We start from the raw sequence: 45000 nt of genomic DNA, 5'->3' as shown, positions 1-45000 counted from the left end.
TTCGAATCCCCTAGGGGACGCCACTTCTCTTCTTGCTAACAAGAATGCAGACATAAGCATCACATGTTTATGTCTGTTTTCTTCGGTCACTGACCGTTGCAAACATGCTCTTTAACAATCTGGAAAGCTGATTTAAAAAGTAGTTCTCAAACATTTGTTACAAGTGCTTTGGAAACTTCTTGGCGAAAACCAAATTTTATTTGGTCCTTGTTGTACAGCAACAAGTCGCGTCGGTTTCACCGACACTTCTTGGGGTTGTATGGTTAAGTGACTAAGCGTACATGGTGGATGCCTTGGCAGTCAGAGGCGATGAAGGACGTACTAACCTGCGATAAGCTGTGAGAAGTCGGTAAGAGACGCTATTACTCACAGATTTCCGAATGGGGAAACCCACCCGAGATAACTCGGGTATCTGTTACTGAATACATAGGTAACAGAGGCGAACCGGGAGAACTGAAACATCTAAGTACCCCGAGGAAAAGAAATCAACCGAGATTCCCTCAGTAGCGGCGAGCGAACGGGGATTAGCCCTTAAGCATCTTGGAAGTTAGTGGAACGGTCCTGGAAAGGCCGGCGATACAGGGTGATAGCCCCGTACACGAAAACAACCTTGATGTGAAATCGAGTAGGGCGGGACACGTGACATCCTGTCTGAATATGGGGGGACCATCCTCCAAGGCTAAATACTCCTGACTGACCGATAGTGAACCAGTACCGTGAGGGAAAGGCGAAAAGAACCCCTGTGAGGGGAGTGAAATAGAACCTGAAACCGTGTACGTACAAGCAGTGGGAGCCCTTCGGGGTGACTGCGTACCTTTTGTATAATGGGTCAGCGACTTACATTTTGTAGCGAGGTTAACCGTATAGGGGAGCCGTAGGGAAACCGAGTCTTAACTGGGCGTCTAGTTGCAAGGTGTAGACCCGAAACCGGGTGATCTAGCCATGGGCAGGTTGAAGGTTGAGTAACATCAACTGGAGGACCGAACCCACTAACGTTGCAAAGTTAGGGGATGACCTGTGGCTGGGGGTGAAAGGCCAATCAAACTCGGAGATAGCTGGTTCTCCCCGAAAGCTATTTAGGTAGCGCCTCGGACGAATACTACTGGGGGTAGAGCACTGTTTGGGCTAGGGGGTCATCCCGACTTACCAACCCCATGCAAACTCCGAATACCAGTAAGTAATATCCGGGAGACACACGGCGGGTGCTAACGTCCGTCGTGAAGAGGGAAACAACCCAGACCGCCGGCTAAGGTCCCAAAGTTCTGGTTAAGTGGGAAACGATGTGGGAAGGCTCAGACAGCTAGGATGTTGGCTTAGAAGCAGCCATCATTTAAAGAAAGCGTAATAGCTCACTAGTCGAGTCGGCCTGCGCGGAAGATGTAACGGGGCTCAAACCAGGCACCGAAGCCGCGGATTCACACTTATGTGTGAGTGGTAGGGGAGCGTTCTGTAAGTCTGCGAAGGTGTATCGAGAGGTATGCTGGAGATATCAGAAGTGCGAATGCTGACGTAAGTAACGATAAAGGGGGTGAAAAGCCTCCTCGCCGGAAGACCAAGGGTTCCTGTCCAACGTTAATCGGGGCAGGGTGAGTCGACCCCTAAGGCGAGGCCGAAAGGCGTAGTCGATGGGAAGCAGGTTAATATTCCTGCACGACTTGTAATTGCGATGGGGGGACGGAGAAGGCTAGGTGGGCCAGGCGACGGTTGTCCTGGTGAAAGTGCGTAGGTGGTGTTTCTAGGCAAATCCGGAGACACAACACTGAGACACGAGACGAACGCACTACGGTGCGGAAGCCATTGATGCCCTGCTTCCAGGAAAAGCCTCTAAGCTTCAGATTACAAGTCATCGTACCCCAAACCGACACAGGTGGTCGGGTAGAGAATACCAAGGCGCTTGAGAGAACTCGGGTGAAGGAACTAGGCAAAATAGAACCGTAACTTCGGGAGAAGGTTCGCTCTTGACAGTGAAGTCCCTTGCGGATGGAGCTGTCGGGAGTCGCAGTGACCAGATGGCTGGGACTGTTTATCAAAAACACAGCACTCTGCAAACACGAAAGTGGACGTATAGGGTGTGACACCTGCCCGGTGCCGGAAGGTTAATTGATGGGGTTAGCGCAAGCGAAGCTCTTGATCGAAGCCCCGGTAAACGGCGGCCGTAACTATAACGGTCCTAAGGTAGCGAAATTCCTTGTCGGGTAAGTTCCGACCTGCACGAATGGTGTAACCATGGCCATGCTGTCTCCACCCGAGACTCAGTGAAATCGAATTCGCCGTGAAGATGCGGTGTACCCGCGGCTAGACGGAAAGACCCCGTGAACCTTTACTACAGCTTGGCACTGAACATTGAACCTACATGTGTAGGATAGGTGGGAGGCTTTGAAGGCGTGACGCTAGTTGCGCTGGAGCCGTCCTTGAAATACCACCCTTGTATGTTTGATGTTCTAACGCAGGGCCCTGAATCGGGCTCGCGGACAGTGCCTGGTGGGTAGTTTGACTGGGGCGGTCTCCTCCCAAAGAGTAACGGAGGAGCACGAAGGTTGGCTAATCCTGGTCGGACATCAGGAGGTTAGTGCAATGGCATAAGCCAGCTTAACTGCGAGACGGACAGGTCGAGCAGGTACGAAAGTAGGTCATAGTGATCCGGTGGTTCTGAATGGAAGGGCCATCGCTCAACGGATAAAAGGTACTCCGGGGATAACAGGCTGATACCGCCCAAGAGTTCATATCGACGGCGGTGTTTGGCACCTCGATGTCGGCTCATCACATCCTGGGGCTGAAGTCGGTCCCAAGGGTATGGCTGTTCGCCATTTAAAGTGGTACGCGAGCTGGGTTCAGAACGTCGTGAGACAGTTCGGTCCCTATCTGCCGTGGGCGTTGGATGATTGAAGGGAGTTGCTCCTAGTACGAGAGGACCGGAGTGAACGAACCTCTGGTGTTCGGGTTGTCACGCCAGTGGCACTGCCCGGTAGCTAAGTTCGGAATCGATAACCGCTGAAAGCATCTAAGCGGGAAGCGAGCCCTGAGATGAGTCATCCCTGACCCCTTGAGGGTCCTAAAGGGCCGTTGGAGACCACAACGTTGATAGGTGGGGTGTGTAAGCGCAGTGATGTGTTGAGCTAACCCATACTAATTACCCGTGAGGCTTAACCATACAACACCCAAGAAGTGTTCTAAGGCTTGTAGCAAATAGAACGAACTACTCAAATTCAGTGATAGCGACAAGCCGATAGGCAACCTCGTTATTCACGTCAGCTTTCTAGATTAAGAATTTGCCTGGCGGCCATAGCGCCGTGGAACCACCTGATCCCATGCCGAACTCAGAAGTGAAACGCGGTAGCGCCGATGGTAGTGTGGCATTCGCCATGCGAGAGTAGGACACTGCCAGGCACCCAATTAAACAGCGATGTGAAGAATCACGTCACTGGCTGCGAGGATGACACCTCAGAAAATGCAGCAGAAGATTTAGCGAAAGCTAACCGAATGCGGAGCGGTAGTTCAGTCGGTTAGAATACCGGCCTGTCACGCCGGGGGTCGCGGGTTCGAGTCCCGTCCGCTCCGCCACTAATTTGAAGGCCTTCCCGAATGGGAAGGCCTTTTTGCTATGGGCAGTTTTGCCCATAAGTCCCACAGATTTGTACGCAAGAACCAACACAAAGCCCGGTTTCATAACCGGGCTTTTGTATTTTTAGCGCGTTAAACCACCAATATCTGGCTTTCCCTGCCAAGTAAGAGTGCCAGATAGCGGGCTATTTCTACCATTTTCTGGCTATATCAGAGCCTTATCAGTTTCATTCACAACAATTTGAGCGAGTCTACAGGCGGTCAAATCAGGCTTCTGTCGCGTGCTGACTACAGGGCAGCTCCATATTGACCACCCCCTCTTCCATTTGCACATCGATCTTGAAGCCAAGTCGTTTGGCGAGGTTGACCATGCCGCGATTGCTGGGCATGGTCATGCCGGATAGCTGGCCAATCCCCTGCTCTTTGGCGTAACGGATGATCTTCTCCATCATCAATTTGCCGAGACCCACCCCTTTCAAGTCCGATCGCACCAGAATGGCAAACTCGGCATCGCTCTGGTCCGGGGTCGAAATGGCGCGTACCACGCCGAGGATTTGATCCTGCAGCTCGCCATCTTGCCCTACCGCTACGAAGGCCATCTCCCGGTCGTAATCGATCTGGGTCATGCGAGCCAGCTCTTCATGACCCAGCTCGCCCACATCGGCGAAGAAGCGTTTGTACCTGTCTTCATCGGAGACCTGCAGCACGAACTGCTTGTGAGCCGGTTCATCTTCCGGCCGGATTGGGCGCAGCAGGATATGGCGCTGATCTTTAAGCCAGGCCCCCTCCTCCAGCTCGGTAGGATAGGGGCGGATCGCCAGTCGGTTGCTGGTCGGGATGGTGGGGTCAGCCAGTGTGAGGCTGGCATCCAGCACCACCATCTCTGCGCCGCACGCTTGCAGCGGGTGTAGGTCCAGTTCCTGAATCTCAGGAAAGGCGAGCAATAGTTCGGATAGTTGGCAGAGCACTTGACCGAGGGCATCGATATCCAGTCGTTCCGGTGTGGCCTGCTCACGGATCTTGCGGCTCTTGAGGGCTCCGATGATCTGGTAACGAGCCAGCGCCTGATTGAGCGGTGGCAAGGCTGCTACCATCTCCTGCGGTTCGGCGCCCGACTCGCCCAGCAGGATGACGGGGCCAAAGATGGCGTCTTGCTGGATGCGAACCCGTAGTTCGAGGCCGCCGCTGCGGCGAGCCATGCGCTGTACCAGCAGCCCTTCGATACGGGCGCCCGGATCATGCTGTTTGACCCTGTCCAGAATGGCATCTGCAGCTTGCGCCACTTCGGCCGAGGTGCGCAGATTGAGCACCACGCCGTGTACGGCAGACTTGTGCAGGATATCGGGCGAGCGCAGTTTTACCGCCACCGGGTAGCCGATCTGCTCGGCGGTGAGGGTCGCCTCGATGGCGTCGGTGACGATCCAGGTTGGCAGGGTCGAGAGACCGGCGGCTTGCAAAATCGGGTGCACCAGATGGGTATCCAATCTTAGCTGTTTGCGCTCCTGCGCTTGGCGGATCAGCTGCTGGCACAGATCTACATTGAGCTGGTTGCCATGCAGGGATGCCGGGGTTTCCATCAACTGCTTCTGGTTGCGGCGGTATTCCACCATGTGCATGAAGGCGGCCATTGCGCTTTCCGGCGTGCGGTAGGTCGGGAAGCCCGCCTCGGTAAAGAGTTTGCGACCCTCCTGCGCCGAGTATTCGCCCGCCCAGTTTGTAAGGATATTGAAACGGCGCGCTCTGGGATGCTGTTTCAGATGGGCGATAAGATGGCTGGCCAGTGGCGCGCTCGGTGCCGTGAGCGAGGGGGCGTGGATGATCAGGATGGCGTCGATGCCATCCTCCTGCAACACGTTGTCCAGCGCCTCCTGATAGGTGGTGATGGTGGCATCGCTGCCGATGTCGAGCGGCGGGCGAGCCAGCTTGCCGCCTCGCTCCAGCAGCACATCTACCGCCATATTGGCCAGCCCGCGACCGTTGGAGATGATGGCAAGCCGCTCTCCCTTGAGGGTCATGGAGTGGCTCAAGGTTTCCACCGCGGCAAACAGTTCGTGGGTATCCCGTACCCGCAGCATGCCAGCACGGCGGATGGCGGCATCATAGACATTGTCGAGGCCGTGGGCCGGTTCGTGGCGCCCGCTTTTCAGCACCAGGATCGGCTTGTTGCGCGAGGCTGCTCGCGCCGCCGAGAGAAAGTGGCGGGCGTCGTGCAACTTGTCCATGTAGATCAAGATGGCGCGGGTGACGCTGTCGCGGGAGAGCTGATCCAGCAGCTGGCCGAAGTCGATGTCGCAGTGATCGCCAAGGGAGATGAAGGCGGAGAAGCCCAGCTCATGCTGCTTGGCCCAATCCAGAATGGTGGTGCTGACGGCGGCGGATTGCGACAGAAAGGCGACCTGCCCCGGCTTGGCAGCAATGGGTGAAAAGCTGGCGTTAATCCCCTGGCCGGGCAGCAGCATCCCCATGCTGTTGGGGCCGAGCAGGCGAATGCCATATTCTTGGCAGACCCGTTTCAGCTCCAGCCGCTCCTCGGGGGAAAAGTCGGCGGCCAGTATGATGGCTGCGCCCGTACCCTTTTGGCCGAGCGCTTCCAGCAACGGCAAGACCCGCTCCCGCCTGGTGCAGATGATGGCGAGATCCGGGGTCAGCGGCAGGCTGGCGATATCGGGATAGGCCAGCACGCCGGCGATGGACTTGTTGCGCGGGGTGACAGGGAGGATGGGCCCTTTGAACTGGCCCGCCAGCAGGTGGCGCACGATCACATGACCCGCCTTGAGCGGGTCGGTCGAGGCGCCGATCACGGCGATTGAGTGGGGTTTGAACAGCCGATCCAGACCGCTTGCTTTCATGGGCACTCCCGACAAAAGGGGGAAGATACCAGTCTAATACGCCTTTGCTGCGGGTTCTGTGACCGGATCCTGATCACCGTTTTTTCAGGGCATTGGCACGCAGATAAAAGCGCAGTTCGCCCTGCACCCGGCGAATGGCGCCGAGGTGGCGTTCCTGCAGATAGATATCCTGCTCCCGGTCGAGCGCCGTGCTGGGCACGCCCATGCTTTGCAGATACTCGTCAAACAGGGTTGAACCCTTGATCTCTACCAGATGCTGTTTCATGGCTCTCCTCCCTGCGCCTTGGCGTTTGTTGATGAACGCCCAGTCTGCGATGACTTGTCGGATTTGCCTATTGTCATTTCTGACACGAGATTTGACACGAGAGCGCTCACACATCTTTCAGAGAGGGCACAGTGGAGGCGCTGGCTGGCGTTATAGTATGGCGAGGAGCATGAGGCACGGATGGTGCGCAGGATGATCAGAGTCTGGTGGTGGTGCATGGCACTGTGGACGGTTGGCGTATCGGCAGCAGAGCAGCCTATCCGCGCCTGGAATCTGCTGCTGGATCATCCCAACCCCGCCGTCGTCCAGTTGTTGCGGCTCTCCCTCGATCTCACCGTGCCCGAATATGGCCCTTACCAGCTGGTTTCCAGCCCGCAGATGGAGCAGGGGCGGGCGGTGAAGGAGCTGCGTAGCGGCGAGCTGGTTCAGGTCGGTGTCTTTGCCCCCGATGGTGAGCGAGAGCGGGAGTTGCTGGCAATCCACATTCCGCTGGCCAAGGGGCTGCTGGGATGGCGGGTGTGTCTGATTCGGCAGGGGGATGAGGGGCGTTTTGCCGCGATCGGATCGTTGACAGACTGGCATCGCGCCAGGCTCTCCATAGGTCAGCACAGATCCTGGCCAGACACCCAGTTGCTGCGGGCTAACGGCCTCAAGGTGACGGTGGGCAATCTTTATGAGGCGCTCTTCAACATGCTGCGCAAGAAGCGCTTTGACTGCTTCCTGCGTTCGGTCATCGAGATCGAGGATGAGCTCAGGCAGCATCCGGATCTCGCCATCGAGCCCCGTCTGGTGTTTCGCTATCCTCTAGCGCTGCTCTTCTTTGTCTCGCCAAAATATCCGGAGCTGGCCCAGCGCATCGAGCTCGGCCTGCTGCGGGCGCGGCAGTCTGGTGCTTTTGACCGGGTCTTTGAAGAGGGATTTGGCAGCACCATTCGGCGGCTGAAACTGGATGAGCGGGTGCGCCTCGAGCTGCACAACCCCGACTTGCCGCTGCCCAGCCGCATCATGATGGCCGATCCGGCCCTTATCTATAATCCGGTGTCAGCGCAGTGAACCCTGATTCTGCGCAGTATCCCAGAAGGCGCGGATCAGCGGTTCCTCCAGCCGCTTCTTGAGTACCCCGATCCCCACATCAAATGGCTTGAAGGCGGGTTTGAGGTCGATGATCCGCACCTTGTCACCGAGCGGGCTGTGGTCGATTACCGCCGCAGGCACCAATCCTACGCCACAGCCGAGCGCCACCATGGCGACAATCCCCTCGTTACCCGCCACTTCGGCGTAGATGTTGGGGGCGATCCCCTTGTTGCGAAACCACTGATCGCTGCGTTTGCGGGCTAGCCCCTGCTCGGAGAGGATGACCGGCAGCTGCTCCCAATCAGGTTCTCCCTGACGGAACCACAGGTTCAGCTGCGGGGCATTGCGCGGCGCGATAAAGACCAGCGGCACCAGCTGCAGGCTGGCGAACTCCAGCTTGGCGGGCAGAGCGTCGGGACGGGCGGCGATGGCGAGATCGGCTTCATCGGCCAGGATCTTGTCCACCGCCAGCGCTGGGTCGCCGGTCTCCAGCTTGATCTCCAGCTGGGGGTAGCGGCGGCGAAAGCGCTCCAGCACCTCGGGCAGCAGAAAGTAGCTGGCGGTGACCGAGCAGAAGACCCGCAGCCGCCCCTGCAACGGTTCATCGCTGCGTTTTAGCTCCTGCTTGAGCTGGCGCCACTCCTGCAACAGGCCGCCGCCGAATTCGCGCAGCTTCTCACCGGCGGGGGTGAGCCGCACCGAGCGGTTGTCCCGTTCGAACAGGATGCAACCGGTCTCCTGCTCCAACCGCTGGATGGCGCGGCTCAGGGTGGAGGGGCTGACCGCCATGGCATCGGCGCTTTTGCCGAAGTGGAGGGAGTCGGCGAGGTGGAGAAACAGCTCGAGATTGCGAAGATCCATCTTTCAGCTCCTGGCGCGGCTGGTGTGCCCGATATCCAGCGGTTGGCGGCTTGTTTCTGCCATCTCGCGGTACATTCAGCAGGCAATTTTGAAGGGTGAGCGTTTCAGTTATTGCAACGTACTGTTTCGAATATATCAGTTCAGGCAATAAGTGTCCCGCGCTATAGTGGTTCAGACAACGCCGCTATCCGGCATGGAATCAATCGAACGGAGCAATCACCATGGCTAACTATTTCAACACCTTGAACCTGCGTCAGCAGTTGGCCCAATTGGGCAAGTGTCGTTTCATGCAGCGCGAAGAGTTCGCGGACGGCTGCAACGTGCTGAAGGGCAAGAAGGTGGTGATTGTGGGCTGTGGTGCCCAGGGTCTGAACCAGGGTCTGAACATGCGCGACTCCGGGCTGGATATCTCCTACGCCCTGCGCAAGGCTGCCATCACCGAGAAGCGCACCTCCTGGCAGAAGGCTACCGACAACGGTTTCGCGGTCGGTACCTATGAAGAGCTGATCCCGACCGCCGATCTGGTGCTGAACCTGACTCCGGACAAGCAGCACTCCGACGTCGTGAAAACCGTGATGCCGCTGATGAAGCAGGGCGCTGCGCTGGGCTACTCCCACGGCTTCAACGTGGTGGAAGAGGGTCAGCAGATCCGTTCCGACATCACGGTCGTGATGGTGGCGCCCAAGTGCCCGGGTACCGAAGTGCGTGAAGAGTACAAGCGTGGCTTTGGTGTACCGACCCTGATCGCCGTTCACCCGGAAAATGACCCGAAAGGTGAAGGCATGGCCATCGCCAAGGCGTGGGCCTCTGCCACCGGTGGCGACCGTGCCGGAGTGCTGGAATCCTCCTTCGTGGCGGAAGTGAAATCCGACCTGATGGGCGAGCAGACCATCCTCTGCGGCATGCTGCAGGCCGGTTCTCTGCTCTGCTACGACAAACTGGTTGCTGAAGGCACCGACCCGGCCTACGCCGGCAAGCTGATCCAGTTCGGTTGGGAGACCATCACAGAAGCCCTGAAACAGGGTGGCATCAGCCTGATGATGGATCGCCTCTCCAACCCGGCCAAGCTGCGCGCCTTCGAGCTCTCCGAGCAGCTCAAGACCCTGATGCGTCCGCTGTTCGAGAAGCATATGGACGACATCATCGCCGGTGAGTTCTCCCGCGGCATGATGGCCGACTGGGCCGAGGATGACGTCAAACTGTTCACCTGGCGTGAAGAGACCGGCATGTCTGCTTTCGAAAACGCCCCGGCGTTCGCAGGCAAGATTGCCGAGCAGGAGTACTTCGACAATGGCGTGGTGATGGTGGCCATGGTCAAGGCGGGTGTCGAGCTGGCGTTCGAGACCATGGTGGCTTCCGGTATCTACGAGGAGTCTGCCTACTACGAATCCCTGCACGAGTTGCCGCTGATCGCCAACACAGTTGCCCGCAAGCGCCTGTACGAGATGAACGTGGTTATTTCCGACACCGCTGAGTACGGTAACTACCTGTTCGCCAACGCCGCCGTGCCGTTGCTGCGTGAGCACTTCATGCCGACCCTGAAAGCGGGCGATCTGGGTGCCAGCAAGGCGGAAGGGCAGAGCGTTGACAACCTGGCGCTGCTGGCGGCCAACGAAGCGACCCGCAACCACCCGATCGAGAAAATCGGCCAGGTACTGCGCGGTTATATGAAAGACATGAAGCGCATCGCCGTTGGTGGTTAAGCCTGTATCGGGCTGGATGATGAAGGGGCGGGGATGACGATCCCCGTCGCCGGTCGGACTGGACACCCGATCGGCCAGCCAGAAAAATCAGCCTGACAGTCATAAAAAAGCCCCGCTCATCGAGCGGGGCTTTTGCATTCAGAAAGGCCGGATAAATCAGGCTTTCCACGCTTTCCAGGTGTTGATCAGACCGTTGGTGGAGCAGTCGTGGCTGGTGACAGCCTCGTTGTTACCCAGCTCCGGCAGGATCTTGTTGGCCAGCTGTTTGCCCAGCTCCACGCCCCACTGGTCGAAGGAGAAGATGTTCCAGATTGCGCCCTGTACGAAGATCTTGTGTTCATACATGGCGATCAGGGCACCCAGGGTTTTCGGGGTCAGGCTCTTGAACAGGATGGAGTTGGTCGGGCGGTTGCCTTCGAACACCTTGAACGGCACCAGATCCTTGACCTGCTCCAGGGTTTTGCCAGCAGCCAGGAACTCGGCTTCAACCTCTTCCTTGCTCTTACCGAAGGCCAGCGCCTCGGTCTGGGCGAAGAAGTTGGCCAGCAGTTTCGGGTGGTGGTCACCGATCGGGTTGTGGCTGATGGCCGGCGCCAGGAAATCACAGGGGATCAGCTTGGTGCCTTGGTGGATCAGCTGGTAGAAGGCGTGCTGGCCGTTGGTGCCCGGCTCACCCCAGATGATGGGGCCAGTCTGGTAGTCAACCGGCTTGCCGTTGCGATCCACGTACTTGCCGTTGGATTCCATGTTGCCTTGCTGGAAGTAGGCAGGGAAGCGGTGCATGTACTGGTCGTACGGCAGAATGGCTTCGGACTCGGCACCGTAGAAGTTGTTGTACCACAGGCCGATCAGCGCCAGCAGCACCGGCACGTTCTGCTCATAGGAGGCAGTGGCGAAGTGCATGTCCATCTCGAAGGCGCCTTGCAGCAGGGCTTCGAAGTTCTCGAAACCGACAGACAGGGCGATGGGCATGCCGATGGCAGACCAGGAGGAGTAGCGGCCGCCAACCCAGTCCCAGAACTCGAACATGTTGTTGGTGTCGATGCCGAACTCGGCCACGGCCTTGCCGTTGGTGGAGAGCGCGGCGAAGTGCTTGGCAACGTGGGCCTTGTCACCGGCGATCTTGATAAACCAGTCGCGGGCGGTCAGGGCGTTGGTCATGGTCTCCTGAGTGGTGAAGGTCTTGGAGGCCACCAGGAACAGGGTGGTTTCCGGATCGATCTTCTTCAGGGTCTCGGCGATGTGGGTGCCATCGACGTTGGAGACGAAGTGCATCTGCAGGTGGTTTTTGTAGGGACGCAGTGCCTCGGTGATCATTACCGGGCCGAGATCGGAGCCACCGATACCGATGTTGACCACGTGCTGGATCGCTTTGCCGGTGTAGCCTTTCCACTCGCCGGAGATGATCTTCTCGCAGAAGCCCTTCATCTTGGCCAGTACGGCATTCACTTCCGGCATAACATCCTTGCCGTCGCACTCGATGGGGCGGTCGGAGCGGTTGCGCAGGGCCACGTGCAGTACGGAGCGCCCTTCGGTCATGTTGATCTTGTCGCCATTGAACATGGCATCGATCGCGCTGCGAAGATCGGTCTCTTTGGCCAGATCAACCAGCAACTTGAGGGTTTCTTCGGTGATCAGGTTCTTCGAGTAATCAACCAGGATGTCGCCGCCGAAGGTAAGGGAAAACTTGTCAAAGCGCTTCGGGTCCTGCGCGAACAGATCCTTGAGTCGAGTCTCTTTGTTTGCTGCAAAGTGGGCTTCCAGTGCCTGCCAGGCCTGGGTTTGGGTTGGATTGATATTTTTCATAGGATTCCTGAAATGCCAAGTTGTGTTTGAACCTTGCAGGCAAGGTCCCGCCAAACCTTATTATCCGAGCATTATAGCGAGCCGATCGGGCGGCCCGTGTAACAGATTTTTACCGATTGTCTTTTACTGCAATGGGTCACTGCCGGGAGCATACAACCAGAACATTGGGATTATGTGTCACGAAAGCAAGGCGGATCTTGCGCTTGCTCATGATTGGGGCCACCCCGATAGCCTGAAATTGTTTTCATCCGGTTGGCGTGGTTATGCACCGACATGGCCATGGGCTGGGGCCAGAAACGACAATGCCAGCCCGAAGGCTGGCATTGTCTGTTGCAGCAGAACCGCGATCACGCCTGCGGTTTTTGCATGTGCATCACCATCTGCGGGAAGGGAATTTCGATGCCTTCGGCATCAAAGGTCAGTTTCACCTTCTCGTGGAAGTCGAACCAGACACCCCAGTAGTCAGCGGTTTTCACCCAGGGGCGCACCACGATATTGACCGAGGAGTCGGCCAGCGCGGCAACGGCGATGGTAGCGGCCGGATCTTTCAGGATGCGCGGCTCTTCGCTTACCAGACGCTCGAGGATCTGTTTGGCCTTGCGCAGGTCAGAGCCGTAGCCGATGCCAAAGGTCATATCGACGCGGCGGGTATCCATGCGCGAGTAGTTGACGATGGTGCCGTTGAGGATGGCGGAGTTCGGGACTACCACCATCTTGTTGTCACCTGAGGTGAGGGTAGTGGTAAAGAGCTGAACGGACTGCACGACACCCGCGGTGCCCGCCACTTCGATAAACTCGCCCGCCTTGATGGGGCGGAAGATGATCAGCAGGAAGCCGGCAGCGAAGTTGGAGAGCGAGCCTTGCAGCGCCAGACCGATGGCCAGACCGGCGGCACCGATAATGGCGACGAAGGAGGCGGTCTGTACGCCGACACGGCCCAGCGCGGCGATCACTACGAACACCAGAATGGCGTATTTGAGGATGCTGCCGACGAAGTGGGTGACTGTGGTGTCCAGCTTGCGGGCCTGCATCACCTTGACCACGCCACCGCTGATGAGGTTGGCGGCGATATAGCCGACCAGCAGGGTCAGCAGGGCGGCGGCGATATTGACGCCGTATTCGATCAGCAGTCCCTGATTATTGACCAGCCAGGTCTGCGCTTCGGTAATGATTTCGGGTTCCATAGGATGTCCTGTCAGGTTCTAAAAGGTTTATGGTGGATAAATCTAACACCGCAGCGCGACAGTACGGGTCGCATCTGGTACTTCTTTTCTGCCATAAAAACCTGACACAAAAAAGAAGGGAGGCCAAAGCCTCCCTTCTTTTTGCTGAATGATGCGAAAAAAACATCAGCTCTGCAGCAGTTGGCTGCGGATAAATTGCCACTGATCTTCGAAACCGGCGGTCGGCTTGAGCTTGAACTCGGAGCGCACGAACTGGCTGATGCGGCCTTCGGTGTAGGCCAGCAGCAGATTGGCCAGCATGGTCTCGTCGAGCTGGAAGCCCTGACCCTCGCGTAGCCGCTTTTCGCGCAGCACCTGCTTGATCTGGGTTTCCAGCTTGTCGAACAGGATGCTGATGCGATCCCGCAGCCGATCGTGCTCACCCAGCAGGGCGTCGCCGTTGAGGATACGGGTGATGCCGGGATTGCGCTCGGCGAACACCAGCAGCAGCTGCAGGATGTGGTGGCAGCGTGCCATGGTGTCCTTCTCTTCCGCCATGATCAGATTGACCCGTGACAGCAGGGAATCCTCGATAAAGTCGATCAGCCCCTCGAACATCCGCGCCTTGCTGGGAAAATGTCGATAGAGGGCTGCTTCAGAGACGCCGACCTCGGCCGCCAGACGGGCCGTGGTGATACGCTGACCCGGACTGGTTTCCAGCATATGGGCGAGCGCCTGCAGGATCTGATCGCGCCGACTCTGTTTCTGATTACTGCTTGCCATGGATTCCCCTAAAAAAAACAATGGCTTGATTCTATTATTAGGCACCGCCCATCGGGCTGGTGTGGTCTGTTATTGGCGACCAGAAGAACCAAAACCGCCTTCACCCCGTTCGCTCTGATTGAACTCATCGACCAGTTGGAAGCTGGCCTGAACTACCGGCATGATCACCAGCTGGGCGATGCGCTCGCCGGGTTGCATGGTGAACTCATCCTTGCCGCGGTTCCAGACCGAGACCATCAGCTGACCCTGGTAATCGGAATCGATCAGACCCACCAGGTTGCCCAGCACGATGCCGTGCTTATGGCCGAGGCCGGAGCGGGGCAGAATGGTGGCACATAGACCCGGATCCTGGATGTGAATGGCCAGACCGGTCGGCACCAGGGTGGTATCACCCGGAGCCAGAGTCAGCGGCGTATCCAGCAGTGCGCGCAGATCCATGCCGGCAGAGCCCGGTGTGGCGTAGGCGGGCAGCGGGAACTCGGTACCGATACGGGCATCCAGAATCTTCAGTTCAATTTGTGTAGTCATGAATCGCTTTTTCAGTTGGATCTTGTATTGGCGCCCCTCTTGGCAAGGGCGGGGCGCCGTGAGTCTTGTTCTTTCGGGACGCTCAGTGCCGGTAGTGGCGGGCAATCAGGGCGATCAGGTGACGGGCCAGCGTCAGCTTGTCGGCCAGCGGCAGCGGGGCCTGGCCCCCTTGCCAGAACACGGTCAGGGCGTTGTCATCGGCGTTGAAGCCTTGCCCCTCGCGGGACACATCGTTGGCGGCGATCATGTCCAGCCGCTTACGCTGCAACTTGTCGAGGGCGTATTGTTCCACATCCACGGTTTCGGCGGCAAATCCGACGGTGAAGGGTTTGTCTGAAAGGGCACCGACGGCCGCGATGATGTCGGGGTTTTTCACCAGCTTCACCACCATCTGGTCGTTGTCGCCGGTTTTCTTGATCTTCTGGCTGGCGACCTGCTCGGGGCGATAGTCGGCCACCGCCGCGCAGCCGATGAAGAGGTCGCACTCGCCGACCCGGCTCATCACCGCCTGATGCATCTGCTCCGCGCTCTCCACATCGACACGGGTCACGCCAGTAGGCGTAGCTAGCGTCACCGGCCCGCTCACCAGCGTCACTTCGGCGCCCGCTTCACGGGCGGCGCGGGCGATGGCGTAGCCCATCTTGCCGGAGCTGTGGTTGCTGATGTAGCGCACCGGATCCAGTGCCTCTCGGGTTGGTCCTGCGGTGAGCAGTAGCTTGACGCCCGCCAGCAAGGGCTCGGCGGCCAGTTGCTGGCAGCAGCGATCCACCAGTTCGAGGGGATCCAGCATCCGGCCCGGGCCCACATCGCCACAGGCCTGGCTGCCGGCATCCGGCCCCCACAGCAGAATGCCGCGGCTGGCCAGGGTCTTGAGGTTGGCCTGGGTCGCGGCGTTGAGATACATCTGCTGGTTCATGGCAGGTGCCAGCGCGATGGGCGCCGGAGTGGCCAGACAGAGGGTGGTCAGCAGTTCGTCGGCCATGCCTGCAGCCATCCGCGCCATCAGGTTGGCGCTGGCGGGGGCGATCAGTACCAGATCGGCCCACTTGGCCAGCTCGATATGGCCCATGCCCGCTTCGGCAGAGGGATCCAGCAGGCTGTAGGCCACCGGATGACCGGAGACCGCCTGCAGGGTCAGCGGGGTGATGAACTCCTTGGCGGAGCGGGTCATCACCACCCGCACTTCGGCACCCTGATCTTTCAGGCGGCGTACCAGCTCGGCACTCTTGTAGGCGGCGATCCCGCCACTGACACCCAACAGGATGCGTTTATCGGCCAATCTCATCTGCTGTTTCTCTATCCGGCTCATTCTGACTGGTCGGCTAAGATACCACAGGCAATGGATGACGACAGGGGTTGGCATCAAGGGGTGTGGTCGGGCGCGCGCAATTTTTTTGCTATGTTTTTTCTCAACAAGGATGAGGGAGAGACAAATGAGCATCAAAGAGTGGCCGGAAGATGAACGCCCCAGAGAGAAGCTGCTGCGTCAGGGGCCCGCGGCGCTCTCCGATGCCGAGCTGCTCGCCATCTTTCTGCGCACCGGCGTCAATGGCCTGAGTGCAGTGGATCTTTCACGTAATCTATTGAATCAATTCGGCTCTTTGCGCAGCTTGCTGGGCGCGGATCAGCGTGCTTTCTGCGAGGCACATGGCCTTGGCCCGGCCAAATATGCCCAGTTGCAGGCGGTGCTGGAGATGGCCAAACGCCATCTGGCCGAGCAGCTGCAACGGGGCGATGCGCTCACCTCGCCCCAGCTGACCCGCGACTATCTGCAGGCCCAGCTACGGGATCGGCCGCGCGAGGTGTTTGCCCTGCTGTTGCTCGATAATCAGCACAGAGTCATTCAATTTGTTGAGCTTTTTTTCGGCACAATCGATTCGGCAAGTGTCTGGCCAAGAGAAATCGTGCAGATCGCGCTCAAACATAATGCAGCCGCGGTGATTCTGGCGCATAATCACCCGTCCGGCGTCGCCGAGCCCAGCAGGGCCGACCGCCAGATCACGGATCGGATCACGGCCGCTTTGGCCCTGATCGATATCAGAGTGCTGGATCACTTGGTGATCGGTGATGGCATCACGGTTTCTTTTGCCGAGCGCGGTTGGCTATAACTGTGCTCTGGCACCGTATTAGTTGATCTTTGATCACGGATGCTGTATAAAATGCCGCCTTCTGTTTGCCCCGCAATCGAAGGCCAGCGGGGCAGATATTTGCTCGAGCAATGAAGTAAGATTTGGAGAGACTGACATGTCTAGAGTATGCCAAGTAACCGGCAAGCGCCCGGCAGTTGGTAACAACCGTTCGCACGCTAACAACGCCACCAAGCGTCGTTTCCTGCCGAACCTGCACACTCACCGTTTCTGGGTTGAGAGTGAAAAACGCTTCGTAAGCCTGCGCGTATCCGCAAAAGGCATGCGTATCATCGACAAGCGTGGCGTTGAAGTGGTTCTGGCTGAACTGCGCGCCAGCGGTGTTAAGGTATAAGGAATTAGATCATGGCTAAAGGTATTCGCGAGAAAATTCGCCTGAACTCCAGCGCCGGTACTGGTCACTTCTATACCACTACCAAAAACAAGCGCACCATGCCCGAAAAAATGGAGATCAAAAAGTTTGATCCCGTTGTTCGTCAGCATGTGATCTACAAGGAAGGCAAAATCAAGTAATTACTTGATGCTGCATTCCCAAAAACCCGGCTTCGTGCCGGGTTTTTTTATGCGCCGAATTCAGTACACTGCCGGTTCAAAGGGAGGCTTGCCATGTTCAAATTGAGCCGCAAAGGCTGGAATAACGTGATCATCGTGGTGGTGCTGATCGTGATCACCCTGTTGCATCGTATGGAGACTGCCCAGCAGGAGAACAGTGCCAAGCGTGCTCGCCCCTTGCTGCCGGATGCTGCCGTGGTGCTCACCTGGCAGGGGCCGAGCTGGCAGATTGAGCGGATTGGTCAGGGCTGGCGCAGCATGCCGGATCTGGGGCTCGACACGGCTCAGCTGGATGCCCGTCTGGCGCGCTGGCAGAGCTGGTTGCTGCCCCCCGGCGAGGTGGTGCGCGGTACCCCGGTGGCCATCAAGGTGTGGATTGCCGGCCAGAGCGATCCGGTCGAGATCGGCCTCTATCAGAACAGCGGCCAATATGGCGCTCAGTTGCCCTCCGGTCTCTGGCTCGCCCTCACTGCCGAGCAGTATCGCGATCTGCTGCGTCCTGCCCCCTGAGTTCCTTTTCCTTGCGAGGTGCCCATGCCTGAATTGCCAGAAGTTGAAGTCAGCCGTCAGGGGATCTCCCCCTGGCTCACCGGTATCAAGGTGACGCGTGTAGTGGTGCGGGATGGCCGCCTGCGCTGGCCGATCCCCGGTGAGATTCAGGAGCTGGTGGACCTCACCATCCATCGGGTGCGTCGCCGTGCCAAATACCTGCTGCTGGAGACCGATTTCGGCACCGCCATCCTTCATCTGGGGATGTCCGGCAGCCTGCGTGTACTGGATATCGGCACCCCGGCCGAGAAGCACGACCACGTGGATATCGAGCTGGAGAATGGCAAGCTGCTGCGGCTCAACGATCCGCGCCGTTTCGGCGCCCTGCTCTGGACTCGCGAACCGGCCGAAGCCCATGCGCTGCTCGCCAAGCTGGGGCCCGAGCCGCTCACCGATGCCTTCAGTGCTGATTACCTGCGTGAGCGCGCCAAGGGACGCAGCACCGCCATCAAACAGTTCCTGATGGACAATCAGGTGGTGGTCGGGGTGGGCAACATCTACGCCAACGAGGCGCTCTATGCTGCCGGCATTCACCCCAAACGGGCGGCGGGCAATATCAGTGCCGAGCGGCTGGGAACCCTGGTGGCCGAGATCAAGCGGGTGTTGGCCGAGGCGATTCGCCAGGGCGGCACTACTCTGAAGGATTTCACCAGCGCCGATGGCAAGCCGGGCTATTTCGTGCAGCAGTTGCAGGTTTATGGCCGTGGCGGTCAGCCCTGTTTCCACTGTCACACCCTGCTGACCGAGACAAGAATGGGCCAGCGCACCACGGTTTTTTGCAGTCATTGCCAGCGCTGAGCGCACTTTTTGCCCCGATCCGGGGGAAGTTGTAACAGCGTATTTCCACTCTGTTGAAGATTTGCACAGCTGTCACTAGTATCCCGACCGTTCAGGCGGTTTGAGAATATAAAAATGACAGTTAAATCAATAGACTGGGAATATTTATCCCGGCAGGAGCGCTATTGCGCAAAATCCATGGCCCGCTTCCTCTACCCCGAGGGATGTGACCGGAAAACCTTCAATCGCGGCAAGTTCGTGCTGCGCAGCCTGCTCTATCGCAAGTCGCTGAGCCGGGTCTTCAGCCTGTTTCAGTGCGACTCGCTCAAGGCACTGCCAGCGGTCTATCCCGAGCTGCTCGACAAGCCGATGCGCCCCTATCGCTTCGCCTGTGCCAGCGCCCGTGAGCGGGCCGAGATGCTGGAAAATCACTATCGGTTGCTGCTGGAGTGCTACCCGCAGCTGATCGACCCCCTCTATCTGGGCGAGGGGATCGAACTTGGACACTATCCCCAGAGCGGCTGCCGCATTCTGCTGCGCCACGATGGCACCTTCCGCCGCGAGGCCGAGCTGGCGCTCTCCATCGTCAACGGCGAGGGACAGCGCCTCTACAGCTGCGCCTTTTCGCTGGCGGGCAGCGTGGATCGTTTGATTCTGATGATCGGCTCCATGCAGGGGCCGGAGCCTGCGGTCGACAATGCCCAGGATCGGGTGCGCGAGCTGACCAAAGAGGGACACGGCCTGCGGCCCAAATCCCTGCTGGTGCAGCTGGTGCTGCAACTGGCGCAGGCCATGGGGGCGGCAGAGGTGCTGGCGGTGCGCAAGCGGGCCCACGTGTTTCAGGCCAAGCGCTACAGCAGCAAGCAGAAAGCCAACCTACAGGCCGATTATGACGAGTTGTGGCAGGAGTTCGACGCCCGGGATGTGGATGCTAACTTCGTTGCTCTGCAAGCCCAGCCGCGCAAGCCGCTGGAGGAGATCGCCTCCAGGAAGCGGGCCATGTATCGGCGCCGCTACGAGTGGCTCGATCAGCTGGTACAGGAGATGAATGAGCGGTTTGCCCGTCAGTAACCGGCAAGCAGGCTGACCTCTCCATGCGAGAGAGATACAACAAGGGCTACCCACGGGTAGCCCTTGTTCGTAGTTGCCATCGGGAATGGCCAGTGTGGAAGGGGATCACCCTTTCTGTTTGGCTGCGATGGCCTGGGCCACCACGGGATCGACAAACTGACGAATGTCGCCACCGTGCAGCGCCACCTCTTTCACCAGAGTGGAGGAGATAAAGGAGTTCTCCTCGGCCGGGGTGAGGAAGACGCTTTCCAGCTCAGGCATCAGGCGGCGGTTCATGTTGGCCAGCTGAAACTCGTACTCGAAGTCGGAGACGGCGCGCAGGCCGCGGATCAGCACGTTGGCCTGATGCTCTTTGGCAAAATCGACCAGCAGACCGGAGAAGCCCACCACCTTGACGTTGGGAAGCGTGCTGGTCACTTGCTGGACAAGCTGGACACGTTCTGCCAGATCGAACAGCGGGCGCTTGCTCGGGCTGTTGGCGACCCCGACCACCACCTCGTCAAACAGCTTGGCGGCCCGGCCGATCAGATCGGCGTGGCCATTGGTAACGGGATCAAAAGTCCCGGGATAAATTACCCTGGTAGTCATCTTAGCGGTCCTGCAACCTGGAAATTTGGTCGCATTATAAGGTCGTCGCTTGAGAATAGCAGTGCATCAGGCAAGAATACGCCATCGCGCATCAAGCCTCCTTGCATTGGTGACAGGGAGCAAAGGGATTTTTTATGAAACGTATTCTGGTCGTTCGCAATGACAAGATTGGTGACTTCATGCTGGCGTGGCCTAGCTTCGCCATGCTCAAAGGCTCCATGGAGTGTCATGTGACTGCCCTGGTTCCGGCCTACACGGCGCCGCTGGCCCGGCTCTGCCCCTGGATTGACGAGGTGATCATCGATCCGGGCGTACGGGCCGACAAGGAGCAACAGCGAGCGCTGCTGGCGCGGATCAAGGCGGCGGCGTTCGACGCGTCCATCTGCCTCTTCTCCAACTCCCGCAACGCCATGCTGGTGTGGAAGGCGCACATCCCTTACCGGCTGGCCCCGGCGACCAAGCTGGCGCAGGTGCTCTACAACCAGCGACTGGTGCAGCGTCGCTCCCGCTCCCAGAAACCGGAGTCCGAGTACAACCTGGAGCTGATCCGCCGCTTCCTGGCCGATCAGCAGGTGGCCGTGGTGGAGCCCAAGACCCCCTTCCTGCAGTTCGATGACGAGACCCTGCTACAGGTGCGCGAACAGCTGGCGGCCAAGCTCAAGCTCGATGCCAGCCGCCCCTGGTTGATGGTGCATGCCGGTAGCGGTGGGTCTGCCAACAACCTCTCCATCGAGCAGTACGCCCGCATCATCATCAAGCTCAATCAGGCCTGCCCCGAGCTGCAGTGCGTGCTGACCGCAGGCCCAGGCGAGGAGAAGATGGCCGAACAGCTGGCGGCCGAGCTGCTCGCCCACGGCGGCAACGGCTGGATCTACCGCTCCAGCGATGGTCTGCCGATGTTCTGTCAGGTGTTGGCCAACGCCGCCCTGTTCGTGGCAGGCAGTACTGGCCCGCTCCATATCGCCGGCGCGCTCGATGTGCCGACCATCGGCTTCTTCCCGATGCGCCGCTCCGCGACTCCGCTGCGCTGGAAGCCCCTCAACAGCGAAGGGCGTCACCTCGCCTTCAGCCCGCCGGAGGATAGCGACCACCCGGAGGATATGAGTCAGCTCGATCCCAAGACCATGGTGCCGGTGATGGCCCGCTGGGCGGCGCCTTTCTGGCGCAAATAACGTATGCAGCAATGCAAAAAGGGCCCCGCGGGGCCCTGTTTCGTATGACGGTTATTCCGGCTGCTGCGGTTGCTGGCGCACCCAGAGGTCGGCGTATTTGACGAAGGTGGAGTGGGCGGAGAGGATCGCCAGCAGCAGCCCCTGCTTGCCATCGAGGAAGCCCGCTTTGAGCAGGTACATCTTGAGGAAGCAGCCAACAGCATGGATCAGCCCCTGACTGAGGGAGCCCTTCTTGCCGCGGGCGGTGCGCTGATCGGCCCAGGCACGGGCATAACCGGCGGATTTCACCAGATAGTGCTCCAGATCCCGATAGGTGAAGTGGAGCAGGTCACCATGAATATTGACGATCTTCATGTTGGCCCGCACTTCCACCTTCTCGTGCACCAGCGCCTCGTTGTAGCTGGTGAGTGCCTTGGGATAGAGGCGCAGCACCCGATCCGGATACCAGCCGCTGTGGCGGATAAAGCGGCCAAACACCCAGGAGAGGCGCGGGATCGAGTAGATGGTATCGCTGGCCGGATTGGCCATCACCTCGGTGATGGCGGTTTTCAGCTCGGGGGTGAGCCGCTCGTCGGCATCCAGCCACAGCACCCAGTCGGATTGCACGTGGGACTGGGCCAGTCGGCGCTGTTTGCCAAAGCCGGGCCACTTGGCGTTGACGAAGAAGCGGGCGCCAAATTCGGCGGCGATGGCCGGGGTCTCGTCCTGACTGCCTGAGTCCAGAATGACGATCTCGTCCACCAGTCCGTCGAGGGAGGCGAGGCACTTGCGCAGGTTGTCGGCTTCATTCTTGACGATCAGAACGGCAGCCAGAGTCGGTTTTTTCACGAATGTGGGCTCACGGTTATTGCCCGGCTGGCGGGTCGAATGCGTATTGATGGGCCATTCTAACGGAAAAACGGGCCAAAGAGAGAGCCGCCATTGCCCGTTTCTATCAGCTGTTTGCCTGTCTCGTCTCGTCCGGTTGGAAGAGGGCCACTGTTGGAAAAATGAGGTGGCAGCAGCGTTTGGCAAGGATCTTCTGTTATTTATCCAGTCATTCTTGGGGCATAATCTCGCCCAGTGATGATTAACGGCCGGGCCAGTCCCGAGAGAAGACGCGTGATGAAAATATTGGTGATCGGCCCCTCCTGGGTCGGCGATATGGTGATGTCCCAGAGTCTCTACAAGGCGATCAAGGCCAACCATCCGGAGTGCGAACTGCACGTGATGGCCCCCGCCTGGTGCTGCGCCCTGCTGGAGCGGATGCCGGAGGTGGACAAGGCGATCACCATGCCCCTTGGCCACGGTGACTTCAAGCTGGTGGCACGCCGCCGCCTCGGCAAGCAGCTGGCCGCCGAAAAATACGATCAGGCCATCGTCCAGCCCAACTCCATGAAGTCGGCGCTGATCCCCTGGTTTGCTCGCATTCCGGTGCGTACCGGCTGGAAGGGCGAGAGCCGCTACGGCCTGCTCAACGACCTGCGCAGCAACAAGTCCGCCTTCCCGCTGATGGTGGAGGGCTATCTGGCGCTCGCTTATCCCAAGGAGCAGATGAAGAGCCGGGCCGATATTCCGACCATTCCGCATCCGGCGCTCCATGTCGATCTGATAAACCAGAGCAAGGCGCTGGAGCGGCTGGGACTGGATCGCGCCCGTCCGGTGCTGGTGCTCTGCCCCGGTGCCGAGTTCGGCCCGGCCAAGCGCTGGCCGGAAGGGCACTACGCCGTGGTGGCCCAACAGCATCTGGACGAGGGGTGGCAGGTGTGGATCTTCGGCTCCAACAAGGATGTGCCGGTGGCCAATACCATCCGGGATCGGGTCAACCTGCTGACTCGCCCCAACTGCCACGTGCTGGCGGGCAAGACCAGCCTGCACGAGGCGATCGATCTGATGGCGCTGGCCAGCCGGGTCATCTCCAACGACTCCGGCCTGATGCACATCGCCGCCGCCCTCAACCGGCCGCTGGTGGGCGTCTATGGCTCCACTTCGCCGCTCTACACCCCGCCGCTGGCAGATCGGGTCGAGATCGTTCACACCGACATCGAGTGCCGCCCCTGCTTCAAGCGCACCTGCAAGTTCGGCCATCTCAAGTGCCTGATCGACCTGGCGCCGGAGCAGGTGGTCGATGCCTGCAAGAAGCTGGAGCAGAGTCAGTAAGATGCCCTACCGTCTGCTCTACAACCTGCTGATCCATCTGGGATTGCCGCTGGCACTGCTGGCCCTCTACAAGCCGAAGAAAGGCAAGCCCGGCTTTGGCAAGCGCTGGGCCGAGCATCTCGGACGGCTGCCCGCCACCGGACAGGAGGCGCCGCTCTGGATCCATGCGGTGAGCGTGGGGGAGACGCTGGCCATCACGCCGCTCATTCGTGCCCTCAAGGCGGAGCGGCCCGATCTGCCGATCCTGCTCACCACCACCACCCGCACCGGCGCCGATCAGGCTGCCAGGCTGGGGGATCTGGTGATCCATCGCTACGCGCCGCTCGACTACCCCTGGGCCATTGCCGCCTTTCTCGACACCTTCAAGCCGCGCGCGCTCTGGGTGATGGAGACCGAGCTGTGGCCGAACTGGCTGGCCGCCTGCGAGGCGCGCCACCTGCCGGTGACCATCATCAACGCCCGCCTCTCCGAGCGTTCCTGCCAGCGTTATGCCCGCTTCCACGGCGCCTTCGATGCCCTGAGCCGGCCGCTGACCCATCTGCTCTGTCAGCATCAGGATGACGCCGACCGCTTCGCCCGCCTCGGCATCGATCGTTCGCGGCTGGCGGTGACCGGCTCCATCAAGTTCGACATCCAGTTTGGTGACGAGGTGCAGGCCAAAGGGCGCGCCCTGCGCCAGCAGCTCGGCGCCGAGCGGCCGGTCTGGATCGCCGCCAGCACCCATCAAGGTGAGGACGAGCAGGTGCTGGCCGCTTTCGATCTGCTGCTCAAACGCCATCCCGATGCGCTGCTCATTCTGGTGCCGCGTCACCCCGAGCGGTTCGACCGGGTGGCCGAGCAGTGTGCCCCTTACGGCTGCGTGCGGCGCACTGATGGTGCTGCGGTGAGTGCGGAGGATAAGGTCTACCTCGGCGATACCATGGGCGAGCTGCCGCTGATGCTGGCGGCGGCCGATGTGGCCTTCGTTGGCGGCAGTCTGGTGAAGATCGGCGGTCATAATCTGCTGGAGCCGGCAGCCCTCGGCAAGCCCTGCCTGACGGGTCCCGCTTACTTCAACTTCAGCGATATCACTCGCCAGCTGGTGGCTCAGGGGGGCGCCGCCATCGTGGCCGATGCCGCCGAGCTGGGCGAGCAGGTGAGCCAGCTGTTTGCCGACGAGAGCACCCGCCGCGAGATGGGCGAGCAGGCCCGCGCCGTGGTGCTGCGCAATCAGGGAGCGCTGGCGCGTACTCTCTCGCACTGCCTCACCGCGCTGGAGAACGACTGAACCCATGATGAGCACCGCGCTGGCTCTCGATTTTCAACTGCAAAAGCGTCAAAGCAGCTGATCCCCGTTTCACACGTCATCAAAGAGGCAACCATGTTCAAGGCTCTGTTACTGGAAAACCAAGACGGCAAGACTGTTCCGACACTGACTCGGCTGACCGAGAGCCAGTTGCCGGAAGGTGAAGTGCGGGTGGCGGTCGCTTACAGCTCGATCAACTACAAGGATGGGTTGGCCATCACCGGCAAGGGCAAGATTGTGCGTCAGTGGCCGCTGGTGCCCGGTATCGACTTCGCCGGTACCGTGCTCGAGTCTGCCGACAGCCGCTATCAGCCCGGCGACAAGGTGGTGCTGACCGGTTGGGGCGTGGGCGAAGGGCACTGGGGCGGCATGGCCGAACAGGCGCGGGTCAAGGGGGACTGGCTGGTGCCGTTGCCCGCCGGGCTGGATGAGCGCCAGGCCATGTGCATCGGTACCGCCGGTCTCACCGCCATGCTCTGCGTGCTGGCGCTGGAAGAGGCGGGTATTACTCCCGCAAGTGGCGAGGTGCTGGTCACCGGTGCGGCAGGCGGCGTGGGGGCCACCTCGGTTGCCCTGCTGGCAGCCCTTGGCTATCAGGTGGCTGCGCTGACCGGTCGTCCGGAAGAGCAGGGCGCCATGCTCACTGCGTTGGGTGCCAGCCGCATCGTGCCGCGCAGCGAGCTGCTGGCGCCTGCCAAACCGCTGGAGAAGCAGCTGTGGGCCGGTGCCATCGATACCGTCGGCAGTCAGGTGCTGGCCAAGCTGCTGGCTCAGATGAGCTATGGCGGCGCCGTGGCGGCCTGCGGGCTGGCGGGTGGCTTCGATCTGCCGACCAGTGTGATGCCCTTCATCCTGCGCAATGTGCGACTGCAGGGGGTCGATTCGGTGATGTGCCCGTTTGAACGTCGTCAACTGGCATGGCAGCGACTGGCACGGGATCTTCCCGCCAGCTTCTTTGAACAGGCGGTTACCGAAATTGGGCTGGAGCAGGTAGTGGAGGCCGCCGAGGCCATTACGCAAGGCCAGATCGCCGGCCGGACTCTGGTCAAACTTTGAACTCCCCTTGACTGGCGAGCCCGATAATTCCGGATAAAATTGGAGTGCGGGTGAACTATCCAAGGAGAGTGAAGATGGGTGGACACAAGCCAGATTACGACTCCTCTGATGATGATTGGGAGCCGGACTCCTGGGAAGAAGAGCTGGATCAGTGGGAAGATGAAAGCTGGCAGGATGATGACACTTTCGATGACCAGTGAACCACGGCATTGAACGAACAGGCGGGCTTTGGGCCCGCCTGATTTTTTTGCCGCGCTCACATGGCTGAGTGTTCGTCCTTGGTCAGGGGCGGGCCGCTGGGTAGAATGAACTGCCCAAATGACGCTCAAGGATGACTATGCGACTCTCCATCATATTGTTGGCTGCCCTGCTGGGTGGCTGTGTCTCCAACGATGATCCCTGCGAGAAGGTGTGGAGTGAGGTGGGGGAGGCGGATGGCAAGCTGGGCTTCACCACCGAGCGGATCGAGTTCCATCAGGGCCAGTGTGGCAAGAAGGTGGATCCCGAACTGTGGAAGCAGGGACATCAGAAGGGATTGGCATGGTATTGCCGCCCCGAGCACCTCTATCTGGCTGGCCGCTCAGGCGAGGAGTATCGCGGTGTCTGCCCGAATGATACCCAGGCACGCAGATTGTTCGAACAGGGGCGTCAGGGGTGGACCGATCAATAACGCCCTGACAGGGAGGGGCGTTACTCCTCTTTCAAACGCAGCGGCTGGCAGAGGTAACCCTTGTCATTGGCACTGCGGGCACATTTGCTGCAGACAAACTTGGGTTTGCGGACTATCTTGCGCAGCGCCTTGAGATCGGTGGGGATCTCGTGACGGCGCCATTCACACAGGGTTTTGCTGCCCATAACGACTACCTCTACGACTTGACGGCCGTATTGTAATCGATTTTCATTTCGAATAAACCGGCAAAGCTCGCTTATTGGCCGATATGCCAATAAGCGATTGTTTCGGGAGGGATTATTGGTAGAGGAACTTGGTGAAGATAAGCTCGCGCACCGCTTTCTTGCCGGTCTCTTTCACCAGCAGTTCGTTGACGGTTGTCTCGCACTCCTTGCGCAGCTCTTCTCTGTTGGTCAGGGACTTCACTTGATCGGCATTTTTGCTGCCAATCAGACGGATGATGGCATCGCGGATCAGCGGGTCATGCTGCTCCAGCAGTTTGAGGTCGGCTTCGTTTTCCGCCATCAGCTCTACCGTGACCCGGATATAACCGAGGGTTTTGCTATCACTCAGGTAGTTGGTGATGATGTCGGGATCGAGCGCGTGGTAGGAGAAACCGGGCTTGGCAGCCCCCTCCGTGCCCTCGGCGGGCGGCTCATCTTCAGCCAGAGCTTGCTGCTGCAGGGCGCCACAGCTCAGTAACAACACCAGCAGAATTTTGAATATCTTCATATAGATGGCTCATCAGCAAGATATAACCCATTTTTGATGTTGCCATCGGGGCCGTCAAGCACGGATGTTCTTACATTTCGCTATTGATTTACGGATAATAAACCGGATTTTAACCTGAACACGGAAATCTCTGGATGGTGAAGCTGTGAAGTCCGAGTTGACTGTTCCCCTCACGCCGTTAAGCGGGTGGCTGGCCCCCGAATGTTGCGAATTGCCCGCCAGCTTGCGCCCCTGGCTGCTGGAGCCCGGCTCCATGACCCGGCGGCTGCGTCAGCATAATCGCCATTTTTCGGTGGAGTGGCTGGGCAATCACCCGGTCGCCCTTACTGCCGATGAGCAGTGGCTGGTGGATTCGGCCTCGCCGGCCGGTACCTGCCGCGAGGTGATCCTGCACGGGGATCGTGGGCCCGCCGTGCTGGGCTGGACCCTGTTTGCCGATGACGCACTGCAAGGGAGCGGCATTGCCGAGCTTGGCGAGCAGCCGCTGGGTGAGCGGGTATTTGGCCATGAGCCTGCCCGCCGCGATCATCTGCAACTGGCCCGTTTCGATATTGCCGCCAATCCCCGTTGCCCGGCCGCCACTGTCTGGGGGCGTCGTTCCCGTCTGTTTCTGGGGCAGTGGCCACTGCTGGTGCACGAGCTGTTTCTGCCCTCTCTCGTCTGTGACAAGGAGCTGGAGTGAATCTGTTAACCAAGGAGCGGGGACTTGCCTACATGCAGTTGGCCCGCGTCGACAAACCCATAGGCACTCTGCTGCTGCTGTGGCCAACCCTGTGGGCGCTCTGGCTGGCCGCTGGTGGCCTGCCCAATCTCTGGGTGCTGACCGTGTTTGTGGTCGGGGTCTTTCTGATGCGCTCGGCAGGGTGCGTGATCAACGATTATGCGGATCGCAACTTCGATGGCCACGTCAAACGCACCGCTGGTCGCCCCTTGCCTACGGGTAGGGTCAAGCCGTGGGAGGTGTTGGCGCTCTTCTTCGTGCTGGCGCTTATCTCGTTTGGTCTGGTGCTGACCATGAATCCGCTCACCATCGGCCTGTCGTTTGTCGCCCTGCTGCTGGCGGTGAGTTACCCCTTCATGAAGCGCTTTATCTCGAATCCCCAGCTGGTGCTCGGGATGGCCTTCTCCTGGTCGATCCCGATGGCCTATGCGGCGCAGGCGGATGCCCTGCCGCTGGTGGCCTGGCTGCTCTTCTTTGCCAACCTGCTCTGGACCGTGGCTTACGACACCCAGTACGCCATGGTGGATCGGGATGACGACCTCAAGATCGGCCTCAAATCCAGCGCCATCCTGTTTGGTCGTTACGACAAGCGGATCATCGGCGCACTGCAACTATCGACGCTGCTGCTGTTGCTGGCGGTCGGGCAACTGATGACGCTGGGGGGCTGGTATTACTGGGGATTGCTGGGAGCGGCGGTGCTGTTTGTCTATCAGCAGCGGCTCATTCGTGAGCGGCAGCGGGAAGCCTGCTTCCAGGCGTTTCTCAACAACAACTATGTGGGGGCGCTGGTGTTTGCCGGTCTGGTGCTCGATTACCTGCTGGCGTGACATGTTCCCGTGCAGACTCCGATAAAAAAGAAGGCCGCATCATGCGGCCTTCTTTGTTTGCGTTGCAGATTAGAGCTGATTGCCTGCCTGAATGGTGCGGCGGATCTTGTTGCTCAGCAGCGGTACTATGTTGTCGGCCAGCGCCTGGAAGCGGCCGAGATCCGGCTTGCACTCGGGAGAGAGGTAACCCTCCTTGCGCAGCGTATGGATCAGGGTGCTGAACAGCTTCTGGTCGAAGAACTCGGGGGCGTTGATGCCGTGCAGGGTGCCGAGGCGCTCTGCCATCATCAGGCCGTCCGCTTCCAGTTGCTCTGCTTCGATATGAGGCTGGGCCAGCACCCGGGTCAGCACGATGGCGTAGCGTTGCAGGGTCTCCTGAATGCTCTCCGCCAGCAGCAGCAGGCGCATCTGGTTGGCCGGATTGACCCAGTAGCCGTCATCGCGGGTCTCGATCAGCTGCTGGGTTTGCAGGGCGTCGAGCAAGCTGTCGACCAGCGCCGGCAGCTCCTCCTCTTCATAACGCAGGAACAGCTCGGTCTTGAGCAGCGGATAGATGTCGATGCAGCGGGCCATGATCTCGCTGCGGGAGATCCCCTCGCACCGTTCGATCAGTGCCGCCACCAGAGAGGGCATGGCGAACAGGTGGAGGATGTTGTTGCGGTAGTAGGTCAGCAGGATCGCCTGATAGCGGTCCAGACTGATGATCTGCCCCAGTTTGTCCTCGCTCACCTCGAACTTGTTGAGCTCCATCGCCTGATCCAGCAAGGTCTTGGCATCCTCATCCGGAATGGTGCTCTGCGGGCTGTAGGGCACCGCTTTGAGCAGATCCAGATAGGTGTTGAGCTGGGCCTGCAATTCGTCGCGGGTCAGGGCGTGGCGCTCGGCCGCCAGCAGCGCCAGCGCGCTCAGGGTCAGGCCGTTGACCGCGGCAGCGCCGTTGATGCGGGTCATCAGCAGTTCGGCCAGATTGTTGACGGTGCCCGCCATCCACTCCGGACGCTCCTCTTCCCCGATGTGCTTTTTCCAGTCGGGGATGTGTTCGCTCAGGTAGCTGTTGAGGGTCAGCGGTTCGCCGAAGTTGACGAAACCACGGCCGTAGTTGCGCAGCTTGCGCAAGATGCCGAGCACCTGCAGGAAGCTCTCTTTCTCCTTGCGGCTACCCTTGAGCTCGTTGTGGTAGGTGTTCACCTCCATCACGTGCTCGTAACCCAGATAGACCGGCACCAGAGTGACCGGCCTGTCCAGCCCGCGCATCATTGCCTGCAGGGTCATCGCCAGCATGCCGGTCTTGGGCGGTAGCAGACGGCCGGTACGGGAGCGACCACCTTCGGTGAAGAATTCTACCGAGTAACCCTTGGCAAACAGCAGGTTGAGGTATTCCCGGAATACCGTGCTGTAGAGCGGGTTGCCCTTGAAGGTGCGGCGAATGAAGAAGGCGCCGCCGTGGCGGAAAATCGGGCCCGCCGGCCAGAAGTTGAGGTTGATGCCTGCCGCGATATGGGGTGGCACCATCCCCTGGTGGTAGATGACGTAGGAGAGCAGCAGGTAGTCCATGTGGCTGCGGTGGCAGGGGACGTAGACGATCTCGTGCCCTTCCTGCGCCAGCTGGCGTACCTTCTCGGCGCCATTGACCGACAAACCGCGGTAGAGTTTGTTCCACAGCCAGCCGAGGAAGCTCTCGCCCAGGCGGATCAGCCGGTAAGAGAAGTTGGAGGCGATCTCGTCCATGTAGCCATGGGCACGCTTTTGCGCCTTCTCGAGGCTGATCCCTTCGCGCTGGGCCTCCTCTTCAATCGCCTGCTGGATCACCGCGGAGTCGAGCAACTGCTTGAACAGCAGGTTGCGGTTCGGCAGTTTCGGGCCGGTGGCGGCCAGCTGCTGGCGGCTGAAGTGGGTACGGGCCACTCGTGCCAGCTTGTGGGCGATCGCCTCGTCGGTGCCGTGCTTGTCGGCCATGTAGCGCAGGGAGAGCGGCGGCGAGAAGCGCACCAGATTTTCGCGACCCTTGAGGATCACGATAAGCGCCTTCTTCAGCCGATTCGGCGCCAGGCTACTGATGATGTTGAGGCCGGAGGCTTCTTCCCCTTCCCGACCCGGAGCGCGGCCCCAGAACAAGGTGACGGGCACCACCTGGATATCCAGCTCGGGATCCTGCTTGTGCAGATCCAACAGCTGGTGGAACTCCTGCAGGAAGGGGAGCGGTTTGCTGCGTTTGCCAAACAGGGGAGGCGGACGATCCAGACAGACATAGCGCGGCAGCAGCTGGCCGTTCAGTTCCAGCGGCGTGAAGGGACCGGGCAGACCGAGATCCTCGCAGCACTGCTGCAGGGTCATCAGGTCGGTGATCGAACTGGTTTTCAGGGCATAGACGATGGGTCTGGCCGGATCCAGATTGAGTTCTGTGATGGGATTTTCCGGCAGGCTCTTGTGATTGACCAAGCCGCTGACCGGCCATTGCAAGATGGCTCTGGAAATCTTCTGTCCTAGGGACATGTGCGTCTGCTCTCCAAAAAAATGCGGCGTGAGCATAGCAAATCGACAGCCCCTTGTCGCCGAGAGGTACGATGAGTCGGCTGCGCAGGATCAAAACAGCAGTAAATGAGGGGTTGGTTGCGACAAATGTCAGCTGCGCCTTGCCTTGGCCACTGCACTGTATATACTGCCAGTGTGCTGTATAAAAAGACAGGTGCCAATTCTATGAAACCCCTTACCCCCCGCCAGGCCGAAGTGCTGGAGCTGATCAAGGTGAACATGAGCGAGACCGGTATGCCGCCGACTCGTGCCGAGATTGCCCAGAAGCTTGGTTTCAAGTCGGCCAATGCGGCCGAAGAACATCTGAAGGCCCTGGCCAAAAAAGGGGTCATCGAGATCATGCCGGGCACGTCCCGCGGCATTCGCCTGTTGCTCGAAGAGGAAGAGGTGCTGGAAGAGAGCGGCCTGCCGCTCATCGGCAAGGTGGCTGCCGGTGAACCCATCCTGGCTCAGGAGCATATCGAGAGCCACTATCAGGTTGATCCCGCCCTGTTCCACCCGCGCGCTGATTTTCTGCTGCGGGTGCAGGGGATGAGCATGAAGAACATCGGCATTCTGGATGGCGATCTGCTGGCTGTGCACAAGACCCAGGAGGTGCGCAACGGTCAGGTGGTAGTGGCCCGTCTCGATGAGGATGTCACCGTCAAGCGCTTCCAGCGCAAGGGCAGTCAGGTATGGCTACTGCCGGAGAATGAAGAGCTCTCCCCCATCGAGGTGGATCTCTCCTGCCAGCAGCTCACCATCGAGGGGCTGGCTGTCGGGGTAATCCGCAACGCCGACTGGATGTAATCATCTCCGCCAACTGCGTTTGCCACACGGCCTCCTTCGGGAGGCCGTGCTGTTTCTGGCGCACTTTCCCTGTCATATCAAACAGATCATCGGCGGCGGCATTTTTGTCCTGCGCGACCGGCTACCAATCATCCATTTCAGATATATGCTCAGATCAGTGCCCTGTCGCCGAGACAGGGCTTGGCACCCCCCTCTGACCATCGCAATGCGTCGGTACGGGAGGGCCGGTAACAACGAGAATCGGGCAGTACACCTTCACGGGATATGAAGGGGGAGTGGGGAGATCCCGAGCCTTGTCAGGCAAAGGGGACCACTCGTAATGGTTGCAGATAGTCGTGACGGGCCTGTTCCCAGTTCAGGCCGACGAAGCAACATGACCTGTCGGTCAAGGAGGACTGGTATGGCATCAAGATCGCCATGGGATTCAGAGGCTGGGGCTGCGCCAGCGGAATCGTCAATCACCCGTTTTGTCAAAGGTAGCCGGATGACCTGGTTTTACGGTCTCTGGTTGCACCATCGTGGTTCGCACTGGACGCTCTGGCTGGGATGCCCGAAAGAGAAGGTGGTGCGTCTGGTGCTGCTGTTCAAACGTGGTCACGGTGATCGCCAGGGGGAAGAGGGCTGGCTGGCCCCCGTGATTCCCATCGGCGTGCGGGCCATCGGCAAGATGCTGCAGCAGGGGCGTAACGCTCGCCCCTGAGCAGAAGAGACAAACAAATCCATCCATAACCGGCACCCGAGGGGGCCGGTTTTTTTATGGCCGCAACTGGCGATTAATTATGCCAAATGGTCGACTCCTGACAGGGCGTTGCACAAGGTTGAACCACCTTGGCGGCTCGCTGGGGTACAATGCCCCCCTCTTGTCCGGTCACTGCTGGCCATCTGCCTCGAACTGAAAGGGTCTCTTGTTATGATGAAGCTCCGCTATCCCCTGCTCTTTCTGCTGCTGACAGCCTGCCTGATCCTGGTGTTCTACGCCACGCAGCCAGAGCAGCCGGAACAGGCCGATTATTATCCGGCGGGGCGGGACATCAATGATTTCGCCTTTACCGATGCGGACAACCAGCCGTTCACCCCTGCCAACCTGAAGGGGCACTGGACCTTCCTGTTCGTCGGCTACACCTTCTGCCCCGATATCTGCCCCACCACCCTGGCAGATATGCGCTCCGTCTATGACCAGCTGAAGAAGATGGCGCCCGACAGTCAGGTGGTGTTTATCTCGGCGGATCCCCAGCGTGACGATATTCCCCGTCTCAAGACCTATACCGCCTTCTTCAATCCCGAGTTCAAGGCGGCCACTGCCCCCCACGACAAGCTGTTCCCGTTCGTGCGCAATCTGGGGCTCATCTACTCCATCGCCAATCAGGGGGAGAAGGATTACCTGATCGATCACTCCGCCTCCATCGTGCTCATCAATCCCAAGGGCAAGCTGCAGGCGGTATTCCGTCCGCAAGTGGCGCCGGGTCAGGTGCCCCGGGTGCAGATGGCCACCATGCTCTCTGACTTCGCCCGCATTCTGAAGCTGGCAGGCCACTGAGCGTGACCCCAGCTGTTGCCCCCTGGTGGCGAGATCCCTCTCGCCACCGCGCTGTCTTTGCGCTCGCCCTGCCCATGGTTTTCTCCAATATCACCACCCCCTTGTTGGGGCTGGTGGACACCTGGGTGATCGGTCATCTCGGTCAGGCCTGGTTTCTGGGGGGCGTTTCGGTCGGCGCGACCCTGATCAACCTCATCTTCTGGCTGCTCGGCTTTTTGCGGATGTCGACCACCGGGCTGACGGCGCAGGCGCACGGCGCCGCCGATGGTCGTGCCCAGCTCGATACCCTGCTGCGGGCACTGGGGCTGGCTATCGCCTTGGGGTTGATGCTGCTTCTGTTGCTCTTCCCCCTGTTGCCGCGATTGATCGCCCTGAGTGGCGGCTCGCCCGAGGTGCAGCTCTATGCGGGCCAATATGTGGCGCTGCGGATCTGGAGCGCCCCGGCGGCGCTCTGCAATCTGGTGGTCATGGGCTGGCTGTTGGGGATGCAGGATGCCCGCAGCCCCATGGTGATGTTGATCCTCACCAATCTGGTCAATATGGCGCTCGATGCCCTGTTTGTGCTGGGGCTCGGCTGGCAGGTGCGGGGTGTGGCGGCGGCCTCGGTCATGGCGGACTACTGCGCGCTGGCGGTCGGGATCTGGCTGGTACGCCGTCAGCTGCGGCAACTGGCGCCGACGGTGTGGCAGGATGGTTGGCAGCGCTGGCGGCAGCTTGCGCCCATGGTGCGGTTGCTCGGCCTCAACCGCGATATCTTCCTGCGCTCCCTCTGTTTGCAGCTCTGTTTCGCCTTCATGACTCTGCAAGGGGCACGACTGGGGGATGTGGCGGTGGCCGCCAATGCGGTGCTGCTCAACTTCCTGATGCTCATCTCCTACGGACTCGATGGTTTTGCCTATGCGGTGGAGGCCATGGTAGGACGAGCCATCGGTCAGCGGGATCGGCAGAAACTGCGGGAGGCCATTGTGCTCAATCTGGGCTGGGCCGCCCTCATTGCCAGTGGTTTTACCCTGGTGTTTGCCCTCTTCGGTGCCCACCTTATCGGCTATATCACCGACATTCCGGCCGTGGTGGCGGAGGCAAATCGTCAGCTTCCCTGGCTGATCGCCATGCCCTTGCTGGCGGTCTGGTGCTTCCTGCTGGATGGCGTATTCATCGGGGCGACCCGGGCGCGGGAGATGCGCAACAGCATGTTGCTGGCCGCGTTTGGCGGCTTCTTCCCGATCTGGTGGCTCTGTCAGTCGTGGGGCGTGGCCGCGCTATGGGCGGCGATGGCGGCGCTGATGGTGGGGCGCGGTCTGTCGCTGGGGGTCACTTGCTGGCGGCTGGAGCGCAGCGGGCATCTGCTCGACGCCCGCCACTGATCATCGGTGGCGCTTACATGGCACCGTCGTAGCCGAGCTGGCGCCAGCTCTCGTAGACAAATACAGACACCGCGTTGGAGAGGTTCATGCTGCGGCTCTGGGGCACCATAGGGATGCGCAGCCGCTGCTCGAATGGCAGACTCTCGATGATCTCGATGGGCAGGCCGCGACTCTCCGGGCCAAACAGCAGGGCGTCGCCAAGGGCATATTGTGCTGCCGAGTGCGCGGTGCGCCCCTTGGTGGTGCAGGCAAACACCCGTTTGGGCGCCACGGCGGCCAGAAAAGCCTCATAGTTCGGCCAGCGCTTCACCTCGGCAAACTCGTGATAGTCGAGTCCCGCCCGCTTTACCCGCTTGTCATCCCACTCAAACCCCAGTGGCTCGATCAGATGGAGCCGGTAACCGGTATTGGCGCAGAGCCGGATGATATTGCCGGTGTTGGGCGGAATTTCCGGCTGGTAGAGGACGATATCGAGCATGACGAGCTCCTGCAAAGAGGTGTAAAGCCAAGAAGGGGCGCCAGCATACCCAGCGCCCGTCCGGATGAAAAGGATCAGGCGATGGGCAAGCGGATGGTGATGGTCAGCCCGGTGGGATGATTGTTGCTGGCCGCAATGGTGCCGCCGTGGCGCTGGATCGCCTCCGAGGCGATGGCCAGCCCCAGCCCGGTGCCGCCAGTCTTGGCGTTGCGGGCATCATCCACCCGGAAGAAGGGCTGGAACAGCAGCGCCTGCTGCTCGTCAGGCACGCCAGGGCCATCATCCCGAATAGTCATCACCCACTCCAGTCCCTCCCGATACCAGTCCACCTTGATGAACTCGCGGGCATACTTGAGGGCGTTGCGCAGGGGGTTCTCCACCGCCCGGGCCAGCAGCTCGGGCCACATCTGGATCGACTCGGCAGGCAGCGGCGGCAGTCTGAGCTGTTTGCCGCTCTGGTTTGCCTCGAACATGGCATCTTCGAGGATGGGCTCCAGCAGGTCGGCCAGCGGCTGCACGATGGGGGCTTCAACATGCTGTTGTACTCGCGACAGATCCAGCAGATCGCCGATCAGCTTGTCCAGCCGTCCGATCTCCGATTCGATCCGCGCCAGCTCGGCGCTGTCACCCTGCTTGCGGCGGATCAGCGCCTGCGCCAGTTGCATCCGGGTGAGGGGGCTGCGCAGCTCGTGGGAGATATCGGAAAGCAGCTGTTTCTGCTTCTGGATCATGCTCTTGAGTGTCTCCACCATGCGGCTGACGTTATCCGCCAGCTGGCCGATCTCGTCGCCCCGTCCCAGGTTGGGGATCTGTACCTCCAGATTGCCAGCCGCCAGTTGGGAGACCGACTTCTGCAACTGCAGGATGGGCCGGGTCAGCCGCCAGGCGAGCAGCAGGCAGAGCGGGGTGCTGACCAGCATCGAGATGCCCAGAATGCGGATCGGGTGATCCAGCACCTGAATGAACAGGAACAGGTAGGGATTCTCGGCATTGAGGCCGAAATAAACGTGATAGCGATGGCCGTGGTGCTCCATCAGGAAGGGGCCGGCGATCGCCTTGCGATCCTCGTTGCCCAGCATGGGATTGGCCGGGTCATCGGCATCCACCATAAAGCGCACCACGAACTTGCGCGGATGGGTGGTGGACTGGATCTGCCCCTTCTCGTCGCGCAGGTAGACGTTGTCCACCGGCAGCATGGCGATCTTGTCCATCGCCTTGGCCAGATCGAAATCCTGATCCGGCTCGGCGGCGTTGAGCAGGGCCTGCACGTTGTTCTGCATCCGCGCGACTTCGTGGGTCGGCAGCGGGATCTGGTTGCGGGGATCCAGGGTCGGCAGGCTGATCACGGCGGCCAGCATCACCAGCAGCATGAACCAGAACCAGAGGAAGATGTGGGTCGAGATCCCGTTGAGGGAGTTGATGCGCTCTATTCTTGCTCTAGCCACAGGTACCCGCGCCCCCGTACGGTTTTGAAGCGGGGCTGGCCATCGGTGCGGTCCGGCAGCTTCTTGCGCAGGTTGCTCAGGTGCATGTCGATGGCCCGATCGAAGGGTTCCAGCTTCTTGCCCAGCACCTGCTCGGAGAGGTGGCTCTTGCTGACGATCTGGCCGGGATTGCGCAGCAGGCACTCCAGCAGCCCGAATTCGGTGGCGGTCAGCTCCAGCAGCTGTTCGCCGCAGCGGGCCTGCTGCAGGCCGGGTTGCAGCACGATATCCATGAAGTGCACTTCGTCGGAGGAGTTGCCGCGCTGGGGCGGGGCGCTCTGGGTACGGCGCAGGATGGCGCGTACCCGGGCCAGCAGCTCCCTGTCATCGAACGGCTTGGCCAGATAGTCGTCGGCACCCGCTTCCAGACCGTTAACCCGATCCTGGCTGTCACCGCGGGCGGTCAGCATCAGCACCGGGGTGTCGTGGGTCTTGCGCAGCTTGGTCAGCATGGCAAAGCCGTTGAGCTTGGGCATCATCACGTCCAGCAACACCAGATCGAAGCTCTGCTCCGCCAGCCGTTGCAGCCCCTCTTCACCATCCTCGGCGACCGTGACCTGAAATCCCTCCAGGGTCAGAATTTCGGTGAGCAGTTGGGTCAATTCAAGATCGTCGTCGACCAGGAGTATTCTGTTCATCTGGTGTTATTCCGCAGATTTTCGCGCCAAACTGACGCCGGGGTCAGGGTATAATAAGTTTTTCATCGCCAGAGGAAAGCCGGTTTTGAGCCATCAACAATATTCCCGTTGGGTGACCTTTGCCAGCATAGCGGCGGTCACCACCGCTACCTTGCTGATCATCGGCAAACTGATCGCCTGGCTGATGACCGACTCATCGACCTTGCTGGCGTCGCTCACCGACTCCTTCATGGATGTGAGTGCCTCCATCATCAACCTGCTGGCCATTCGCTATGCGCTTGCCCCGGCCGATGACGAACACCGCTTCGGTCACGGCAAGGCGGAGTCGCTGGCGGGCCTCATCCAGTCGGCCTTTATCTCCGGCTCCGCCCTGCTGCTGGTGATGCACGGAATTTCATCCCTGCTCAATCAGGCGCCTATCCTGCGGCTGGAAGCGGGTCTCTGGGTCAGCGGCGGCTCCATCGTGCTGACCCTGCTGCTGGTCAGCTTCCAGAGTTTCGTTATTCGCAAGACCAACAGTGTGGCCATCAAGGCCGACATGCTGCACTACCGTTCCGATCTGCTGCTCAATGCCGGTGTCTTGCTGGCGCTGGTGCTGGCGGGGCAGGGGTGGTACTGGGCCGACGGCCTGTTTGCCATCCTGATCGGGCTGTTCCTGCTGTGGGGGGCGGGACACATCGGCTACGAGGCGGTGCAGGCGCTGCTCGATCGTCAGTTGCCAGCGGAAGAACAAGCGAGAATAATGGCGCTCTGCTGTGCCGTAGAAGGTGTACACGGCGTACATGACCTGCGCACCCGTCAATCCGGGCCGACCCGATTCGTACAGTTGCATCTTGAACTGGATGATCAGATCCCCCTGGTCAAGGCCCATCAGATCGCCGATGAAGCCGAACTGGCGGTACGCCAGGCATTCGAGCGGATGGATGTCATCATCCACATGGACCCCATCTCGGTGCTGACAAAAGAACAACAGAGCCCTCACCCAGAACAACAGTAGGCTGCAACATGGATGAACTGGTTGCCAAAACCTGGCACAAAATTCAGCAAGAAGCGGAGTGCATGGCGGCCCAGGAGCCGATGCTGGCCAGCTTCTTCCACTCCACCATTCTCAATCACAAGAATCTGCGTTCGGCCCTCAGCTTCCAGCTGGCCAACAAACTCGACAGCGCCACCATGCCCGCCATCGCCCTGCGCGAGGTGATCGAGCTGGCCCTGCGCAGCGAGCCCGAGCTGCTGACGGTAGTGGCGGCCGACATCTGCGCCGTGCAGGAGCGCGATCCTGCGGTCGATCTCTTCTCCACCCCGCTGCTCTATCTCAAGGGGTTCCATGCCCTGCAGGGGTATCGGGTCGCCAACTGGCTGTGGCGTCAGGGGCGCCGCTCGCTGGCCCTTTATCTGCAAAACCAGATCTCGGTGGTGTTCGGGGTGGATGTGCACCCGGCCGCCCGTATCGGCAAGGGGATTATGTTTGACCATGCCACTGGCATAGTGGTGGGCGAGACGGCGGTGATTGAAGATGATGTCTCCATCCTGCAGAGCGTGACCCTCGGTGGTACCGGCAAGGAGAGTGGCGATCGCCATCCCAAGATCCGCGAAGGGGTGATGATAGGGGCGGGCGCCAAGGTGCTCGGCAATATCGAAGTGGGTGTGGGCGCCAAAATTGGCGCGGGCAGTGTGGTGATCAACCCGGTGCCGCCTCATACCACGGTCGCTGGCGTACCCGCCAAGATCGTCGGCCGTCCGGAGTGCGACAAGCCTTCACTGGATATGGATCAGTGTCTCTGATCTCCCGGCCGGAGTAGTCGATGGCCAAACGTTGGTCGGGTTATCTGATTTTGGGGATGTGGCTGCTCAACCTGCTCCATCTCTATCTGGGACTCTCCCCCTGGCCAGCGGCCATGGCGGCCTGGGGGGCGTCGCTGCTCACCTGGCCCTGGTTGGTGGGGGCCGCCAAGCGGCAGGCGCTGGCCTTGTATGGCGCGGCGCTGTTGCTGCTCATCTTTTCCTGGTGGCAGGGCGCGCCCCTCACCGCCGGTGACTGGCTGCTGCCCAACATCAATATGCTCACCATGTTTGCCGCGGTGAGCACCCTCAACCTTGCCACCTCAGGTCTCTTGACCGGCACCACCTCCTGGACCGGGCGCAAGGGGCTGTGGAGCACCATGGCCAGCCTCAATCTGCTGGGGGCTGTCATCAACCTCTCGGTGCTGTTTATCATCGGAGATCGGCTGGAGCGTAATGGCACCCTGGAGCGGCGTCAGGTGATGGTGCTGAGCCGGATTTTCTGTGCCGCCGCCTTCTGGTCACCTTTCTTTGTCGCCATGGCGGTAGCGCTCACCTATGCGCCGGGCTTGCAGCTCTCCCATATTTTGCCGTTCGGGATCCTTGCCGCCTTGTTGGCGATGGGGCTGACCGCCTGGCAGGTGGAGCGGATCGGAGTGGCCGACTTTGCCGGTTATCCGCTGCGGCTGCAGACTCTGGGGTTGCCGGTCACGCTGGCGCTGCTGGTACTGCTCATCAAGCAGGTCTGGCCCCAGCTCGGCATTCTGGCGGTGATCGCACTGGTGGCCCCGCTGCTGGCGCTGCTCTTTATGCCGAGGGTCGGGCGCAAGGCGGCCCTCAAGCGGCAGGTGGTGGAGCGCTTCCCCGCCATCGGCGGTCAGCTGGTGCTGTTTCTGGGGGCCGGTTTGCTGGCGGCAGGCATCAACAGTGCGCTGTCGGTCATCGATCTCGGTGCCGGTCACGGCTTGCCGCTGTTCAATCACTTTGGCTGGCTTGAGGCATCCCTCACTCTGCTGCTGATACTGCTGGTGGCCATCGTCGGGGTGCATCCGCTTATCAGTATCTCCGGGCTGGCGCCGCTGCTCTGGCCGCTGGCGCCGGATCCCAGCCTGCTCGGCATGTGTTTCCTGCTGGGATGGGGGCTTGCCACCGGCACCAGTCCGCTCTCCGGCTCCAATCTGGCGCTGGCCTCCCGCTACAACCTCAGTGCCGGGCTGATCCTGCGCTGGAACCTGCTCTACGGCCTGCTGATGTATGTCGTCGCCTGTCTGTTGCTGGGGGCTTATATCGCCTTGCATGGATAACGGCGATTCCGTCGAGAGGGTACAAATGATGCGCGGGCGGCGGGGTCTTTTACGCACGCTTCAGTGTGTTGTCGCGGCTCGGGCGCAGGATGCGAGAAAAATAGACGCATATTTAGACAATACATCTATGGAAGGCGCATTTTACAGCGCACTGGCTTGTTTGTGCCGATGCGCTCGGGGTATGCTGGCTTCACGCGCTTGAATCGCCCTTTGTGGGGCATCGCAATTGAACAAACAGGTATGCATATGTCACTAGAAGTCCTTGAGCAACTCGAATCCAAAGTACAATCCGCCGTCGACAACATCTCCCTGCTGAAGATGGAGCTGGACGAGCTGAAAGAGCAGAACAGCAAGCTGCAAGACGAGAACCATCAGCTGCGCAACGAGCACACTGCATGGCAGGAGCGTCTGCGTGCCCTGCTGGGCAAGATGGATCAGATGGGCGAAACCATCTAATTCATCGCCTTCAGGCAGAATTGAAAACGGGCCGCTCCATGAGCGGCCCGTCTGTTTTTGGCGGGATGGGAATTATAGCGCCAGCAACTGCTTGACTGTCTTCTCGATGCCGTCTGCCGCTTCGACTATGTTGTTGGCCAGCATGTAGGCGGGGGTCGAAATCACCTTGCGCTCCTGATCCACCACGAATTCGTTGACCGGGCAGTTGAGATGGCTGCCACCCATCGCCTCGATGGCGTTGGCGGTACCCTCGTCATGGCCGATGGTCGCCAGCGTCCCGGCACCATAGATCAGCGGGATCATGGCGGGTGCGATGCAGATATAGGCGGCCGGTTTGTTGGCTTTGGCAAAGCTCTGGCACGCTTTCAGCACATCGGGCTGGATCTGGCACTCGGCTCCTTTGATAGCGAAGTCGCACAGGTTCTTGGCCGCGCCAAAGCCGCCGGGCACCAGCAGCGCGTCGTAATCGGCCGCATCCAGCTCGGCCACATCCTTTATCTGGCCACGACAGATGCGGGCCGCTTCGACCAGCACATTGCGGCTCTCTCCCTCGCTCACTTCACCGGTCAGGTGGTTGATGACATGGAGCTGCGCCACGTTCGGGGCGAAGCACTGGACGGCGGCTCCCTGACGGGCCAACGCCAGCAGGCTGATGACGGCCTCGTGGATTTCGGCCCCGTCAAAGACACCGCAGCCACTCAAAATCACGGCCACTTTTTTCATGGCAAACTCCTCGTTGTTGAAAATGTGAGCCAGGATGGATTGTTGTACTTTTGTATGGTTATCGCTCGCCCTCCGCTGGTCAAGTCATCTTGCTGTGCTAGGATTGTTTCGCTTTGGATCCTGCCGTACCTACTCCCTTAAATCTTTTTCCACATTGAACGAGATCATTCTAACTGTCTCACGATCGGTTTTTACGATCCCAACACATTGTTTTTAATGGTTTTTTATATTCTTATGCACAGTTTTATCACTGTGCGTCCTGATGCGCCCCATTTTTGAACACAGAGTTATCCACAGATTGAGTCCCTTTATCAGGCGCTGTGTGCTGTTGCTGCGCCCCTTGGTGTGAGGGGGGCCCTGTGGCATCCTAGCGGCTGTTTATCTCTGGCAGGACGATTTCATGGCCCCTAGCAACCCCCTTATTCTGGTCGACGGCTCCTCTTATCTTTACCGCGCCTTCTTCGCCTCCCAGCAGGCTGATCTGCGCACATCGACCGGTTTGCCGAGCGGCGCCGTCCGTGTCATGGCCAACATGATGCGCAGCCTGCGCAAGCAATATCCTGACTGTCATGTGGCCGTGGTGTTTGATGCCAAGGGCAAGACCTTCCGCGACGACATCTATCCCGAATACAAGGCGACCCGCGCCAGCATGCCGGACGATCTGCGCAGCCAGGTCGCGCCTATCCACCAGATGATTAAGGCGATGGGTTTCCCCTTCCTGATGGTGGAGGGGGTGGAGGCCGACGACGTGATCGGCACCCTGGCCCGTCAGGCGACCGAGAAGCAGCTGCCGGTGCTGATCAGCACAGGTGACAAGGACATGGCGCAGCTGGTCTCCGACCATGTCACCCTGATCGACACCATGAAAGATGTGAAGACCGATCGGGAAGGGGTGATCGAGAAGTTCGGCGTACCGCCCGAGCTCATCATCGACTATCTGGCCCTGATGGGGGACAAGGTCGACAACATTCCCGGCATGACCGGCGTTGGTGAAAAGACTGCACTTGCCCTGCTGCAGGGGATCGGCAGCATCGACGAGATTGCTGCCAACCTCGACAAGGTGGCCGCGCTCGGCTTTCGTGGCTCCAAGGCGTTCGCCGACAAGTTCCGCGAGCAGGAGGAGCAGGTTCGTCTCTCCTATCGACTGGCGACCATCAAGACTGACGTCGAACTGGAACAGAGTCTGGAAGAGCTGCTGCTCAAGCCGGTCGACAAGGAGTCCCTGCTGGCGGTCTATCGCGAATACGAGCTGCGCAACCTGATCAAGGAGCTGGAATCCGGTGGTGAAGAGGGGAGCGAGAGCGCCGGACAGGACGAAGCTGGCGATGAGAGCGCCGCTCCGGTTGCCGCCATCGAAACCGACTACCGCTGCATTCTGGACGAAGCCGAGTTTGACGGCTGGCTGGAACAGCTGAAAGCGGCACCGCTGTTTGCCTTCGATACCGAAACCACCAGTCTCGATTACATGGAGGCGCGGATCGTCGGCGTCTCCTTCGCGGTTGAGCCGGGCAAGGCTGCTTATGTGCCGTTTGGCCACGACTATCTGGGGGCACCGGTACAGCTGAGCGAGGCCGTGGTGTTGGGCAAGCTCAAGCCGCTGTTGGAAGATCCGACCCGTCTTAAGGTGGGGCAGAACCTCAAGTACGATCGCAACGTGCTGCTCAACCACGACATCGACCTACAGGGCATCGCCTACGACACCATGCTGGAATCCTACGTGCTCAACTCCACCGCCAGCCGCCACGACATGGATTCGCTGGCCAAGCGTTACCTCGGGGTCGAGACCACCTCCTTTGAAGATATTGCGGGCAAAGGAGTGAAACAGCTCACCTTCAACCAGATCGAGCTGGAGCAGGCCGCTCCCTATGCGGCGGAAGATGCCGATATCACTTTGCGCTTGCACCAGACCCTGTGGGGTCAGCTGGAGGCCGTGCCGGGCCTTGCCAAGGTATTCAGCGAGATCGAACTGCCCCTGCTGCCGGTATTGGCGCGGATGGAGTTGCTCGGCACCACTATCGATCCCAAGCTGCTGCACCAGCAGAGCAAGGAGATCGAGCTGCGGTTGGCGGAGCTGGAGAAGCAGGCCCATGAGCTGGCCGGGCAGGAGTTCAACCTCTCCTCGCCCAAGCAACTGGGGGAGATCCTCTTCACCAAGCTGGGCCTTCCGATCATCAAAAAGACTCCGAAGGGGGCACCGTCCACCGCGGAAGAGGTGCTGGCCGAGCTGGCGGAGACCTACGAGCTGCCGCAACTGCTGATGGAGCATCGTGGGCTGGCCAAGCTCAAGTCCACCTACACCGACAAGTTGCCGCTCATGATCAAGCCCCGGACCGGGCGGGTACACACCTCCTATCATCAGGCGGTAGCGGCTACGGGCCGTTTGTCATCATCTGATCCCAACCTGCAGAACATCCCGGTGCGCAACGAGCAGGGGCGCCGGATCCGTCAGGCCTTCATCCCGAGCGCCGGTTACAAGCTGGTGGCGGCGGACTACTCCCAGATCGAGCTGCGCATCATGGCGCACCTTTCCGGTGACAAGGGGCTGCTGACCGCCTTTGCCGAGGGCAAGGACATCCACAAGGCGACTGCCGCCGAGGTGTTCGGCGTGGCGCTCGATGCGGTCACCACCGATATGCGCCGCAGTGCCAAGGCGATCAACTTCGGCCTCATCTATGGCATGAGTGCCTTTGGTCTGGCCAAGCAGTTGGGTATCGGCCGTGCCGAGGCGCAGAAGTACATGGATCTCTACTTCGAACGCTACCCGGGCGTGCTGGAGTATATGGAGCGTACCCGCCAGCAGGCGGAAGCCCAGGGCTATGTCGAGACCCTGTTTGGCCGTCGCCTCTATCTGCCGGATATCAAGTCCCGCAACGCCGGTCTGCGCAAGGCAGCCGAACGGGCCGCCATCAACGCACCCATGCAGGGTACGGCTGCCGACATCATCAAGCGCGCCATGATCAACGTGGACAGCTGGATCCGCGGGATTGAAGATGAGTCGATCCGCATGCTGATGCAGGTACACGATGAACTGGTG

General features: G+C 60.0%; 42 protein-coding genes, 2 tRNA genes and 2 rRNA genes (2 of these 46 only partly in view). 29 read left to right on the top strand and 17 right to left on the bottom strand.

Annotated elements, in window-relative coordinates; all coding sequences use genetic code 11:
* The 4 genes from ACTG2U_RS12685 to ACTG2U_RS12670 all read left to right on the top strand — a co-directional run.
* Nucleotides 1-23: transfer RNA gene (locus ACTG2U_RS12685), tRNA-Glu, on the top strand (it extends 53 nt beyond the left edge of the window).
* 238 nt (nucleotides 24-261) lie between these two features.
* Nucleotides 262-3151 (top strand): 23S ribosomal RNA (locus tag ACTG2U_RS12680).
* 121 nt (nucleotides 3152-3272) lie between these two features.
* Nucleotides 3273-3387: ribosomal RNA gene (gene rrf, locus ACTG2U_RS12675) — 5S ribosomal RNA — on the top strand.
* Between the two features lie 97 nt (nucleotides 3388-3484).
* Nucleotides 3485-3561, top strand: a tRNA-Asp gene (locus ACTG2U_RS12670).
* A gap of 266 nt (nucleotides 3562-3827) precedes the next feature.
* On the opposite strand, the gene ACTG2U_RS12665 is transcribed toward ACTG2U_RS12670, so the two are convergent.
* Together ACTG2U_RS12665 and ACTG2U_RS12660 are read right to left on the bottom strand one after the other, a co-directional pair.
* Complete coding sequence (locus tag ACTG2U_RS12665) at nucleotides 3828-6410, bottom strand: bifunctional acetate--CoA ligase family protein/GNAT family N-acetyltransferase (RefSeq protein ID WP_439974558.1); 2583 nt, start codon at nucleotides 6408-6410, stop codon at nucleotides 3828-3830.
* Nucleotides 6411-6483: 73 nt separating this feature from the next.
* The gene (locus ACTG2U_RS12660; protein WP_150390070.1) at nucleotides 6484-6675 is read right to left on the bottom strand and encodes a hypothetical protein; all 192 of its coding nucleotides are present in this window, start codon (nucleotides 6673-6675) and stop codon (nucleotides 6484-6486) included.
* A gap of 192 nt (nucleotides 6676-6867) precedes the next feature.
* On the opposite strand from ACTG2U_RS12660, the gene ACTG2U_RS12655 reads away from it, so the two are divergent.
* Entirely contained in the window at nucleotides 6868-7728 is an 861-nt protein-coding gene (locus ACTG2U_RS12655; protein WP_439974557.1) for a hypothetical protein, read from the top strand.
* Here the strand turns inward: ACTG2U_RS12655 and ilvY are convergent.
* The gene (ilvY, locus tag ACTG2U_RS12650; protein ID WP_088868139.1) at nucleotides 7717-8610 is read right to left on the bottom strand and encodes an HTH-type transcriptional activator IlvY; all 894 of its coding nucleotides are present in this window, start codon (nucleotides 8608-8610) and stop codon (nucleotides 7717-7719) included. The two genes, ACTG2U_RS12655 and ilvY, sit on opposite strands and share 12 nt — an antisense overlap.
* Nucleotides 8611-8831: 221 nt before the next feature.
* Here ilvY and ilvC point away from each other — a divergent pair, with 221 nt between their 5' ends.
* Nucleotides 8832-10313, top strand: coding sequence for a ketol-acid reductoisomerase (ilvC, locus tag ACTG2U_RS12645; protein WP_335833035.1), 1482 nt, complete (start codon nucleotides 8832-8834; stop codon nucleotides 10311-10313).
* Between the two features lie 156 nt (nucleotides 10314-10469).
* Here ilvC and pgi read toward each other — a convergent pair whose 3' ends face one another.
* From pgi to coaBC, 5 genes are all read right to left on the bottom strand, one after another.
* On the bottom strand, nucleotides 10470-12119 hold the full coding sequence (pgi, locus tag ACTG2U_RS12640; RefSeq protein ID WP_005355982.1) for a glucose-6-phosphate isomerase: 1650 nt from the start codon (nucleotides 12117-12119) through the stop codon (nucleotides 10470-10472).
* 347 nt (nucleotides 12120-12466) lie between these two features.
* Nucleotides 12467-13303, bottom strand: coding sequence for a mechanosensitive ion channel domain-containing protein (locus ACTG2U_RS12635; RefSeq protein ID WP_005339493.1), 837 nt, complete (start codon nucleotides 13301-13303; stop codon nucleotides 12467-12469).
* Nucleotides 13304-13468: 165 nt separating this feature from the next.
* Nucleotides 13469-14065 (bottom strand): nucleoid occlusion factor SlmA, encoded by a 597-nt coding sequence (gene slmA, locus ACTG2U_RS12630; RefSeq protein ID WP_005339495.1) that lies wholly within the window; start codon nucleotides 14063-14065, stop codon nucleotides 13469-13471.
* Between the two features lie 69 nt (nucleotides 14066-14134).
* Entirely contained in the window at nucleotides 14135-14593 is a 459-nt protein-coding gene (dut, locus tag ACTG2U_RS12625; RefSeq protein WP_439974556.1) for a dUTP diphosphatase, read from the bottom strand.
* 82 nt (nucleotides 14594-14675) lie between these two features.
* Nucleotides 14676-15878 (bottom strand): bifunctional phosphopantothenoylcysteine decarboxylase/phosphopantothenate--cysteine ligase CoaBC, encoded by a 1203-nt coding sequence (coaBC, locus tag ACTG2U_RS12620; protein WP_439974555.1) that lies wholly within the window; start codon nucleotides 15876-15878, stop codon nucleotides 14676-14678.
* 148 nt (nucleotides 15879-16026) lie between these two features.
* On the opposite strand from coaBC, the gene radC reads away from it, so the two are divergent.
* The 6 genes from radC to ACTG2U_RS12590 all read left to right on the top strand — a co-directional run bounded on the left by radC (nucleotide 16027) and on the right by ACTG2U_RS12590 (nucleotide 19689).
* Nucleotides 16027-16701: a RadC family protein gene (gene radC, locus ACTG2U_RS12615; RefSeq protein ID WP_439974554.1), complete on the top strand. Its 675-nt coding sequence runs from the start codon at nucleotides 16027-16029 to the stop codon at nucleotides 16699-16701.
* A 136-nt stretch (nucleotides 16702-16837) separates the two neighbouring features.
* Nucleotides 16838-17074, top strand: coding sequence for a 50S ribosomal protein L28 (gene rpmB, locus ACTG2U_RS12610; RefSeq protein ID WP_005307492.1), 237 nt, complete (start codon nucleotides 16838-16840; stop codon nucleotides 17072-17074).
* 11 nt (nucleotides 17075-17085) lie between these two features.
* Nucleotides 17086-17253 (top strand): 50S ribosomal protein L33, encoded by a 168-nt coding sequence (gene rpmG / locus ACTG2U_RS12605; RefSeq protein WP_005307500.1) that lies wholly within the window; start codon nucleotides 17086-17088, stop codon nucleotides 17251-17253.
* Between the two features lie 93 nt (nucleotides 17254-17346).
* Nucleotides 17347-17802, top strand: coding sequence for a hypothetical protein (locus tag ACTG2U_RS12600; protein WP_439974553.1), 456 nt, complete (start codon nucleotides 17347-17349; stop codon nucleotides 17800-17802).
* Between the two features lie 24 nt (nucleotides 17803-17826).
* Nucleotides 17827-18639 (top strand): bifunctional DNA-formamidopyrimidine glycosylase/DNA-(apurinic or apyrimidinic site) lyase, encoded by an 813-nt coding sequence (mutM, locus tag ACTG2U_RS12595; RefSeq protein WP_021231536.1) that lies wholly within the window; start codon nucleotides 17827-17829, stop codon nucleotides 18637-18639.
* Nucleotides 18640-18816: 177 nt separating this feature from the next.
* A complete protein-coding gene (locus tag ACTG2U_RS12590; protein WP_335813306.1) occupies nucleotides 18817-19689 on the top strand; it encodes a VirK/YbjX family protein in 873 nt (290 codons plus the stop codon).
* A gap of 105 nt (nucleotides 19690-19794) precedes the next feature.
* On the opposite strand, the gene coaD is transcribed toward ACTG2U_RS12590, so the two are convergent.
* Nucleotides 19795-20277, bottom strand: a complete 483-nt coding sequence (gene coaD, locus ACTG2U_RS12585) for a pantetheine-phosphate adenylyltransferase (protein WP_040069411.1) — start codon at nucleotides 20275-20277, stop codon at nucleotides 19795-19797.
* Nucleotides 20278-20411: 134 nt separating this feature from the next.
* Between coaD and ACTG2U_RS12580 the strand changes: the two genes are divergently transcribed.
* A complete protein-coding gene (locus ACTG2U_RS12580) occupies nucleotides 20412-21449 on the top strand; it encodes a glycosyltransferase family 9 protein (protein WP_179902806.1) in 1038 nt (345 codons plus the stop codon).
* 51 nt (nucleotides 21450-21500) lie between these two features.
* Here ACTG2U_RS12580 and ACTG2U_RS12575 read toward each other — a convergent pair whose 3' ends face one another.
* Entirely contained in the window at nucleotides 21501-22277 is a 777-nt protein-coding gene (locus ACTG2U_RS12575) for a glycosyltransferase family 2 protein (RefSeq protein ID WP_103251801.1), read from the bottom strand.
* A gap of 276 nt (nucleotides 22278-22553) precedes the next feature.
* Between ACTG2U_RS12575 and waaF the strand changes: the two genes are divergently transcribed.
* From waaF to ACTG2U_RS12550, 5 genes are all read left to right on the top strand, one after another.
* The gene (gene waaF / locus ACTG2U_RS12570) at nucleotides 22554-23588 is read left to right on the top strand and encodes a lipopolysaccharide heptosyltransferase II (RefSeq protein WP_064335094.1); all 1035 of its coding nucleotides are present in this window, start codon (nucleotides 22554-22556) and stop codon (nucleotides 23586-23588) included.
* 1 nt (nucleotide 23589) lies between these two features.
* Nucleotides 23590-24855 (top strand): lipid IV(A) 3-deoxy-D-manno-octulosonic acid transferase, encoded by a 1266-nt coding sequence (gene waaA, locus ACTG2U_RS12565; protein ID WP_439974552.1) that lies wholly within the window; start codon nucleotides 23590-23592, stop codon nucleotides 24853-24855.
* Between the two features lie 93 nt (nucleotides 24856-24948).
* A complete protein-coding gene (gene acuI / locus ACTG2U_RS12560; protein WP_439974551.1) occupies nucleotides 24949-25929 on the top strand; it encodes an acrylyl-CoA reductase (NADPH) in 981 nt (326 codons plus the stop codon).
* A gap of 74 nt (nucleotides 25930-26003) precedes the next feature.
* Nucleotides 26004-26129, top strand: coding sequence for a hypothetical protein (locus ACTG2U_RS12555; protein WP_005339521.1), 126 nt, complete (start codon nucleotides 26004-26006; stop codon nucleotides 26127-26129).
* Nucleotides 26130-26266: 137 nt separating this feature from the next.
* The gene (locus ACTG2U_RS12550) at nucleotides 26267-26599 is read left to right on the top strand and encodes a DUF2799 domain-containing protein (RefSeq protein ID WP_042054791.1); all 333 of its coding nucleotides are present in this window, start codon (nucleotides 26267-26269) and stop codon (nucleotides 26597-26599) included.
* Nucleotides 26600-26619: 20 nt separating this feature from the next.
* On the opposite strand, the gene ACTG2U_RS12545 is transcribed toward ACTG2U_RS12550, so the two are convergent.
* Both ACTG2U_RS12545 and ACTG2U_RS12540 read right to left on the bottom strand, forming a co-directional pair.
* Entirely contained in the window at nucleotides 26620-26784 is a 165-nt protein-coding gene (locus ACTG2U_RS12545) for a hypothetical protein (protein ID WP_005339525.1), read from the bottom strand.
* Nucleotides 26785-26896: 112 nt separating this feature from the next.
* Nucleotides 26897-27331, bottom strand: a complete 435-nt coding sequence (locus tag ACTG2U_RS12540) for a flagellar basal body-associated protein FliL (RefSeq protein ID WP_040069400.1) — start codon at nucleotides 27329-27331, stop codon at nucleotides 26897-26899.
* 145 nt (nucleotides 27332-27476) lie between these two features.
* On the opposite strand from ACTG2U_RS12540, the gene ACTG2U_RS12535 reads away from it, so the two are divergent.
* On the top strand, nucleotides 27477-28013 hold the full coding sequence (locus tag ACTG2U_RS12535) for a chorismate--pyruvate lyase family protein (RefSeq protein ID WP_005339534.1): 537 nt from the start codon (nucleotides 27477-27479) through the stop codon (nucleotides 28011-28013).
* The gene (gene ubiA, locus ACTG2U_RS12530) at nucleotides 28010-28879 is read left to right on the top strand and encodes a 4-hydroxybenzoate octaprenyltransferase (RefSeq protein ID WP_005339536.1); all 870 of its coding nucleotides are present in this window, start codon (nucleotides 28010-28012) and stop codon (nucleotides 28877-28879) included. The genes ACTG2U_RS12535 and ubiA overlap by 4 nt, the downstream gene beginning before the upstream one ends.
* A 69-nt stretch (nucleotides 28880-28948) precedes the next feature.
* Here ubiA and plsB read toward each other — a convergent pair whose 3' ends face one another.
* The gene (gene plsB / locus ACTG2U_RS12525) at nucleotides 28949-31372 is read right to left on the bottom strand and encodes a glycerol-3-phosphate 1-O-acyltransferase PlsB (RefSeq protein WP_019446525.1); all 2424 of its coding nucleotides are present in this window, start codon (nucleotides 31370-31372) and stop codon (nucleotides 28949-28951) included.
* A gap of 204 nt (nucleotides 31373-31576) precedes the next feature.
* On the opposite strand from plsB, the gene lexA reads away from it, so the two are divergent.
* The 4 genes from lexA (at nucleotide 31577) to dinF (ending at nucleotide 35101) form a co-directional block, all read left to right on the top strand.
* Nucleotides 31577-32200 (top strand): transcriptional repressor LexA, encoded by a 624-nt coding sequence (lexA, locus tag ACTG2U_RS12520; RefSeq protein WP_005339540.1) that lies wholly within the window; start codon nucleotides 31577-31579, stop codon nucleotides 32198-32200.
* Nucleotides 32201-32684: 484 nt separating this feature from the next.
* Entirely contained in the window at nucleotides 32685-32900 is a 216-nt protein-coding gene (locus tag ACTG2U_RS12515) for a hypothetical protein (protein ID WP_019446524.1), read from the top strand.
* Between the two features lie 210 nt (nucleotides 32901-33110).
* Nucleotides 33111-33737, top strand: coding sequence for an SCO family protein (locus ACTG2U_RS12510; RefSeq protein ID WP_005339543.1), 627 nt, complete (start codon nucleotides 33111-33113; stop codon nucleotides 33735-33737).
* Nucleotides 33738-33739: 2 nt separating this feature from the next.
* Complete coding sequence (gene dinF / locus ACTG2U_RS12505; RefSeq protein WP_439974550.1) at nucleotides 33740-35101, top strand: MATE family efflux transporter DinF; 1362 nt, start codon at nucleotides 33740-33742, stop codon at nucleotides 35099-35101.
* Nucleotides 35102-35114: 13 nt separating this feature from the next.
* On the opposite strand, the gene trmL is transcribed toward dinF, so the two are convergent.
* The 3 genes from trmL to ACTG2U_RS12490 form a co-directional block, all read right to left on the bottom strand.
* Nucleotides 35115-35579: a tRNA (uridine(34)/cytosine(34)/5-carboxymethylaminomethyluridine(34)-2'-O)-methyltransferase TrmL gene (gene trmL, locus ACTG2U_RS12500; protein ID WP_064335101.1), complete on the bottom strand. Its 465-nt coding sequence runs from the start codon at nucleotides 35577-35579 to the stop codon at nucleotides 35115-35117.
* A gap of 74 nt (nucleotides 35580-35653) precedes the next feature.
* Entirely contained in the window at nucleotides 35654-37024 is a 1371-nt protein-coding gene (locus ACTG2U_RS12495) for an ATP-binding protein (protein WP_005357421.1), read from the bottom strand.
* Nucleotides 37006-37701, bottom strand: coding sequence for a response regulator (locus tag ACTG2U_RS12490; RefSeq protein WP_005339549.1), 696 nt, complete (start codon nucleotides 37699-37701; stop codon nucleotides 37006-37008). Before ACTG2U_RS12490 ends, ACTG2U_RS12495 begins: the two co-directional genes overlap by 19 nt.
* Before the next feature lie 85 nt (nucleotides 37702-37786).
* On the opposite strand from ACTG2U_RS12490, the gene fieF reads away from it, so the two are divergent.
* From fieF to ACTG2U_RS12470, 4 genes are all read left to right on the top strand, one after another.
* On the top strand, nucleotides 37787-38698 hold the full coding sequence (gene fieF / locus ACTG2U_RS12485) for a cation efflux pump FieF (RefSeq protein WP_058057054.1): 912 nt from the start codon (nucleotides 37787-37789) through the stop codon (nucleotides 38696-38698).
* An 8-nt stretch (nucleotides 38699-38706) separates the two neighbouring features.
* A complete protein-coding gene (cysE, locus tag ACTG2U_RS12480) occupies nucleotides 38707-39486 on the top strand; it encodes a serine O-acetyltransferase (RefSeq protein ID WP_005339552.1) in 780 nt (259 codons plus the stop codon).
* 20 nt (nucleotides 39487-39506) lie between these two features.
* Complete coding sequence (locus tag ACTG2U_RS12475) at nucleotides 39507-40787, top strand: hypothetical protein (protein ID WP_439974549.1); 1281 nt, start codon at nucleotides 39507-39509, stop codon at nucleotides 40785-40787.
* A gap of 246 nt (nucleotides 40788-41033) precedes the next feature.
* Nucleotides 41034-41243, top strand: coding sequence for a cell division protein ZapB (locus ACTG2U_RS12470; protein WP_005339554.1), 210 nt, complete (start codon nucleotides 41034-41036; stop codon nucleotides 41241-41243).
* Nucleotides 41244-41315: 72 nt separating this feature from the next.
* Here the strand turns inward: ACTG2U_RS12470 and elbB are convergent, their stop codons facing one another.
* Nucleotides 41316-41966 (bottom strand): isoprenoid biosynthesis glyoxalase ElbB, encoded by a 651-nt coding sequence (gene elbB, locus ACTG2U_RS12465; RefSeq protein ID WP_005339556.1) that lies wholly within the window; start codon nucleotides 41964-41966, stop codon nucleotides 41316-41318.
* Between the two features lie 400 nt (nucleotides 41967-42366).
* Between elbB and polA the strand changes: the two genes are divergently transcribed.
* Nucleotides 42367-45000, top strand: partial view of a DNA polymerase I gene (polA, locus tag ACTG2U_RS12460; protein WP_439974548.1) — the 5' portion only. It continues 132 nt past the right edge of the window; only the first 2634 of its 2766 coding nucleotides appear in the window; its start codon is at nucleotides 42367-42369; the stop codon falls past the right edge of the window.

Origin of the sequence: Aeromonas sp. 95A, assembly GCF_051919235.1 — a bacterium.
Taxonomy (GTDB): domain Bacteria; phylum Pseudomonadota; class Gammaproteobacteria; order Enterobacterales; family Aeromonadaceae; genus Aeromonas; species Aeromonas veronii.
Note: the sequence above shows the minus strand (reverse complement) of the source record. Positions and strands in the feature narration are given on the sequence as shown.

Coding starts and splice junctions, on each gene's coding strand:
- ACTG2U_RS12665 (WP_439974558.1), bottom strand. CDS start 6,410: ATGAAAGCAAGCGGTCTGGATCGGCTGTTCAAACCCCACTCAATCGCC.
- ACTG2U_RS12660 (WP_150390070.1), bottom strand. CDS start 6,675: ATGAAACAGCATCTGGTAGAGATCAAGGGTTCAACCCTGTTTGACGAG.
- ACTG2U_RS12655 (WP_439974557.1), top strand. CDS start 6,868: ATGATCAGAGTCTGGTGGTGGTGCATGGCACTGTGGACGGTTGGCGTA.
- ilvY (WP_088868139.1), bottom strand. CDS start 8,610: ATGGATCTTCGCAATCTCGAGCTGTTTCTCCACCTCGCCGACTCCCTC.
- ilvC (WP_335833035.1), top strand. CDS start 8,832: ATGGCTAACTATTTCAACACCTTGAACCTGCGTCAGCAGTTGGCCCAA.
- pgi (WP_005355982.1), bottom strand. CDS start 12,119: ATGAAAAATATCAATCCAACCCAAACCCAGGCCTGGCAGGCACTGGAA.
- ACTG2U_RS12635 (WP_005339493.1), bottom strand. CDS start 13,303: ATGGAACCCGAAATCATTACCGAAGCGCAGACCTGGCTGGTCAATAAT.
- slmA (WP_005339495.1), bottom strand. CDS start 14,065: ATGGCAAGCAGTAATCAGAAACAGAGTCGGCGCGATCAGATCCTGCAG.
- dut (WP_439974556.1), bottom strand. CDS start 14,593: ATGACTACACAAATTGAACTGAAGATTCTGGATGCCCGTATCGGTACC.
- coaBC (WP_439974555.1), bottom strand. CDS start 15,878: ATGAGATTGGCCGATAAACGCATCCTGTTGGGTGTCAGTGGCGGGATC.
- radC (WP_439974554.1), top strand. CDS start 16,027: ATGAGCATCAAAGAGTGGCCGGAAGATGAACGCCCCAGAGAGAAGCTG.
- rpmB (WP_005307492.1), top strand. CDS start 16,838: ATGTCTAGAGTATGCCAAGTAACCGGCAAGCGCCCGGCAGTTGGTAAC.
- rpmG (WP_005307500.1), top strand. CDS start 17,086: ATGGCTAAAGGTATTCGCGAGAAAATTCGCCTGAACTCCAGCGCCGGT.
- ACTG2U_RS12600 (WP_439974553.1), top strand. CDS start 17,347: ATGTTCAAATTGAGCCGCAAAGGCTGGAATAACGTGATCATCGTGGTG.
- mutM (WP_021231536.1), top strand. CDS start 17,827: ATGCCTGAATTGCCAGAAGTTGAAGTCAGCCGTCAGGGGATCTCCCCC.
- ACTG2U_RS12590 (WP_335813306.1), top strand. CDS start 18,817: ATGGCCCGCTTCCTCTACCCCGAGGGATGTGACCGGAAAACCTTCAAT.
- coaD (WP_040069411.1), bottom strand. CDS start 20,277: ATGACTACCAGGGTAATTTATCCCGGGACTTTTGATCCCGTTACCAAT.
- ACTG2U_RS12580 (WP_179902806.1), top strand. CDS start 20,412: ATGAAACGTATTCTGGTCGTTCGCAATGACAAGATTGGTGACTTCATG.
- waaF (WP_064335094.1), top strand. CDS start 22,554: ATGAAAATATTGGTGATCGGCCCCTCCTGGGTCGGCGATATGGTGATG.
- waaA (WP_439974552.1), top strand. CDS start 23,590: ATGCCCTACCGTCTGCTCTACAACCTGCTGATCCATCTGGGATTGCCG.
- acuI (WP_439974551.1), top strand. CDS start 24,949: ATGTTCAAGGCTCTGTTACTGGAAAACCAAGACGGCAAGACTGTTCCG.
- ACTG2U_RS12555 (WP_005339521.1), top strand. CDS start 26,004: ATGGGTGGACACAAGCCAGATTACGACTCCTCTGATGATGATTGGGAG.
- ACTG2U_RS12550 (WP_042054791.1), top strand. CDS start 26,267: ATGCGACTCTCCATCATATTGTTGGCTGCCCTGCTGGGTGGCTGTGTC.
- ACTG2U_RS12545 (WP_005339525.1), bottom strand. CDS start 26,784: ATGGGCAGCAAAACCCTGTGTGAATGGCGCCGTCACGAGATCCCCACC.
- ACTG2U_RS12540 (WP_040069400.1), bottom strand. CDS start 27,331: ATGAAGATATTCAAAATTCTGCTGGTGTTGTTACTGAGCTGTGGCGCC.
- plsB (WP_019446525.1), bottom strand. CDS start 31,372: ATGTCCCTAGGACAGAAGATTTCCAGAGCCATCTTGCAATGGCCGGTC.
- lexA (WP_005339540.1), top strand. CDS start 31,577: ATGAAACCCCTTACCCCCCGCCAGGCCGAAGTGCTGGAGCTGATCAAG.
- ACTG2U_RS12515 (WP_019446524.1), top strand. CDS start 32,685: ATGACCTGGTTTTACGGTCTCTGGTTGCACCATCGTGGTTCGCACTGG.
- ACTG2U_RS12510 (WP_005339543.1), top strand. CDS start 33,111: ATGATGAAGCTCCGCTATCCCCTGCTCTTTCTGCTGCTGACAGCCTGC.
- trmL (WP_064335101.1), bottom strand. CDS start 35,579: ATGCTCGATATCGTCCTCTACCAGCCGGAAATTCCGCCCAACACCGGC.
- ACTG2U_RS12490 (WP_005339549.1), bottom strand. CDS start 37,701: ATGAACAGAATACTCCTGGTCGACGACGATCTTGAATTGACCCAACTG.
- cysE (WP_005339552.1), top strand. CDS start 38,707: ATGGATGAACTGGTTGCCAAAACCTGGCACAAAATTCAGCAAGAAGCG.
- ACTG2U_RS12475 (WP_439974549.1), top strand. CDS start 39,507: ATGGCCAAACGTTGGTCGGGTTATCTGATTTTGGGGATGTGGCTGCTC.
- ACTG2U_RS12470 (WP_005339554.1), top strand. CDS start 41,034: ATGTCACTAGAAGTCCTTGAGCAACTCGAATCCAAAGTACAATCCGCC.
- elbB (WP_005339556.1), bottom strand. CDS start 41,966: ATGAAAAAAGTGGCCGTGATTTTGAGTGGCTGCGGTGTCTTTGACGGG.